This is a genomic window from Catellatospora aurea, from assembly GCF_042663325.1.
In the GTDB taxonomy this organism is placed as follows: Bacteria; Actinomycetota; Actinomycetes; order Mycobacteriales; family Micromonosporaceae; genus Catellatospora; species Catellatospora aurea.
The window spans coordinates 1-45,887 of record NZ_JBHTAC010000060.1 but is presented as its reverse complement, the minus strand read 5'-3'; the positions used below and the strand labels follow the sequence as shown (position 1 = coordinate 45,887).

35 protein-coding genes are annotated in these 45,887 nt (G+C 70.3%); 18 read left to right on the top strand and 17 right to left on the bottom strand.

Annotated features, from left to right (window positions below; translation table 11 throughout):
• Positions 1-627: 627 nt before the first annotated feature.
• Positions 628-1,146 carry a DUF6879 family protein gene (locus tag ACFQO7_RS34615; protein WP_376810344.1) on the bottom strand — a complete coding sequence of 173 codons (519 nt, stop codon included), beginning with the start codon at positions 1,144-1,146 and terminating at the stop codon, positions 628-630.
• A 172-nt stretch (positions 1,147-1,318) separates the two neighbouring features.
• Here ACFQO7_RS34615 and ACFQO7_RS34610 point away from each other — a divergent pair, with 172 nt between their 5' ends.
• The 3 genes from ACFQO7_RS34610 to ACFQO7_RS34600 are packed head-to-tail and all read left to right on the top strand — an operon-like array spanning position 1,319 to position 2,283.
• Entirely contained in the window at positions 1,319-1,900 is a 582-nt protein-coding gene (locus tag ACFQO7_RS34610) for a DUF6879 family protein (RefSeq protein ID WP_376810343.1), read from the top strand.
• Between the two features lies 1 nt (position 1,901).
• A complete protein-coding gene (locus ACFQO7_RS34605; protein ID WP_376810342.1) occupies positions 1,902-2,069 on the top strand; it encodes a hypothetical protein in 168 nt (55 codons plus the stop codon).
• Positions 2,059-2,283 (top strand): hypothetical protein, encoded by a 225-nt coding sequence (locus ACFQO7_RS34600; RefSeq protein ID WP_376810341.1) that lies wholly within the window; start codon positions 2,059-2,061, stop codon positions 2,281-2,283. Before ACFQO7_RS34605 ends, ACFQO7_RS34600 begins: the two co-directional genes overlap by 11 nt.
• Positions 2,284-2,311: 28 nt before the next feature.
• Here the strand turns inward: ACFQO7_RS34600 and pglW are convergent, their stop codons facing one another.
• From pglW to ACFQO7_RS34570, 6 genes are all read right to left on the bottom strand, one after another.
• Positions 2,312-6,427: a BREX system serine/threonine kinase PglW gene (gene pglW / locus ACFQO7_RS34595; RefSeq protein ID WP_376810340.1), complete on the bottom strand. Its 4,116-nt coding sequence runs from the start codon at positions 6,425-6,427 to the stop codon at positions 2,312-2,314.
• Between the two features lie 269 nt (positions 6,428-6,696).
• A complete protein-coding gene (locus ACFQO7_RS34590; protein ID WP_376810339.1) occupies positions 6,697-6,867 on the bottom strand; it encodes a hypothetical protein in 171 nt (56 codons plus the stop codon).
• A complete protein-coding gene (locus ACFQO7_RS34585; protein WP_376810338.1) occupies positions 6,854-7,150 on the bottom strand; it encodes a hypothetical protein in 297 nt (98 codons plus the stop codon). Before ACFQO7_RS34585 ends, ACFQO7_RS34590 begins: the two co-directional genes overlap by 14 nt.
• Before the next feature lie 31 nt (positions 7,151-7,181).
• Positions 7,182-7,871, bottom strand: coding sequence for a DUF6308 family protein (locus ACFQO7_RS34580; RefSeq protein ID WP_376810337.1), 690 nt, complete (start codon positions 7,869-7,871; stop codon positions 7,182-7,184).
• Between the two features lie 42 nt (positions 7,872-7,913).
• A complete protein-coding gene (locus ACFQO7_RS34575) occupies positions 7,914-8,309 on the bottom strand; it encodes a hypothetical protein (protein ID WP_376810336.1) in 396 nt (131 codons plus the stop codon).
• The gene (locus tag ACFQO7_RS34570) at positions 8,306-10,759 is read right to left on the bottom strand and encodes an AAA family ATPase (RefSeq protein ID WP_376810335.1); all 2,454 of its coding nucleotides are present in this window, start codon (positions 10,757-10,759) and stop codon (positions 8,306-8,308) included. The genes ACFQO7_RS34575 and ACFQO7_RS34570 overlap by 4 nt, the downstream gene beginning before the upstream one ends.
• Before the next feature lie 270 nt (positions 10,760-11,029).
• On the opposite strand from ACFQO7_RS34570, the gene ACFQO7_RS34565 reads away from it, so the two are divergent.
• From ACFQO7_RS34565 to ACFQO7_RS34555, 3 genes are read left to right on the top strand one after another with little or no spacing between them, the layout of a single operon-like run.
• Positions 11,030-12,229 (top strand): hypothetical protein, encoded by a 1,200-nt coding sequence (locus ACFQO7_RS34565; RefSeq protein ID WP_376810334.1) that lies wholly within the window; start codon positions 11,030-11,032, stop codon positions 12,227-12,229.
• Positions 12,222-14,216 carry a hypothetical protein gene (locus ACFQO7_RS34560; protein WP_376810333.1) on the top strand — a complete coding sequence of 665 codons (1,995 nt, stop codon included), beginning with the start codon at positions 12,222-12,224 and terminating at the stop codon, positions 14,214-14,216. The genes ACFQO7_RS34565 and ACFQO7_RS34560 overlap by 8 nt, the downstream gene beginning before the upstream one ends.
• Positions 14,213-17,020: a DEAD/DEAH box helicase gene (locus ACFQO7_RS34555; protein ID WP_376810332.1), complete on the top strand. Its 2,808-nt coding sequence runs from the start codon at positions 14,213-14,215 to the stop codon at positions 17,018-17,020. The genes ACFQO7_RS34560 and ACFQO7_RS34555 overlap by 4 nt, the downstream gene beginning before the upstream one ends.
• Before the next feature lie 94 nt (positions 17,021-17,114).
• Here ACFQO7_RS34555 and ACFQO7_RS34550 read toward each other — a convergent pair whose 3' ends face one another.
• From ACFQO7_RS34550 to ACFQO7_RS34540, 3 genes are all read right to left on the bottom strand, one after another.
• Complete coding sequence (locus tag ACFQO7_RS34550; protein ID WP_376810331.1) at positions 17,115-19,043, bottom strand: AAA family ATPase; 1,929 nt, start codon at positions 19,041-19,043, stop codon at positions 17,115-17,117.
• Positions 19,044-19,053: 10 nt separating this feature from the next.
• Positions 19,054-19,524 carry a hypothetical protein gene (locus ACFQO7_RS34545; RefSeq protein WP_376810330.1) on the bottom strand — a complete coding sequence of 157 codons (471 nt, stop codon included), beginning with the start codon at positions 19,522-19,524 and terminating at the stop codon, positions 19,054-19,056.
• 71 nt (positions 19,525-19,595) lie between these two features.
• The gene (locus tag ACFQO7_RS34540) at positions 19,596-20,159 is read right to left on the bottom strand and encodes a DUF4352 domain-containing protein (RefSeq protein ID WP_376810329.1); all 564 of its coding nucleotides are present in this window, start codon (positions 20,157-20,159) and stop codon (positions 19,596-19,598) included.
• A 323-nt stretch (positions 20,160-20,482) separates the two neighbouring features.
• Between ACFQO7_RS34540 and ACFQO7_RS34535 the strand changes: the two genes are divergently transcribed.
• The 10 genes from ACFQO7_RS34535 (at position 20,483) to ACFQO7_RS34490 (ending at position 37,115) form a co-directional block, all read left to right on the top strand.
• Positions 20,483-21,274 (top strand): hypothetical protein, encoded by a 792-nt coding sequence (locus ACFQO7_RS34535; RefSeq protein ID WP_376810328.1) that lies wholly within the window; start codon positions 20,483-20,485, stop codon positions 21,272-21,274.
• A 53-nt stretch (positions 21,275-21,327) separates the two neighbouring features.
• Positions 21,328-22,473 carry a hypothetical protein gene (locus ACFQO7_RS34530; protein WP_376810327.1) on the top strand — a complete coding sequence of 382 codons (1,146 nt, stop codon included), beginning with the start codon at positions 21,328-21,330 and terminating at the stop codon, positions 22,471-22,473.
• Complete coding sequence (locus ACFQO7_RS34525) at positions 22,470-23,954, top strand: hypothetical protein (protein WP_376810326.1); 1,485 nt, start codon at positions 22,470-22,472, stop codon at positions 23,952-23,954. The genes ACFQO7_RS34530 and ACFQO7_RS34525 overlap by 4 nt, the downstream gene beginning before the upstream one ends.
• Entirely contained in the window at positions 23,951-25,270 is a 1,320-nt protein-coding gene (locus ACFQO7_RS34520; protein ID WP_376810325.1) for an AAA domain-containing protein, read from the top strand. The genes ACFQO7_RS34525 and ACFQO7_RS34520 overlap by 4 nt, the downstream gene beginning before the upstream one ends.
• A gap of 484 nt (positions 25,271-25,754) precedes the next feature.
• On the top strand, positions 25,755-31,250 hold the full coding sequence (locus ACFQO7_RS34515) for a DUF3320 domain-containing protein (protein WP_376810324.1): 5,496 nt from the start codon (positions 25,755-25,757) through the stop codon (positions 31,248-31,250).
• A gap of 541 nt (positions 31,251-31,791) precedes the next feature.
• On the top strand, positions 31,792-32,964 hold the full coding sequence (locus tag ACFQO7_RS34510; RefSeq protein ID WP_376810323.1) for a branched-chain amino acid ABC transporter substrate-binding protein: 1,173 nt from the start codon (positions 31,792-31,794) through the stop codon (positions 32,962-32,964).
• Between the two features lie 528 nt (positions 32,965-33,492).
• Positions 33,493-33,903: a hypothetical protein gene (locus ACFQO7_RS34505; protein ID WP_376810322.1), complete on the top strand. Its 411-nt coding sequence runs from the start codon at positions 33,493-33,495 to the stop codon at positions 33,901-33,903.
• A 143-nt stretch (positions 33,904-34,046) separates the two neighbouring features.
• Positions 34,047-35,276 carry a serine hydrolase domain-containing protein gene (locus tag ACFQO7_RS34500; RefSeq protein WP_376810321.1) on the top strand — a complete coding sequence of 410 codons (1,230 nt, stop codon included), beginning with the start codon at positions 34,047-34,049 and terminating at the stop codon, positions 35,274-35,276.
• 547 nt (positions 35,277-35,823) lie between these two features.
• A complete protein-coding gene (locus tag ACFQO7_RS34495; RefSeq protein WP_360524883.1) occupies positions 35,824-36,432 on the top strand; it encodes a hypothetical protein in 609 nt (202 codons plus the stop codon).
• A gap of 77 nt (positions 36,433-36,509) precedes the next feature.
• Complete coding sequence (locus ACFQO7_RS34490) at positions 36,510-37,115, top strand: hypothetical protein (RefSeq protein ID WP_376810320.1); 606 nt, start codon at positions 36,510-36,512, stop codon at positions 37,113-37,115.
• Positions 37,116-37,246: 131 nt separating this feature from the next.
• Here the strand turns inward: ACFQO7_RS34490 and ACFQO7_RS34485 are convergent, their stop codons facing one another.
• The 4 genes from ACFQO7_RS34485 to ACFQO7_RS34470 form a co-directional block, all read right to left on the bottom strand.
• A complete protein-coding gene (locus ACFQO7_RS34485) occupies positions 37,247-38,023 on the bottom strand; it encodes a class I SAM-dependent methyltransferase (RefSeq protein ID WP_376810319.1) in 777 nt (258 codons plus the stop codon).
• Positions 38,024-38,174: 151 nt separating this feature from the next.
• On the bottom strand, positions 38,175-38,501 hold the full coding sequence (locus ACFQO7_RS34480; RefSeq protein WP_376810318.1) for a hypothetical protein: 327 nt from the start codon (positions 38,499-38,501) through the stop codon (positions 38,175-38,177).
• A 24-nt stretch (positions 38,502-38,525) separates the two neighbouring features.
• Positions 38,526-38,918, bottom strand: a complete 393-nt coding sequence (locus ACFQO7_RS34475) for a VOC family protein (protein WP_376810317.1) — start codon at positions 38,916-38,918, stop codon at positions 38,526-38,528.
• A 120-nt stretch (positions 38,919-39,038) separates the two neighbouring features.
• Positions 39,039-39,539, bottom strand: a complete 501-nt coding sequence (locus ACFQO7_RS34470) for a hypothetical protein (protein WP_376810316.1) — start codon at positions 39,537-39,539, stop codon at positions 39,039-39,041.
• Positions 39,540-39,703: 164 nt separating this feature from the next.
• Between ACFQO7_RS34470 and ACFQO7_RS34465 the strand changes: the two genes are divergently transcribed.
• Positions 39,704-39,880: a hypothetical protein gene (locus tag ACFQO7_RS34465; protein WP_376810315.1), complete on the top strand. Its 177-nt coding sequence runs from the start codon at positions 39,704-39,706 to the stop codon at positions 39,878-39,880.
• Between the two features lie 18 nt (positions 39,881-39,898).
• Here ACFQO7_RS34465 and ACFQO7_RS34460 read toward each other — a convergent pair whose 3' ends face one another.
• The 3 genes from ACFQO7_RS34460 to ACFQO7_RS34450 form a co-directional block, all read right to left on the bottom strand.
• A complete protein-coding gene (locus ACFQO7_RS34460; RefSeq protein WP_376810314.1) occupies positions 39,899-40,537 on the bottom strand; it encodes a Fic family protein in 639 nt (212 codons plus the stop codon).
• Positions 40,524-41,687 carry a hypothetical protein gene (locus ACFQO7_RS34455; RefSeq protein WP_376810313.1) on the bottom strand — a complete coding sequence of 388 codons (1,164 nt, stop codon included), beginning with the start codon at positions 41,685-41,687 and terminating at the stop codon, positions 40,524-40,526. Before ACFQO7_RS34455 ends, ACFQO7_RS34460 begins: the two co-directional genes overlap by 14 nt.
• Before the next feature lie 117 nt (positions 41,688-41,804).
• Entirely contained in the window at positions 41,805-42,380 is a 576-nt protein-coding gene (locus ACFQO7_RS34450) for a hypothetical protein (protein ID WP_376810312.1), read from the bottom strand.
• 394 nt (positions 42,381-42,774) lie between these two features.
• Between ACFQO7_RS34450 and ACFQO7_RS34445 the strand changes: the two genes are divergently transcribed.
• A complete protein-coding gene (locus ACFQO7_RS34445; protein ID WP_376810311.1) occupies positions 42,775-45,762 on the top strand; it encodes a S8 family serine peptidase in 2,988 nt (995 codons plus the stop codon).
• The last annotated feature ends 125 nt before the right edge of the window (positions 45,763-45,887 follow it).

The following is a 45,887-nucleotide window of genomic DNA, read 5'->3' as shown; positions in this document are numbered from 1 at the left end:
ACAGGTGGCGACATTCGCTGGCCACCAGTGGCGACCTCACGATGGCCGTTGACACACGGGCACGGGGCATGGTTCGCTCGTAGCGTCCGAATTAAACATACGGGCTTTTGCGCTGAATGTCAGTTCTGTCTTGGTGGGATGGTGACGGATCTTCGCCAACCCCAGTGGCGGGGCTGACAAACGACAGGTGCCGCCCCGACGACAGGACACAGGGAAATCATGGGACTGCCGAAACTCCGGCGGCGATCACGCCGCGACTCAAAGATTGGCGTGTCTACGGCTGGCGCGGCCACGAAGCCGCTGCATGGTCGTGTGTGCGAGTGCTGGTCGTGCGGCTACACGATCCTGCTTCCGACGTACTCGCTCGTGCGGCCGTACACCCAGCGGATGGGCGGCTGATCCGCAGCTCCTGGCCTCATCTCCCATGGCACGGCCAGGCCGGGGAGACCGGGCGACGGCAAATCTCGCGTTGCGTGCCCGGTCTCCTCACCCATCCCGCACCTCTAACGGAGGCTCCATGAACGCGGATCGCCCGCCGCGATGGTCGGACCAGCAGGGAGGCGTGGCTCGATGACGCAGTCGTCGAAATCGAAGGGCGAGGAGGCCAGCGGCGGCCTCGTCGAGCACTCAGCGCGGCTGGTACTCGGTGTGGGAGGTAGCGCGCTCCCAGACGGCTCCGAACGCAGACAAGCAGTGGTCGACCACGCCGGGGTCAGCAACCAGCTCGGCATCGAGCCAGTCGCCCTCCCCGCTGAAGTGGTTGACGATCAGAGTCCGCTCGTCCATCAACCAGAAGTCATTGCCGGGCAACGCCAGGTCAGTGGTCATTCGGCGAGGAAGCCATCGAACCTCCTCGCCAGCAGCCAGGTTCCTGAAGGTCACGTCATACTCGTAGCGGATGTATTCGCTGACCGGCTCCGACACGATCCGAGCACGGCGCACGGGGACCCCGCGACCGGTCAACGCGGCGACCAGCTCGCACCACCCGTTCCACCAGGCTGTGCGGTCGGCGGGATCGTCTCGATGGCCCGCGCGCCAGGCGTGCAGCATCGGATCGTCGAGCATGTATCCATCACGCATTTCCAGATGCAGTGCCGATCTGTTCGCCCGGCGCAAGTGCGCGTTGACTGTTGCTGCCGGTGTCATCATCGCCCTCCTTGAAATCGCGCTCGTACTCCGGTGTCTCTCGTGCCGGGGTCTTCGCGAACGGTTGACACGGTACTGATGATTTGGCGCGCAGTGCCTGCATTTAGTGATGCGGCTTGCTCAATGTTCTTTGCGACTATCGATCAACATTTCTTTGGGAAGGTGGCACCCGATGGCTGAGTCGACGTTTGCTGAGCTGTTGGACGGCTGCTGGCGCAGTGCTGTTCATCTGGAAATGCGAGACGGATACATGACCGGCGATCCGAACTACGTCGCCTGGTTGGACGGTGAGCGGCCTGCCCCCGGTTCGCGGCCTGGGTGGGCACACCGCTGGTACGAGATGATCGGCGCGGCTCGGAACCGGGGAGCCGCCGTGCGTCGGGCGCGCATCGTCAGCGAGCCGATCAGCGATTACGTGAGATTTGAATACGACACGACCGAGGTCTGCAACATCGAGGCTGGGGAGGAGGTCCGATGGCTTCCTCGCCGGTACGCCTCGGATCTGGCTCTGCCCGGCAACGACTTCTGGTTGTTCGACGACTCGGTCGTGCTGTTCAACCACTTCGACGGGAACGGTAACGCGACCTTCCGGGACACGAGCACCGATCCTGGGGTCGTCGAACTCTGCCGGGTTGCGTTCGAGGCCGTCTGGCAACGGGCCGTCCCGCATCAGGATTACCGGCCTACCCATCGGCTCGCACCGAGGGAACGCCCACCGTCCGTGGGTGACGCAACCCTGCGACCGGAGGTGTGACATGCAGGGAACCACCTACGGCAGCGCGCTGGCAGAGCCGGTTGCCGAGACACGCGAAGAGCTGCGGTTCGTCCGGGCGATGAACGCCGCGCATGCGTGGGACACATCCCTGCCGACGATCCAGCGCATCCTCGACTTCCTCACCCGGGAGGCCGCCGATGAGCGGTAGCCCGACGAACTGGGTGATCGGCGACGGGGACATGGTGTCGATCGGCGACCACGTCGCCCTGGATCTGGACCTGGATCGCGACGCCATCGGCCGGATCGTCGACGTCTGCGGAGACCACACCGGGCGTCCGCTGGTCGAGGTGACCGAGGGACGCCGCAGTGGCCAGCGGCTGGCCGTGTGGCCTGCCCAGATGCTCCTGCGAGTCCGCCGGTAGCCTGCCGTGCGGCGAAGGCGGCTGTGGTCTACCGCACCGTGAGCGGCTGGTCGATCCACGTGTCGGGCAGCCACAGGGACTGGCTGGCGGGTGAGATCAGCGGCACCTGGGCCTGGTCGAGCAGGACGGGTTCGGGGCGGCGGGCGGGCAGGAGCAGGACCCGGGCCGCGGGCCGGCTCCGGGTCGGGTCGGTGAGCTGCTGCAGCACCTGCATCTGGCCGTACCGGGCGAGCGGAGCCGCCTCGGTGATCAGCAGCGGCCGGTCGCCGTCCAGCGCTGCCGTGACCGCGGGCACGACGTGATGCTGGAACAGCTCAGTCAGCCCGCGGAAGTCGGCATCGGCGGCCTTGCCGCTGTCGGCGGCGACGATCGCCTCCCACGGGAACCCGAGCGCACGCAGCCGCTCCAGCATCACCGTGGTGATGTCGAGCTCGACCAGGCCGTGCCGGTCCAGCAGCTTGGCGCGCGCCTTCGCGAGGTTGCGCAGGGGTGTCAGCACGGCCAGGAACCCGTGCCGCTCGACGGTCGCGGTCAGCCGCAGGTCGGCCTCGACGGCGTCGGCGGCCGTCTGCAGCGGGGCGTAGTTGGTGGCCATACGCGTCGACGTCGGCAGGCTCTGCCACGTCGGCGGCACGAAGTGCTTCGACGCCCCGTCCCACAGCAGCGGCACTCCGCAGTCCTGCACGAGCCGCTCCAGTGCCGGGCGGCCCGGCAGGGGCTGGGCCTGCGGGAAGCGGGCCTGGACCCGGTCGCGCAGCGCTTCCTCGGACAGCCGCTGGCCGGTGATGGCGCTCGACGTCAGCCGCAGTGCCCTATCGGCGGGCATGCCGACCGGGTAGAGCAGGTTCTGCGCGCTCACCGCGGCGACGCCGTTGCTTGCCGCCGCGGCGAGCTGCAGCAACCGCTGGTCGGCCAGGGCGGGCATGCCATCGGGTACGGCGACCGCGCGCAGCTCGTCGATGGCCCGCTGGCGGGGCAGCAGCGGATCCTCGGCGGCGATCCGGCCGGCCCGCTGGCCCAGCTCGACCGCGTGGTCGAGCAGGTTCGCGGCGGTGACCAGCGACGCCGGGTCGTCCGGCTCCAGACCGACGAGCACCGTCTCGCCCTTGCGGAAGCGGCGGATGGCCACGCGCGCGTCGCCGCCGCGGGCCAGCTCCGCCTCGACCGCGGCACGCACCAGGCCGATGGCCTGCGGCAGGCGGCCCGGGCCGGCGGTGAACGAGCCGCGGGCGGCGATCAGGGCTTCGGCGAGCTCTTCGCCGCTCATGACCGCGCCGCGGGTGTCGAGCAGTGCCACGATCTCGTCCCGGACCTGGGCGAGGGCGGCGTTGTCGACCCACAGTTTCGCGTGTTTACGCAGCAGCACCGAGATCTGCGGCTGGGTCTGGCCGGTGCCGCGAGCCGCCTCGGCCTGGGCGGGCCAGCGCAGGTATGCCCCGTCGGGGGTGGCGGCCTGTCCGAGCAGCACCCGCAGCGGGCCGCGGTCCTTGTCGCTCACATCGGTGAGCAGTGTCGCGCAGACCGCCTCGACACCCTGCGCGACCGGCTTGTCGGCGGTAACGGGCGGCGTCGTGGGGGTCGTGCCGAACTGCGCCTGGAGGGTGCGCGTCACCGCGCGGATCTCCTTGCGCGTCGCGTCGGGCACACCCTGGGCGCGGGTCAGGTCGGAGGGCTTGTAGTCGAGCAGCTCGCCGACGGTGTGCACGCCGAGGCGCTCCAGCGCAGACCGGGCGCGCACGGTCAGCTCGGTGGCGTCGAGCGCGGTGTCGCGGGTGATCGCGGCCGGGCCGACGACCGGATTCGCGGGCAGCTTCGGGATGTCGCGGAAGATCGCACGCCAGGCGTCGGCCATCTCCTCGACCGTGTCGAACCGCGCTGCGGCGTCACGGGCCAGGGCCTTGCCGAAGAACGTGATCAGCCGGTCGGCGATTGCCGCGTCGAACACGGCGGGCTCCAGCGTCACCTCGTCGTCGATCGCCGCCGGGTTGGCGTTGTCGCCCCAGCGGGGCAGCTGGCCGGTGGCCATCTCGAACAGGGTCACCGTGGCGGCGAACCGCTCCGCGGCCGCGTCGTAGCGGGTCCGCCTGCCCTGGCCGAGGAACGGGTCGAGGTATGGGGGAGTGCCGGCGACGAGCTGGTCGGCGGGCGCCGAGGCCAGCGAGAAGTCGAACGCGCACAGGTGCAGCTGCTTGTCCTTGGCGCGGGGCCGGGCGGCCAGGTTCGCCGGTTTCAGGTCGCGGTGCCAGACGCCCTGGCTGTCGAGGTAGGTGAGGACGTCGAGCAGGTCGCGGCCGTACCGTTCCAGCATCTCCAGCGCCAGGCGTCCGCCCTGCAGTTCCTCGGCCAGGGTGCGGGTGCCGGCGCTCTCCAGCAGCAGCGCAGTGCGCCCGCCGACCGTCACCGGGCCCTCGACCAGCGACGCGATGTGGGCGTACTTCAGCTTGCCCAGGCTCTCCGCCTCGGCGGCCAGCCGGTCGGCGTGCTGCTCGTCGCGGGCGACCTTGAGCACCAGCTCCTGGCGCTTGTCGCCCTCGCCGCGGGATACCAGCAGCGCGGTCGCGGTCGCGCCGGAGCCCAGCCGCCGGATCACGGTCAGGCCGCCGTCGAGCACGTCGTTCTTGGCCGCGGACAGCGGGTCGGTGACCGGCTCCGCCTCCGGGGCGGTGATCTCCTCCCAGACCGCCTCCAGCTTGCGGCGGAACTCGCTGACGCTGCGCAGCCGCTGGCCGGGATCGCCGTGGGTGGCGTCGTAGACGAGGGTGACCAGCGAGTCCGGCATGCCGTCGGCGACCGCGGCCAGGTTCAGGCCCCGGTTGCGGACCGCGGTCAGCAGCTCCTCCGGGGTCTCCGCGGGCGGGTTGCCGGCAAAGATGCGGTATGCCGTGGCGCCCAGGCCGAACACGTCGAGCAGCACACCCGACGCCTGTGCGCTGGTGGTGCTCTCCGGTGCCTGGTAGCGGCGCACCTCGTCGTCGAAGAACAGCTCCAGCCCGGCTCCGTCGCTGCTCGAGCTCAGCCGGGTGACCCTGGTCGCGCCGGCGATGCTGCCGCCGGTCTGCCAGTCGATGACCGACAGGTCGGGGCGTGACTTGTCCGGCCGGGCGACCATGACGGCGCGCGGGTGCAGGGCACGGTGCGACAGCCGCCGCGAGTGCGCGTACTCGACGATCTCGGCGAGGTCCTGCACCAGGTCGAGCTTCTGGGCCAGGGTCAGCTTGCGCTCGCGCTGTAGCAGCCACTGGTCCAGGCGCACCGCATCGGGAGTGTGGTCGAACACCACGGCGGGCCCGAAGGAGTGGTCGACCAGGTCCACGGGGTGGCTGATGCCGGGGTGATTGATTCCCTGCAGCAGCCGGAACTCGCGGTCGGCGGCCCGGCGGATGACCGGCACCTCCTCTTCGGCGGCCCGGCTGGTCAGGTAGAACCGCACCCGGCGCACGACATCCGTGTTCAGCGAGTGCCCGGCGAGGAAGTCCTGCCAGCCCACGCCCTCGGCGAACGGCCGGGGGTGCAGGATGAGCTGTCCGATGCGCCGGTCGGCGACCGACGGACGGATCTTCGCGCCCTTGACCAGGTCGACGATCTGCCGCCCGCGCTGCGGATCGACGAGCATCTGCTGCTTGACCGGTCGGGCCAGCAGGAACTCCTGGAGACTGTCGAGCCCGGCACTGTTGCCGTGCAGGCCGTAGACGCCCTGCCTGCCCAGCTCGTCGAGCCTCGTCCGCAGGTCGAGGGCGTGCAGGAAGACCGCGGTCCCGACGTACGGGGCCAGTGCCGCTTTGCCCTGCTTGTGGGCGTAGAACCGGATCAGGCTCGCCAGGCGCTTGGCCTTGCGGTTGGCCAGGATATAAGGGCTGTCCTCCGGGGTGAGCCTGCCGTTGGGCATCCGGCGTACCCACTGGGTGCCACTGCCCGTGATCTCGCCCTGCCAGTGCTTGAGCTCCAGCACATACAGACCGCTCGGGGTCAGGACCAGGGCATCGATTTCGTTGATCGAGCCGTCGGTACCGACGAACTCGACGTTGGCCCACACGTGGAACGGGTCCGCGTCAGGGAGGTATTCGGCCAGCGCCTGCAGGCCGTCCTTCTCGTGGGCGAAAGGGCTGGGGTTGATCTCTTCCCAGCGTGGCGAATCCTTCCGCACCGCGACCCTCCCGTTAGTCACCTGTGACGAGGTGGTCCTCCGGGGGTGTAGCTGCCCGCAAGTGACCGTTCACGCAGATCCTAAGGCTTGGTCAGGGGGCCCGCAGAGCCGTGATCGCCGCCAAGCTCGAATTGGGCGATACGGCTCGCGGCGGATGTCTGGATTGTGGCGGAGATCGTCTGAACGGTCCGTCGCGCGGATCAATCCGCTGATCCACTGATACGACGCGCCGGTGGGCGCAGCGATGGACATACCTCCGTTCGAGCCGACTAAGGCGCCCACGTCGAGGAGTCGAGGGTGCCGTCGGGCTTTACGAAGGCGATGTGAATGGCCGCGGCCGCGCGGCTGTCGGCAGTCCGTAGAGCGAGGTCGCGATACCTGGGGTAGTCGGGCAGCACCATCAGCGATTCGAAGTTCGGATTCGCGTCACGCAGCAGCATGGCTTTGAACAGTGCCTGGCTGAACCAGTGAGCGGCCAGGTGAAACGAACCCGGCCGGCGCCAGGCCGAGTGCGGCCAGGTGCCGCCGGGCTGTGTGGCTGGTGAACTGGGCGCGGGGCAAGCCGGTGGCGATCGCGAATACCTGCTTCACCGGATAGAGCCTCCCGCCGCCGCGAACGCTGTGGTCGCGTACTGCCTCGGGTACGACGTCCGACATACGCGTGACGAGAGCGTCGCTGTCGATCTCGTACGGTCTGCCGTCGTGGATGAATCGGTGGATCACTGCCAGTCTCCGATCGTCGAGGGAAGGCGTGTCACGCACGCCACGCGGCGCAGTCCGGTTGCAGCGGAACGTCGGCGAGGTCGAATCCAGGACAGGCCCCGTTGATGTGCGCCCGCCGGTGGAACATCCAGGCGACGACGTCGAGCACCCGGATCGCGGAGACGTGCTCTGGCAGGTCCGCATCGGTGCGCAGTTTGTGGAGCCGGTCGCGCAGCACGCCACCGTCGGTTTGGAGCTGCTGGTGCAGCCAGGTCCAGAACTCGTGCTGCGGTGGGCTGAGCACGCACCCGACGACAGCGTCGTAGATGGGGATGAGCCGGGGGCGCTTGCGGGCCAGCAGCTTGCCCGCGATGACCGAGCCGATGCCGCGCTGTTCGGTGAGTTCTTTCCACACCCGCGTGGCTTCACTGGTCTCGGACAGGAGCGGTCCAGCGTCATCAGTGCCGAGATCGACCGTGGTGGGGATATTGCGGAGCAGCGCGGCGCCTCGCCTGCCTAGGTCACCTTCCAGCAGGCCAATCGAGGCTTCGGCTGGGACGTTGACGCTGAGCAGGCTCACCGCGACGATGTCGACTGCGGTGAACTCGTCAGGGTCGGGATCGGCGCCGTCGAGCAGGCCGAGCGACTCGAACCGCCTGCCGGTCCAGCCGTCGTAGTAGCAGCGCAGTGCGTTCGGAGCTGATGGGTGCTCGACGATGGCGAGCAGTTGCCGGTGGTCCATGCGGTGTGCGCCTCCTCGGCGGGATTGTGGTCGGTGTCTGTGTCAGCTGTGTGGGGGAGCGGCGGCGGTGGCGGGCATGATGTCGCGCAGCGTGGCGACGACCGTGTTGACCTCGTCGCAGAGCCGGCGTAGTTCCTTGGCGGTGAGGGCGAGTTCATAGCTGTGCTGGTGGCCGGCGCGCGACAGGCAGGCCCAGGCGTGACTGGCCTGGCGGCTGACGTCGCGGGTGGCGTAGCCGCCGAGCAGCAGCAGCTGGGCTCTGCGGGAGCGGACGTGTGTGACCGGTGGGCAGGCGCCGGCCCAGAACCTGGTGAGCTCGTTCTCCAGGGCGAGGCGGATGAGCCAGGCGCAGGCGCGCGGCCAGGTGCCGCGGGCACCGGGCACGACCTCGGTGAGCAGCCGGTCGGCGGCGGCCAGGTAGGTGTCGGTGCTGTTCATCGGAGCTCCTTGACCAGACGGGTCGTCTGCTGGACGAGCGTTTCGAGGGTGCCGTGCTGCGCTCCGTGGACGTTCTCCTGGCAGGCCTTGAACGTGTCGGCGGCCCAGGGGCCGATGCGGTGGAGCGCCGGCAGGACGTCGCCGCCGCGCTGCTGGTCGTCGAACATGGCCAGGGCGACGGTCTGGGTGAGCGTGTGCGCGCGGTCGATCAGTTCCTCGATGTGGGCGTGCGGGTCGCCGCGCCGGATGCGGTTGCGCCGGATGCGCTCGTGGCTGGCGGCCTCGATGGCCGAGCGGCAGAAGCCGGCGACCACCGGTCGGCGTACGTCGTCGACGAGCTCGTTCGTCTTGGCCAGGGCGTTGGCGTCGTCGAGGTAGCGGCGTACGGGGTCGAGGTTCTTGCGCAGCTCCACCACGGATCCTTCGCGGCGCTGCACCTCCCAGATCGTGGCGTCGATCTGCAGGCGGCGGATCGCCTCGGGCAGGCGGTTGTCGTGGGTGAAGACGATGACCTGCCGGTCGCGGGCCAGCTCGTCGAGGACCTGGGCCAGGCCGTCGACCTTCGACGGGTCCATGCTGTGCACCGGATCGTCGATGATCAGGAATTTGAACGGGCTGTCCTCGGCGCAGGCGCGGGGCAGGAACACGGCCAGGCCGAGGGCCTGCAGCTCACCCTGGCTCATGACGGCCATGGCGGACGTCGCGGTGCCGTCGACAGTGACGGGGAAGGCGACCCGCCGCCGGGTGGTGGTGCCGTCCAGGCGCATGCCGGACAGCTCGACGTTGCTCTCCTGGCGCAGCCGGTCCCAGATCTGCTGGGACTGCTGCGCGAACGGGGCAAGCCGAGCGCTGCGGATCTGCTCGGCGGCGTCGCGCAGCCACTCCCGTGCGGTCTTGACCTGGGCCAGCAGGGGCTCGTCGGTGCTGGTGGAGCGGGCTTTGCCCAGCCACTCCTGCAGCGCGGCGGCGTGCGCGCGCCAGGCGTCGTGGCGCCGGTGCAGCCAGTCGGCCGCGGCCTCGCGGGTCGCGGTCAGCGCGTCGTACAGCGCAGGGTAGGCCGTGCTGATGTGGGCGGACAGCTGCTGCGCGGTGGCATCGGCCGGGATCGCCGACCATCGGGCGAGCGCGGCCTGCAGCCGGGTGAGGTGCTCGGCGAGCGGGCTGGCGGCGAGCGTGCCGTCGTCGGCCGGCAGGTGCCGGGCACCGCTGAGCAGGGTGTACGCCTCGCTGCGGGCCCGGTCGAGCCGGCGGTCGGCCTGCCGGCTCTGCTCGGCGTCGGCGCGCATCCGGGTGAGGGATTCGGCGGCCTGGGCGCGCCAGCCGGCGTCGAGGGCGCCGGTGCCGCATACGGGGCAGGGCCCGTTGCCGTGGGCGTCATGATGGGCGACCGCGAGGTCCAGCAGCGCGGCCAGTCGCCCGCTGGTCTGCTCGCGCTGGGCGCTGAGGGTGCCGGCGAGCTCAGCCGCGGCGGCAAGCTCGTCGGCGACGCGGGTGGCGGCCTGCGGCTCGGGCAGGAGCGCGGTGGTCATGCGCCGGCAGGCGGCCGCGACGGGGTCCGCTGTCTCTTCGCCGGCGTCGGCGAGCAGCGCGTCGAGGGCGGCGAGGTCGGGTCGGCGGGCGGCCAGGATGGCGGCGGCGGTGCGGGCGCGGTCGTCGTCGACGCCGGTCAGCCGGCGCAGCAGGTCCTCGCGCGCTGTCTTGACCGCGGTGACGCGGGCGTTGATGTCGCGGCGGGCGTGCATGAGCCGCTGGTCGGCGTCGGTGATGGGGTCGATGCCGAGGATCGGGGCGAGCGCGTCGAACAGTCCGCTCGGGGTTGCCGTCATGAGCCGGCCGAGGTCGCCGGCGGTGAGGAACGGCCGGTAGGTCTGCATGGGCTGGGTCCAGCCCAGCTGCTCGATGCCGGGGTAGGTGTTGCCGTGGGCGCTGACGCGGGTGTCGGCCTGGCCGGGGTCAGTCTGATCGGCCTGCCACTTTCGGGCTACGCGGATGGGGGTGGTGACGCCGTCGGCGCGTACCGTCACCTCTATGCCGCACGGATCCGCATGGTGCAGGTTGCGCCACCCGTCACGGAAGACGCTGTTGCGTTCGGCCCAGCGTGCGCTGTCACCGGTCAGGGCGAGTTCGGCGGCTTCGGCGAAGCTGGATTTGCCGGAGCCGTTGCGTCCGACGATCAGCGTCAGGCCGGCGTGGGGCTGCAGGCGCAGGCTCGCCGAGGGACCGACACCGCGGAAGCCTTCGACGGTCACGGCCTCGAGGTAGAGAGGGCTGGGCCGTGGTGCGGCAGCTGCAGCCGGCGTCGGGAGGTCGGTGTCGGTGCCGGCCATCGCGGCGGCGAGCTGCTGGTCGCCGACGTAGGCGCCGAGGATCAGGCGGGTCACGTCGGGTGCCGGGCCGTCGGTGGTGAGTTTGTCGAGTACCAGCTGCTGCAGGGATTCGTCGGCGTCCACTGTGGCCTCCCTTGGTGCGAGCTGTCAGCGGTGAATCGGGAAAGCTGGCAATTGCTGGAAAACAATGGAGGACTGTACAGTGGCGGCGCGGCAGCGTCCATAGGCCGGCCACGTACGGGTTAAGACGAACGTCCAGGACAGATCCACACACCTGAGGGGGATGCCTTGCCTCTGGCAGGACTAACGCTGCCCGCAGTCTCCGCCTACGACCCTCCCGTCAGCGGTGAGGGAAGCCTCGACCCGGTTGGGCTGGCGAGCATCTCCGACCGTTTGGCCGACTTGCTGGTGCCCGGCCTGCGGGCCCGGATGGGCCAGGTGCGGTTCGTGACCGCCATGGCGGTCGGTTCCCTGGCTTGCGAGACCCTGGCCGAGCAGACCCCCGCCGACGGCATCTCCACGCCGGCGATCTGCTTCGAGTGGCTGATGGTCGAGGCGTTCGTCCGCAGGCTGGGCAAGGATCTTCCGTCAGGCATCCCGGGCAGCCAAAAAGCACGAGCGATCATCCAGCGCTCCCAGCGGCTGTCCGCGGCGACCTACCTCAAGGGCCCGACGGTGTTCGGGTTCAACGGCGTGTACAAGCCGTTCGCGGTCGACGCCCGGGTGGTCGGCGCCGGCCTGGAACCGGGCACCCGCTGCGCGGACCTGGTCCGGGCCTGGGAACACGACCAGGATCTGAAGGGGTTCACCGACGAGGTGCCGGGAACCGCCGGCCACGACCTGCGCAGGAAGGTCCGCCAGGAGGTGCACGACGCGCTGCGGTCGGGCCGGTGCCAGACCGCTCCGGGCAGCCGGCTGCTCGGCCAGCTGACCGACGCGCTGCGCCCTGACCGCAGCGGTCCCGCCGAGCGCAGGGCACTGCGCTCGCTGATCACCGACCCTGCCCACGAGACCCGGGCAGAACTCGCCGGCCACGTCGCCGGCCTCGACACGAGCCGCTACGAGCACGAGGCGCAGCTGCTGGAGGCGGTCCGGGCGCGCTGCTCCCCGGAACTGGCCCGCATCGTCGACGCCGTCATCGCCTACGAGCGGTTCGCGGCCCTGGTCGACGCCGGGTTCCGCACACTGTGCTCGATGTCGTACGCCCTGGGCGGCCAGCCGTTCACCCCCGCGATGGCCCGGGAGCACGAGACGATCGAGCATTGCGCCCGAGAGCTGCCGGTGCGCTACCGGCGGGCCGCCGACGCGATCGCGCAGGTGCTGCCCGATGCCGTCCTGGAGCAGCGTCTCGGCGAGTTCGCCCTCACCAGGGGGCCCGCCGAGCTGGCCGAGCAGCTGCTCGCCCACCACGAGCAGGTCCAGGCCGGCAAACCACCGCACGGGCGCAGGCCGTGGTTCGAACCACTGCGCGGCGGCTGGGTCGTACGCAAGGCCTACGGAGCAGGTGACCCGCCGCAGCTCGGGCCCAAGTTCGTGCACCCGGTCCGGGTCGCCCCGCTGCTGCACTTCATGAAGGACACCGCCGATGAGTGACGTCCGCCTGCTCGAACACTGGTCCGCACCCGACGGGGCCGGTGCCCCGCTGGCATGCCTGGCCACAAGCTTCACCTTCGACGCCGACTTCTTCACCCAGGACTGCCTGTCACGGTTTCTCGGCCTGTCGACCGTGTCGGCGGAAGGGGACCACATCTCCTCGGTCGCCGCGGTCCTGGAAGAAGAGGATCGGCTCAGCGAAGCCCAGGTCACGGTACTGGTCGACCGCAGCAGCCCGGCTGAGAAACGCAACCTGCGCTGGGACCTGCTGCCTGTGGCCATCCCCGGCGGTCTGCTGCACGCCAAGGTCGCCGTGCTGCTGTGGGAGCGGCACTGCCGCATCGTCATCGGGTCGGCGAACCTCACCCCCGCCGGGTACCGCAGGCAGGTGGAGCTCGCGCTGGCGCTCGAACTCGGCGACGGCTGCCAGGTGCCGCGCCAGGTCTGCGACGACCTCATCGCCGAGCTGCGGCGCATCGTCGCTCTGGCCGCCGGTCCGGAGCAGACGGGACCGAAAGCGCGTGCGCTACGCACTCTCGGCTTGCTCGCCGACCGGGTGAACCGGCTCGACCTGCCGTTGCACGCCACCGGCCCGATGCGGCTGGCCGTCGCGCCGTCCCGGCCCGGCACGAGCCCGCTGGTCCGGCTCGCCGACGTCTGGCAGGGTGCCCAGCCGCTGCGCGCCACGATCCTGTCCCCGTTCTGGGACGACGGCCGGCCCGCGGCCTCCGTGGCCGCGGTCGCCCAGCTGCTCACCGGTCGTCCGGCGGAGCGCCGCGAGCTGACCCTGCTGGTCGGGATCGATCCCCACCGGGGCACCCTGCAGGGGCCGGCGGCGCTGGCGGAGCAGCCCCGCGCCCGGATCGCCTCCTACACCCCGCGCGGCGACGAGCCCCGGCGCCTGCACGCCAAACTGATCCTCGTCGAGAGTGACGACTGGGTCGCGGCGATGGTCGGCTCCTCCAATGCCACCACCCCTGGCCTTGGCCTGCACCCGCGCATCGGCCACCACGAGCTCAACCTGTGGATCGGCTGCCCGGCCACCGGCGGCGACGCCAAGGCGCTGCGTGCCCTCGCCGGCACCGGCACACCCGTCGAACTCGACGAGCAGGAATGGGAGACGGTGCCGGACGAGGACGAGCCCGCCGGCCCGCAACTGCCCCTGGGCTTCGTCGACTGCCTCATCGAACCGGGCGCACCCGCGCGGGCCGTGCTCACCCTGGACCCGTCGAGCCTGCCGGCAACCTGGGAGATCCGGCACCCCACCGGCCGCGCCGTACTCGACTCCACGCGCTGGCACCCCGGCGCCGTGGCGGCGCAGACCGGTGTGGAGCTGCCCGCAGGGCCGCTGCCCGCCTACGTGCTCGTGCACTGGAGCGAGGGCGGCGTGCCACACCAGGCCGCGCTGACCGCCAACGTCGCCGACCGCACCACCCTGCCGCCGCCGGCCGAGCTGGCCGAACTGCCCGTCGAGATCCTGCTCGCGGCGCTGGCGTCGACCAGGCCGCTCCCGCACGCGCTCGAACAGGCACTGCGTGGCCAGCGCGACCATGCCGCCGCGGCGGCCCTGGAACTGGACCCGCTGCGCCGCTTCGACGGCAGCGGACTGCTGCTGCAACGCACCCGCCGGCACTCCCTGGCCCTGTGGCGGCTGCAGGAAAGACTCGGCAAACCCGCCACCGGCTTCGACGCCCTGCACTGGCGCCTGCACGGCGCGTTCGGCCCGGTCGCGATCGCCGACGCGCTCGTCGCCGCGCCCGAACAGGACACCGTTGCCGGAGAACGGCACTTCCTGCTCGCCGAACTCGCCCTCACCATCCGGGCAGTCGACTGGACGGCCACCGCAGCCGGACTCGACCAGGCACGGGTTCGCGAACTCGTCGCCGAGGCCGTCGAGCAGCTGCGGCAACGCCGCGACAACCTCGGCCCTGCTCCCGCCCCCGCGCTCGACGCGTACGTACGCGACGCCATGGAGGCCACCCGGTGAACTGGACCCTCAGCCCGCACCTCACGCTGGACAACGACCGAGTTCCGGCCGCCGACGCCGCCCGGCAGACCCGCACCGCCGCCGAGATCCTGCGGCGCTTCGCCGACCAGCCCGGCATCGTGCTCGCCGACGAGGTCGGCATGGGCAAGACCTACGTCGCGCTGGCTGTCGCCGTCAGCGTGCTCGAAGCGACCGGGCGTCACCGGCCGGTGGTCGTGCTGGTCCCGCCGGCCGTGGCCGACAAGTGGCCGACCGAGTGGGAGGTGTTCGCCGAACGCTGCCTGCCCGCCGGCCACGGCCTGCGCGCCGCACCCCGGACCGTGCGGCATGGCAGCGACCTGCTCAAACTCCTCGACGACCCGGCCGAGACCCGGCAGCATCTGATCTTCGTGACGCACGGTGCGCTCACCCTGGGCCTGTCCGACCCGTTCGTGCGGCTGGCACTGCTGCGCCAGGCGACCCGCCGCCACCCGGACCTGCTCAAGCGCCGCGACTCCCTGGCCCGCTTCGCCGGCGAACTGCTACGCGACCAGCGCTTCCGGGACCGTTACCTCGTCGCGGACCTGCTCGCGACCACGCCCAGTCGCTGGCGTGACCAATGGCGCCGCTGGCGGCCCGAGCAGTCCCTCGACGACGACCCGGTGCCGGCCGCGCTGCTGCAGGCTGTGGAACGGGTCGATCTCGGCCCGCTGCAAGACGCGGTCATGACCGTGCCGGTCCATCGCACCGCGACCTTCGACGAGCGCATCAAAGACGCCCGGAGACTGCTCACCGCGGCCCTGAACGAGACGTGGACGGCCAGCCTGCAGGCCCTGGACGTCACCCTGCCGCTGGTGATCCTCGACGAGGCACACCACGCCCGCAACGACACCCAGCTGGCGAAGCTGTTCGCCAACGACGATGCCGAAGACGACGCCGAGGCGCTGCAAGGGCCGCTGGGCAACATGTTCGAGCGCATGCTGTTCCTCACCGCGACTCCGTTCCAGCTCGACCACCGGGAACTGCTGCGCGTGCTCGACCGGTTCCACGGCGTGCGCTGGCCCTCGCCCGGCGACCGCAAGGCGTTCGACGACCGGCTCACCGACCTCGGCCAGGCCCTGGACCGGGCCCGGGCGACCGCGCTGCGGCTGGAACGCACCTGGTCACGGATCGATCCGGCCGACGCCGGCGCCGTCGCCGGGCTGACCTCGCTGACTGCGCGGCCGGACCAGCCCGAGCGGGTACGCGAAGCACTCACCGTCGCCGCCGAAGCCCGAACGGACCTGGGCCGTGCGCAGGACCTGCTGCGGCCCTGGGTCATCCGGCACCTCAAACCGCACAAGGCCGAACGCCGGCGCTACCTGCCGGGGCGCGGCATCACCGACAACGAACCCACCCCGGTCGGGCTGGCCGTCGGCGGCTCCGCGACGCTGCCGTTCCTGCTCGCCGCGCGGGCGCAAGCGGTGGCGTCGCTGGACCGTTCCGGCGAGCACGCCACCCGCGCCTATTTCGCCTACGGCCTCGCGTCGTCGTACGAGGCGTATGCCGAAACCCGCCGCGACCAGGCTCCCGCGCAGGACGAGCGGAAGACCGACGAGCCGGTGGGCCGCTCCCGCCAGCTCGACTGGTACCTCGACCGCATCGCCAAGGCGCTGCCGGCGGAAACGGCCGACGAATGGGCCCGGCATCCCAAGATCGCGGCCACCGTGCGGCGCGTGGTCGACCTGTGGTGCGCAGGTGAGAAGACGTTGGTCTTCTGCTTCTACGTCGAAACCGGACGGGCGCTGCGCACACACATCTCCCGCGCGCTCAAGACCGAGATCCTTGACCGGGCCGCCGCCGGCCTGCAGCTGTCCGGCGCGGACGAGGACGAGGTGCTCGCCGCGCTGGACCGGGTCGGCGAACGCCTGCTCCGCAGCGACGTCCGCGGCTACCAGGTGTTTCACGACCGAGTTAGGCAGCAGATGGGCGGGCTCGACGACGAGTCGTCCGGGCGGGCCACCGAGATCGTCGTGCGGTTCATGCGTACGCCCTCGTTCCTGGTCCGGTTCGCCGACCTGCGCCCGGAAATGACCATCGACGACCTCATCGCGGGCCTGGACCACCAGGACTCGTCCGGGGCCACGCTTACCGACCGCATCTCCGCGTTCGCGCGTTCGCTCGGGCAGCAGGTGGGGGCCGAGCGTCGGGAGCTGCTCGACGCGCTCACCGCGATCCAGACCGGGGGCATCGCCGCCACCGCGGAGCACTACGACCCGTCGGAACGCTCGCACCGGCGGGAACTGCTGCTGCCCAACGTGCGCCTGGCCAACGGGGGAGTGCGCGCCGACACCCGGCGCCGGCTGATGCTCACCTTCAATACCCCGTTCTTCCCCGAGGTTCTGGTCGCGAGCTCGGTCATGGCGGAGGGCGTCGACCTGCACCAGGACTGCCGCCACGTCATCCATCACGACCTTGACTGGAACCCGAGCACGCTGGAGCAGCGTAACGGCCGCGTCGACCGGATCGGGTCCAAAGCCGCGCGGACGGCACGGCCCGTCGTCATCTACGAGCCGTATCTGGCGGGTACCCACGACGAGAAGATGTTCCGGGTGGTCAAGGACCGGGAGCGCTGGTTCGGGGTGGTCATGGGGGAGACCCCGGACTCCGGGGAGTGGGCCACCGAGCGGCAGGCGGCCCGGGTGCCGCTGCCGGAGGCGATCGCGGCGGCACTGACCATGGACCTGTCCGTGACCGGTATGCGGCAGCCGGCGCCGGACGGGACCGGGCCGTCGCGGATGATCCACCAGCGCGGGTCGACCTCGGTCGCGGCATTGAACGACTGACACTTTGCACGATCACGCAGCAGGATCCCAGGGTACGCACCCGGGGATCCTGCTGCTCTGTCAGGAATTCTGGATGCTCCAATGTTGCGGCCGCTCACGCCAAGTGCGGGACGGCCGGATCGAGGACGACCCGGACGGTGACAACCGACTGCTCGGCTCGTACTACTTCCAGCACCTGTAGATCGATCTCCAGGCGGTGCACGGCGTCGGGCAGGCGGCTGTCGTGGGTGAACACGACCACCTGCCGCTCGCCGGCGAGTTCGGCGAGCACCCGGGCCAGCCCGTCGACCTTGGACGAGTCCATGCTCTGCACCGGGTCGTCGATGACCATGAACCGGAACGGGCTCTCGGCTGCGCAGCTGTGCGGCAGGAACGTGGCCAGGCCCAGTGCCTGCAGCTCGCCCTGGCTCAGTACACCCAGCGCGGCGTCGCTGGTGCCTTCCTGGCACAGCCGTGTCCAGATCGCTTGTGACTGCTCGGCGAACGGCGCCAGCCGCGCGTCGCGGATGCCGTCGGCGGCCTGTCCGAGCCACTGCCGTGCCGCCTTGATCCGTGCCTGCTCGCCGGTGAGGACGGGGACACGGCGGGCGTCGGCGGACCAGGCGCGCAGCTCGCCGGCGATGCTCTGCCAGGCAGTGTCCCGCCTGCTCAGGTAGGCGACGGACTGCCGGCGAACGAGGTCGGCGGCCTGCGCGACCGGCGGGTAGTGGCTGGACAGGTGCGCGGCCAGCTCGCCCGGCGTACGCGGCAGTGCGTGCAGCGCGGCGACGACGTCACGTAGCAGTGCGAGCGCCGAACCTTCGCCGGCGGGGGACTCGATCTGGTCGATCAGCTGGCGGGCACGCCGGGTCAGCTCGTTGACCTGCGACGCCGCCCGGTTCGCCGACAGCGAGAGTTCGCGCAGGTCGCGGAAGGCGATTTCGGCCTTCCGCCGCCAAAGGCCGTCGAGCGTGCCGGTATGGCAGACCGGACACGGCCCGTCTCCCGCCTCGGCGTGGTAGTCGATCGCGAGCCGGAACAGCTCGGCGGCGCGCAGCGAGGACTTCGCCTGTCGCTGCTCGTACCCGCGGCTGTCGTCGACGGCTCGGGCCAGGTCGGCGGCGAGGCGTGCGACGGCGGCGGGCTCGGGCAGGGTGAGGTCGGCGAGCCAATGGTGCATCGCGATGGTCTTGTCGGTGTCGGCGTCGACCGGCTCGGCGAGGATGCTGTCGAGCAGGTCGAGGTCCGGGCTGTCCGCGGCGAGTTGCTGTGCGGCGCGCCGGGCCCTGTCGTCGTCGACGTCGCCGAGCGCGGCTCGCAGTACGGCCTGGCGGTGCCGGTGCTCTGCGAGCGCGGAGTCGACAGGCCGGGCGGCGGCCGTGAGCCGTCGGTCGGTGTCGGTGAGCAGTTCGAGGCCGAGGACGGCGTCGGTGGAGTCGTGCAGCGCGGTGGCGGTGCTGGTCGCCAGACGGCCCAGGTCTGCGGGGGTGAGGAACGGCCGGTACAGCCGCGACAACCTGGCCAGGTCCAGCTCGTCCGGGGCCCCGGTGACGCTTGCCGTCGCGGCACCCAGGTCGTCGCCTGGTGCCCAGCTTCGCTGCATGCGGGTGGGTGCGGCGGGATCGCCAATGCGCAGGTCGAGCCGGACGGCGCAGGTGTCGGGCTGGTGCACGTTGCGCCAGGCGCGGTCGGCGCCGCGGGCGCTGTCGCCGGTCAGGGCCAGCTCGATGGCTTCGGCGAAGCTGGACTTGCCCGAGCCGTTGCGCCCTACCACCAGTGTCAGTCCCGGACCGGGTCGCACCGGCAGGGTGCGTTGCGGACCGACGCCGCGGAATCCGGTGACGGTGATCGCTTCGAGGTAGACGTGGGTGCGCCGGCGCGCGTCACCGGCAGGGCGGGGGCGGGTGGGTCGCCCGTCGAGGGCGGCCCGCAGTTCGTCGTCGCCGCCGGCCGCGCCCAGCACCACGTCGGTGATCTCGTCGGCCACGCCGTCGGCGGCGAGGCGGTCGAGCAGGAGTTCGACCAGTGGTTCGTCGGGGGTCATGGCAGCCGCCTCACAGTTCGTGGCCGGGTGAGCGGGTGGTGGTCGTGTCGGCCGGGTGTGCACGCACCCAGGCCGACCAGCCGTGTTCTGCGATCGCGCGCAGCGCTGGGACGTCGGCCGCGACCACGGTCTGCCCGTCCGGGTAGGCCAGGCCCCAGCGGCACCACGTGTTCAGCTGCTCCGTGACGATCGACTGGACGTATCGAGGGTCGGCGCCCGCGACAAGGTCCTGCTCGCCGACCGACCCCCGGTCGGCGAGCAGGGCGGCCATCCGCCGTCGGTGGTTCAGCTCGGCGGCGGGCGGGCTGGACGGGCGTTCCTGCCACGTCGGGCGGCTGGTCAGGTGCCACGTCTCGTGCTGGGGGCAGTGGTAGACCCGTAGCGCGGTGCCCCGTAGGCGGGAGCAGCGCAGCGCCACCGAGATGGCGCGCTCCTGGCTGGGGTAGGACTTCTTTCCGCACGTGGCGCAGGTTCGTTTCATCGAGACGTCACCTCGTACTGGGAAGGTCCGGTGGCCCGCCGGGCCACCGGAGGAGCGGGGGAGCTGCCGGGTCAGAGGGCCCAGTAGGCGGCGGGGGTGTTCGAGTCGAGGCCGACGCCGTCGATCTGGATGCGGCCGCCGGTGAGCGCGGCCTTCGACACGTCGAAGACGATCTTCCCGGCGGTCTTCTGGCCGGCGGCGAGGTCGGTGCCGTGTAGCTCGGGCTTGAACCCGATGGCCAGGGCCTGCTCGGTGACGGTGCCGTCCTTGGCCACGAACTTGAAGTTGAACGGGTTGGCGTGGTACTTGCCCTGCTTGCAGACGGCGGTCACGTCGAGCACCAGAAACACGCCGTGCTCGGGCTTGCTGCCGTACGCGCCGGGCTCCTTGGTGTGCTGCTTGGCGCCGCCGACGGTGACCTCGACGACCGTCTTGTCGCCCAGGAACTCGCTGTTGAGGGTGATGGTCTGGCCGATCTTGCCGACGGCGGTGGTCGGCTCCGGCGCGGCCTCGACGCTCTTGCCGTCGCCGCCGGACACCGACGAGCTGGTGTCGCCGGACCCGGCGCCGCAGGCCAGCATCGTCATCACGGTGACGGTCGCGGCCAGGGTCAGCAGGAGCTGCTTGCGGTTCATCAGATGGTCCTTTCGGAAGTCGACTTCGGTGGGCCGGTCGGCGTGGTCGGCGGACCTGCCGGCTGGCGCCCGCGGAGTGAGGTCGTCGGCTCGGGGACGACCGCATCCGGGTTCTTCCAGCCAGGTAGTCAGCGGAGGTTGCTGGTAAATACTGGAAGAGCGTGGAGGACTGTACAACTCCCCGCGTCACCATGTCCAGCGGCACCCTTGGGGTGGGAAGTCGATGCAGTTCAAGGTGGGCCTCTTCGGACGCACGGGTGAATCGACGCCTGTCATATGCATGGTTCTTGCTGGGAAATGCTGGAATGCGGTACGGTGTTTCCATGGCGGAATCGGCAGAAGCCCTCGAGCGCCGCATCGACGAGTTACGTACGGCAGTACGTCACGCGATTGCCGGCGGCGACACCGAACGCGCCTATGCGCTACGAACCGAGCTGCGCCGAGCCCAACGGGAGTGGGACGAGATCCTCGACCAGCTCGCCGAGCAGGCCGAGAGCGCGGCACCGGCCAGGCCGGCCGCGCCGCTACTCCCGTTGCGAGAACAGGTGCACCAGGCGTTGGCGCTGCTGGGCGCCCCGTCCGCACCCAAGCTGATCATTGCGGTGCACGAGGCCTTCCAGGCGGGCGAAATGGTGCCGGCCCGGCTGACCAGCCTTCGGCGCGACGAGGAGCGCTCGTTCCGCTCCTCGCCCTACGCCCGGCCCTACTACCTGTGCTCGGCGTTGACCTCCGACCTGCTGGCACCGGCCCGCGGCCTGCTGGCGGTGTCGACGTGGCCGATCGAGCGACGCATCGTCGGTCCGCTCAGCCCGCGGGTCGACTTCCTCACCTCCGCGATCCGCCTCGCCGACCACATCGATCGCCTACCGAACCCGACGCCCGCGGCGATCCGGCTGCTATGGCGCTTTGCCGCCAACATTCCCGACGCCGCGCTGCGCGCCGATGCCATGACACCGACCGACGTCGCGCAGGCCGCGAAGGCGGAGCTCGACATCCACGCCGAAGCCGATCGGGTGCAACGCGAAGCGGCCGGAAAACGCGCGAAGAAGCAGCTCGACGACGTGTTTCAGCTGTTCGGCACGCAGCTTCGCGTGGCCGGGGCTGCCGCCGAGTAACGCGGCGGCTACTCTCCATACTTCTCCTGACGCTTCCCCCGCGAAGGAATCCCGTGCAGAACGACACCGACTCCCGCCTGCGGCGGTTACGCGGCCCCGTGCAGCCCAAGCGGCACAACGCGCGCACCATCGCGGCACTGACCAGCAACCCGGGCTGCGTACGGCGCGGCCTGTGCGACGCGGCGGGTGTCGACAAAGGCGCCCTCGCCGAGCGGCTCGACTTCCCGGTCCGCTTCGGCCAGTCTCAGTTCGCCATCACTCGGGGCAACGCCTTCGAGGCGCAGGTCAAGGCCGACGGCTGCGCCGAGTTGGTGACCCTGCTGCGCGAGGTGCTCGACCTGGACATCACCGAGGTCGGCTACACCAACTTCGACGAGGTCGGCGGCAACGACAGCCAGGACCTGCGCCATGCCCACTCCCAGGCGACGCTGCTGGCCGCCGCGGCCGGCCGGGACAATGCCGGGACGCTGTTCGACCATCCGCTGCTGCGGCTGGACGTCGCGGGCGTTGGTGTCTACCTCGAACCGGACCTCATCGCGTTCCAGCACGCGGGCATCTTCCACGTCATCGAGATCAAGTCGTTCGCAGTGATCGACGGGCAGGCCGACGGCGGCAAGGTCGCCTCTGCCGCGATCCAGTCCGCCGTGTATGTCCACGCGCTGCGCACCCTGCTCGGCAGCGACGACGCCGTCTCCTCCGACATCGTGCTGGTCTGCCCAAAGGACTTCTCCAACCGGCCCTGCGCCACCAAGGTCGACGTGCGCAAGCAGCTCATCGTGCTGCAGCACCAGCTCAACCGGCTCGCGCGCATCGAGGCCCTGCTCGACGCCCTGCCGATCGGCGTGTCCCTCGACCTGGCCAAGGACGACGACGGGCAGCCGGTGCTCACGCGCGCCGAACTGGTCCAGGCGATGGACTGCATCGAGGCCCGGTACTCACCCGAGTGCCTGGCCAACTGCGAGCTCGCGTTCTTCTGCCGCGACGAGGCGACCGGCGGGACCGCCACCCTGGGCAAGAGCGTGCGTGAGGAGCTCGGCGGCGTCGAACTCGTCAATGTCGCCCTCGGCCTGGCAGCCGGGAGCCTGGCAGCCTCGGACGAGCAGGCTGAGATCGCCGCGCTGCTGCGTGCCGCGGCCCGTATCTACCGCGAATCCATGTCGCCCGGAGGTGGGGCCCAGGCGGCACGGGTGGCGGCATGAGCGCCATCACGTCGTATGCCCGCGCCCTGGCCGTCAACACGCAGACGGCGCAGCCGACCGCGACGGTGCGCCACGTGCACCTCTCCCACCGGCCACTGGTGTTCGTGCCGCTGACCCTCGCCGGTGAGGCCAACGCGCCACTGGCCGCACTGGTCGGCAGCGCCGAGGACGACCCGACGCTGCTCGTCGTGCCGCAGCCACGCGACCGCGGCCAGCGGTTCGCATTCGCCGCCGAGCTCGCCGACCTCGTCGTCGGCTACGTCAACTCGTGCGCAGGAGCCGCCGACGAGATCAAGGGCAAGGTCTGCTTCCGCGACGCGCCGCAGCTGCTGGTGCCCAACCGGGCCGGGATCGGGTTCGTCCGACTGTTCGGCCGCTCCACGCGCTTTCGCAGGACGACCGGCCCGTACGCGGTCAAGCCCGACGTGCCGCTGCTCGGGCGCTGGCTGACCTGGTTCGCCGAGCGCTCCGAGCACCCGGGCGCGGCGTCCCTGCTGGCCATGACCGAGCAGCTGTCCATGCACTGGGCCACCGGGCAGAGCGCCGTCGAAGACGCCAACCTCGCCGCGCTGCTCGGCTGGATCAGCCCGCCGCCCGGCCGCACCGGGCCGCAGGCGGCGCGGGACGCCGAGGACCCGCTGCTGTGGCCGCCCGCCGGACCGGTCACCGACCCGACATTCGACAACGATGTCCTCGCCCCGGCGATCCGCCGCTACAGCGGCACCGATCCCGGATCGCCCGGCCAGGCCCGTGCCGTCGAACTGCTCCGGGAAGCTCTCCACGGCCAGCTCGCGCCCACCTGGCAGCTGATGTGGCGGGGCATCGCCCGGCTGCGCGAACTGGAGCCGGGCGCGTCGGTCGAGGGCCGTTGGATTGAGGACCGCAAGTCGTTCACCTGGTACCACGAGAGCGTCGTCGACGGCGGGCTGCCGCAGGCCCGGCGCGACGGTGCCATCGCCGCTGCCCGGCGGCTCAACCGGCTCGAACGTGAGCAGGTCGAGTACGACGTCGCTCGGGCCTTCGACGACCCCCTCGTCATGGCCAACCACCGGGCTGCCGGGGAGGCATTCCTCGGCACCGTCAGCGAGGTCGAGCGGGAACGACGGGTGACCAACGACAAGGGCAACGCCGTCACCCGGCCGCTGGTCGTGCTGCACACCGCCGACCCGGTGCTGATCGGACGCGGGGCGGAGGTGGTGGCGACGAGCCGCCAGTCGCAGAAGGCCGTGGTCGTCTCCGTCGACCGCCAGGCCGACTCTGCCGTGGTGACGCTGGAGATGCAGGGCGGGTTCGGCAAGTCCAAGATCCCGCCGCCTGGCAGCATCCCCGAACCCGGCGAGCGGCTGGTCTACAGCTCGGTGCTGTCCGACAGCATCCCGTCGCCCAGGCTGCCCGACGCAGAAGACACCCCGTGGACTCACGGCGGACCGCCCCAGCCATACGTGCCCACCGACGAGGACGCCACGGAGGTATGGGAATGAGCGACTTCAACCCGGCCGCCCAGGCCGAACAGGTCATCACAGCCGTGCTCGCCGACCTGCGCTCCGGCGCGCACCGCGGTGTGGTCGTCGACTCGCCGCCTGGCGCGGGCAAGTCGACCCTGGTCGTACGCGCCGCGGCCGAGCTCGCCACCACCGGCGACCCGCTGATGATCGTCGCGCAGACCAACGAGCAGGTCGACGACCTGGTCGAACGGCTCGCCGGTCCGCTACACGCGGCGGTGCCGGGCGCACGGGTCGGGCGGCTGAGCCGGAAGGGCTACGAGGCCCCGGCCCGCATCGCCGGGCTGGCCAACGTCGATGTGGACAGCGACCTGGCCGCGCTCGGGCGGCCTGCGGTGACGATCGCGACCGCGGCGAAGTGGGCCCACGTCAAGGATCACGCATGGCGGTGGGCGATCGTCGACGAGGCATATCAGATGCGCTCGGACGCGCTGTTGGCGATCGCGCCACGGTTCGAGCGAGCGCTGTTCGTGGGCGACCCTGGGCAGCTCGACCCGTTCTCGATCGTGGAGAACGACCGGTGGCGCGGGCTGTCCTGGGATCCGATGCAGAGCGCGGTGTCGGTGCTACTACGCAACAACCCGGAGCTGCCGGTGCACCGTCTGCCGGTGTCTTGGCGGCTGCCGCATACGGCCGAGAAGGTCGTCGCTGCGGCGTTCTACCCGTACACCGGCTTCCAGTCGGGGACGGGGCCGGGGGAGCGGCGGCTGACGTTCGCGACCAAAGGGTTCGGCGACACGTCGTACGACCGGGTACTGGAGCATGCCGCGCAGACCGGGTGGGGGCTGCTGGAGCTGCCGGCGCGGCACACGATGCGTACTGATGCCGAGGCGGTGTCGGCGGTGGCGGAGCTGGCGCGGCGGCTGCTGCAGCGCGGCGCTACCGCGCATTCCGAGCGAGGGGAACAGGCCGTGACGGCCCAGCGGATCGCGATCGGGGCCGCACACCGGGACCAGGTCGCAGCCCTGCGTGCGGCGCTCGGGAATGACGAGGTCACGGTGGACACGGCCAACCGGCTGCAGGGCCGGGAGTACGACGTGGTGTTCGTGCTGCATCCGCTGTCCGGGCGACGCGATGCGACCGCATTCCACCTGGAGGCGGGGCGGTTGTGTGTGCTCGCGTCACGGCACCGGCATGCGTGTGTGATGGTGGCCCGGGCCGGGATCCGGGAACTGCTCGACGCACACCCGTCGAGCGAGCCGGTGCACCTGGGAGAGCCGGTCAAGTTTCCGGATGGGTGGGCAGCCAACCAGACGGTCATGGCGCACCTGGAAAGTCACCGGGTTCGCGCCTGACACGCCTACCGGATGGGGTCGTCCGGGGTGACCTATTGATTTCCGGCCCCCAGCCGGCAGTCAGCGAAATTGATTCACTCTCGGATCTAGTCAAGGGCGTCCGTGTCGCCGGCGCGATAATCACGAAGTTTCTGCAACTCGGCGAACCGTCGGAGACCGCGCACAAGTACTACGCGTGAGCTGGGGTCGCTTGATCGTCTGCGGCGGCAAACGATTCTGAACCACTAGGTGGCGTGAGTGGGCCGGGGAGCCTATGGGCGGACCGCCATCCAGGTCAGACCACGGAAAGCTAGCGCTTCAAGACCATCCGGATGGGTGAGTGCAAGGTAGCGGTGTCACCTCTACGTTCGAGTAGATCACCATGAACCTGGCATGATCCTGCTCCGGGAATGGCCGCATCGCGACCGTTGCCGGAGCAGCACGGTAACAAGATCTGAGAAATGCAGTACGGACGGAGAAAACTGAAATGGGCGGAGACGCCGGCATGGCCGAGAACCTTTCGGCACAGGATCGGCTGCTGCAGGCGACAATCCGTCAATGGCGTGACAGCCTCATCAACCTCTCCGGCACGAACCGGCTCCTCAACTTCCGGCTGAGCAAGTCGGGTGCGGTCCGGGTGTTCGACCCGGCCGCGACAGAGGTTCTGGCAGGTCTGGGCGCCGGCCGCGACTTCCGGTTCCGTCCCGCAGAGGAGGGCAGCGACGGGTTCGGGGAAGCATCGACCGAACCAGGCCGCGTGCTTCCCGCAGCTGATCTCGACCTACCGGGCAGGGCGTTCCGAGGCGACGTCCTCCGTACGGACAAGCCGTTCGGTGATCTGAGTTCGGCACTCCGCAACCTCATGCGGCGGTCGAACCAGGAGTTCCTGGACCGAGGACTGTGGATTCTCTATCTTGCCTTCGGCTCGCTCACCTGGACCGACGGTGACAAAGCCAAATACACCAGCCCGTTGTTGCTCGTCCCGGTCCGGCTCGTTGCGACCGGCACGCGGCAGCTGCCCCTGTTGCAGCGTGCGGAGGAAGACCCGGTCGTCAACCCGGCGCTGACGCTCAAGCTCAGCCAGCTCATGGTCACGTTGCCGTCCGTCGACGAACTCGAGGACGTCGCCTACGCCGACTTCCTGGCCGACGTGCGGGCCGCCGTGGCGGGGCACGCCGGCTGGCGGGTCAACGACGAGGTCACGCTCTCGTACTTCTCCTTCGCGAAAGAGGCGATGTACCGGGACCTGCTCGACAACGAGGCCTCCGTCGCAGCGCACCCGGTGATCCAAGGGCTGGCGACGGGTGGGCGGGGCTCGGGAGGCGGCGGATTCCTCTTTGAGGAGCTGACCGAGGAGCGGATCGACCAGGACATGCCGGCCGAGCGGGTCCCGCTGGTGCTCGACGCCGACTCCTCACAGCGGGCCAGCGTCGCTGCCGCTCTGGCGGGACACTCCTTCGCCATGGACGGCCCACCTGGAACCGGGAAGTCGCAGACGATCGCGAACATGATCGGAGCGCTGCTGCACGCCGGAAAGCGGGTGCTGTTCGTCTCCGAGAAGGCCGCGGCGCTCGAAGTGGTCCGCAACCGTCTCCACGACGTGGGACTCGACGCCTACCTGCTGGAACTGCACTCGCACAAGGCGACGCGGAAGGAGGTGGCGTCGGCTCTGGGGCAGGCGCTGGAGACCGTTCCGATCGCCCCGAACGGGATGAACGACCTCGACCTCGACAATGCCCGGCGCCGCCGCGAGGAGTTGAACGCGTACGCCGAGGCCATGAACGTGCCGCGCGCGCCGCTCAACTATTCGCTGCACGACGTCCTCGGCATGATCGCCAACCTGCAGGACGTTCCCGCCGCTCCGATGAGCGGCATCGCGCCGGTCGATCTGACTGTCGAGACGTTCGGGTCCGTGCGGGCCACTGCTGCGGCGCTGGCCCGGGCCTGGCGCCCCGCTGCTCAGGGGCGGTCGTTCGCCTGGCGTGGGGTCACGCACCGTGGTTCTCTGGACGCCCGTCTCTACGCAGCGGCGTCAGCGCTCGACGCTTTGGCCGGCGTCACCGCGGCCCATGCGCCACTGGCTGCCGCGTTCGGCGTCAGCCGGTTGTGCCAGGCGCCCGCCCTCACCCGCATCGTCGCGCACTGCGCCGTGCGGCCGGCCGCAGTGCCGTCGCAGTGGCTGACGGCTGCTCAGCTCGACCCGGCCATCCAATCCGCCGATCACCTGACCGCAGAACTTCGCGAGCTTGCCGACCGGCAGGACGCGGCCAACCGTGCCGCCGGTGTGCCCTGGTCCGAGCTTCCCGCCGCGGGTGCCACGCCGGATCTCGACACCTCGGCGCTGGAGAGCCTCACGGTCCCGCCACTGCACCTCGCGTCGCTGACCTCGGAGCAGGCTGCATTGCTCGCCGAGACGTTTCAGCGTGACACCGAGACACTGCGCGCCGCGGGCCGATCGCTCAGCGGGCTGGCCGTCATGCTGGGCCTGCCGCCCGTCGTTTCGTTCGAGGATGCCCGGGCGACCCTCAGTGTCGCCGGTCTCGGGCGCAGCGAGAACCGTCCCGATCGTGCGTGGCTGTCCGCTGAGGGCCATGCAGCCGCCGGCCAGGCTGTGCAGGCACTCCGACAGGCCATCGCCGCGCTGTCGGATGCGGAGCGGTCGGCGGAAGCGCACTACACCGATGGCGTCCTCGCGGCGGATGCCGAAGGGCTGGCGCACCGCTTCTCGCATGAACACCGGGGCCTGAAGAAGCTCAGCGGCGCCTATCGTGCCGACAAGCGTGCCCTGGCAGCGTTCACCCGTGCGGGTGTGGGCTGGCAGTCGGCGCGCGATCAGCTGACGTTGGCAATCGCCCGCAAGCGGGCTGCGGCCGCTTTCGACGAGGCGCAGACCCGGTATGCGAGGGAACTGGGAACCTACTACGCCGGCCGCTCCACCGACTTCGACCTGATCACGCGGGCGTTGGCGGTCGCGGGCACCGCGATCAACCAGGCACGCACTGGGGACCTGGCGAAGCTTGCTGATCACATCGCCCGTGACGGGATCCCCAACGCCAGCGTGCTTGCCGTCGCCGACGAAACGTCCGCACGCCTGCAGGACTGGCAGTCGCGCCTGGCGCCGGAGCCGCTGCCTGCCGCACGGCCGGAGCTCGTGCAGCTGCCGATTGCAGAGGCGGCAGGATGGCTGGACAGCCACCAGGCCCCGCTGCGAGCGGCGGCTGCGCTTACCGGGTCGGTCAGTCAGGCGGTGCGCCGACAGCTGACCGTCGCCGAGTCGCGGCACCTGCTTGAGCTGCGCGCGTCTGTCGACGCCGCCTACACCGCGCTCGCAGCACGCGGACAGGGCTACTCGTCGACACTCGGCTCGTTGTATGCCGGTGAACGGACCGACCTGACGGCGGTGTACGCGGCGCTGGAGTGGGCGATGCAGATGCGGGCCTGCAAGAGCGGCTCCGATTCACCACTGACGGCTGCTCAGTCGCAAGCGCTTGACAGCGTCGTCCCGACGCCGCAGCTGGATGAGATCGAACGACGGTGGGCGGGGGCGCGTGCCGACCTGCTGGCAGCCTTCGAGCCGGGCCGGCACGCGGAACTGGGTTCCGAACTCGACGACTTCGCGGAGGCCGGCGACCTTGTCGCGGCGTTGCGTGAGGACAGCGCCGGACAGGACGAGTGGTTCGCGTACCAGGGCGCCCGCGCCGGGCTCGTCGCCGTGGGACTTGAGACCGCCATCGACTTCTGCATCGCCGAGGGCTTGAGCGCCCGGCAGGTGCCGTTGGTCCTTGAGCGCGCCCTGCTCCAGGAGTGGGCCGACCACCACCTGCACCACGATGCGGCCCTGCGCCTGGTGCGGGCCGAGGACCGCGACTCGCTCGTGGCCGAATACCGGAGCCTGGACCGTGCGCTCATCGCGGCGGCGACCTCGCGGATCATCACAGCGTGCAACGCGCGCCGACCTCGGAACAACCTGGGGGAATCCGGTGTCATCCGCCGTGAGGCGGGCAAGAAGAAGAAGCACATGCCGGTGCGGCTGCTGTTGGAGCGGACGCGCAATGTCAGCCAGGCGATCAAGCCGTGCTTCATGATGTCGCCGCTGGCGGTGAGTCAGTATCTGCCGTCCGACATGCGATTTGATGTCGTGATCTTCGACGAGGCAAGTCAGGTGGCACCTGCCGATGCCGTCAACTGCATCTACCGGGGCGGCGCGCTGATCACGGCCGGTGACCAGAAGCAGCTCCCGCCGACCAGCTTCTTCACTGCAGGGGTCACCGACGACGGCGACGAGTGGGATGAGGAGGCCGAGGACGGTGTCGACTTCGAGTCGGTGCTCGACCTGATGAAGGGTTCGGCGGAGTTCCGCGCGCTGACGCTGCGCTGGCACTACCGGTCCCGGCACGAAGCACTCATCGCCTTTTCGAACTCCTCGTTCTACCAAGGCCGGCTCATCACGTTCCCTGGTGCCGAGGATGTCGGACAGGATGTGGGCGTGGAGCTCTTCCACGTCGCCGGGTCCTACCGGCGTGGCTCGTCGCGCGACAACCCGATCGAGGCCACCAAGGTCGCCGAGAGGGTCATGCATCACTTCACCACCCGCCCGCACCTCACGCTCGGTGTGGTCAGCTTCTCCGAGGCGCAGGCCGCGGCCATCGAGCATGCTGTGGAGCAGGCCCGCCAGGACCGGCCGGAGCTGGACAAGTTCTTCACCGACGATCGGCTCGACGGCTTCTTCGTCAAGAACCTGGAGTCGGTGCAGGGCGATGAGCGCGACGTGATGATCTTCTCGATCGGGTACGGTCCGGACGAGACGGGCAAGACGACGATGAACTTCGGACCGCTGAACCGGGTCGGCGGGTGGCGGCGATTGAACGTGGCCGTCACTCGGGCGCGTTTCCGCAACGAAGTCGTCGCGAGCGTGCGGGCTTCGGACATCGTCGCGGCAACCGGCAGCGAGGGCCTGCGGCATCTGCGCCGCTATCTGGACTACGCCGAGCGGGGCTTTGCCGCCCTGGCGCTGGAAACCAGCACCGGCGGCGACGCCGAATCACCGTTCGAGGAGTCTGTCATCTCAGTGATCCGCTCCTGGGGCTACGAGGTGACCCCGCAGGTCGGCGCCGCCGGCTACCGGATCGACATGGGCGTACGCCATCCGGACCGCCCCGGCGTGTATGCGCTGGGCGTCGAGTGCGACGGGTTCCAGTACCACTCCTCCAAAGTCGCCCGGGACCGGGACCGGCTGCGTGACCAGGTGCTACGCGGCCTCGGGTGGCGACTGCACCGGATCTGGGGCACCGCCTGGTACCGGAACCGCCTCGGAGAGGAGGCCCGCCTGCGTGCCGCGATCGAGAAGGCGCTGGCTGCTCCGGTACGGGGGCTTCTGTCCAGCCTGGAGGACGTGATCGAGCGTCCCGCGGTCACCACCGAGTCCGCAGCGCTGGACCTGCAGCCGGTCTGGGTGACGCCGTACCGGACCGCGGTCGTGGAGCGTCTGCCGTACTGGGCCGATCCTGGTGAGCCCGGCAGCGCTCACGCCATGCGGACCGGCGTCGCCGAGGTTGCGGCCGTCGAAGGGCCGGTGCACATCACGGTCATGCACCAGAGGCTGCGCGACAGTTGGGGCATCGGCCGGGTCGGGTCGCGGATCCGGGACAACATAGATACCGCGATCCGGCACGCGGGCCTCGACCGTGACGGGGAGTTCGTTCGGGTGCGGGGCGCGGCGGTCCGTGAGGTCCGTAGCCCGGTCGACGCCTGCAGCCGCAGCGTGGAGCAGGTCCATGACGACGAGCTGGCACTCGCCCTGACGAACCTGGTCCGCGATGCCGGTGGTGTGGCCCGCGACGAGCTGAGCGCACACGTGGCCAGGCTCTATGGTTGGACCAGACGTGGGCCGGACATCACCCGGCGATTGGAGCTGCTCATCGATCGCCTCGTCGTCGACGGTGCATTCGTCGCCAACGGTTTGAGTCTGTCCCTCGGGCGTCAGGCGCCAGACAAACTCTGATCAGATGATTGCCGGCCGGGCACAGAACCGCTGTGCCCGGCGAGGAGTACATCATCGTGCTCGCTGTGGTTATGGGCGGCGGGGCGCATTCTGAACCGGAGCATGGTCCTGAGAAGCGTCCCGTCTCGCTGAGGACGGCCAGGCGAGAGTCAGGTCGATCACCCCAGACGGCTGATGTAGATCAAGCCGGTCACGCCGGAAGATCACGGACGAGGCGGCGATACCGCCCGTCCGGGCTGAACAAGCGGTGACACTCCTGCAGGATGGCGGGCCCGAGCGATGCGACGGCTGGGGGTTGGATCCGAGCGCAAGCTCATCAGGATCGTGCAACAGGCTTTGTCGATGGGACCCGCGTCGCCGGATGTGATGCCGACGGCGGTTCGGCCGGGTTACGTGCTGCCCGAAAAACCCATGCGAGGGCAATCATGTCGCAGAGACTTATAGCGGCAGGTTGTCGGTCTCACCGAGTGGGACGCTCCTCGAGCGGCAACGGAGGTCGGGAAGGTGGCTGATTTGAGGATTAATCATCACAATTGCTGGCATGAAAATTTCGAGGGTGCTCGGTGGCGCGGGTCGGCGAATGCTGGCCGCGGTTGCCGTGCTCGCCGTGGCGACGGGCACCCTCGCAGCGTGTGACAAAACTGCTGAAACGGATGAAAAACCTCCCATCCGGCTCGGGGCGCTGCTCCCGCTGAGCGGATACTTCGCCCCGACCGGGCAGCCGATGGCCGACGCGTACAACATGGCGGTCAAGGAGGCCAACGAGGCGGGCGGAGTACTGGGGCGCCCGGTGGAGATCGTCTTCGGCGACGACGCGTGCGACCCGGCCGCGGCAGTGGCCGGCGCCAACGAGCTCGTCGGCAAGGACATCACGGTCTCGGTCGGCGGCGGGTGCAGCGTGGCGGCCGTACCAAGTCTCAAGATCTTCCACGCGGCGGGCATCCCGATGATCATCCCGGCTGCCAACTCCACCGATCTGCTCGCGCCCGGCTACAACAGCGTCTTCCTGCTCGCCGGCACCACCAAGCTGGAGGCGAAACGCAGCATCGAGGTCATGGCCGAGCTCGGCACCCGGCGGGTGGCCATCGTCGATGACGGCACGAGCTTCTCCGACACCCTGGCGTCGGAGACGACCACGTTCGTCCAGCAGGCCGACAGCGGGACGACCTTCACCGGGCGGCAGCGCGTCAGCCAAGGCGCGACAAGCTATCCCCGGGTCGTCGCGACCGTGCTCCAGCAGCGGGCCGACCTGGTCTTCTACACCGGCTACTACGCCGAGGCCGCCAAGCTGGTCCGGGACCTGCACACCGCCCACTACACCGGCAAGATCCTGCTCGCCGACGCGGGAACGGACCCGGCCCTGCTCAAGCAGATCACCCCGGCCGAGGGGAACAACCTCTACGGTCTCTCGCTGCCCGTGGCCCAGTTCATGCCACAGGCGTCGGCGTGGGCCGCGAAGTACCGCGCCGCCTACGGCAGGGAGCCGGGGCCGTTCACCATGCAGTCGTACGATGCCGCCCGGCTCGCGATCAACGCGATCGCCCGCGCCGGCACCACCGACCGTGAAGCCGTCCGCAAGGCGATCGCCGACACCAAACCGGGCGACGTTCAGCTCTTGTCGGGACCGTCGGAATTCCGCCGGGACGGCACGCAGGTCAACCCGAGCTTCCTGCTGCTGCGGGCCCGAAACGGGGCGTTCGCCCTGGCGGACTAGCCAAGACGCGCCGGGTCGCAGGTGAGACGGACACCCTGCCGTCGAGTCCTGTTGATCATGACCTAGCACCGTCCACCGCCGGATCCGGCAGTTGATGACCACAGCGGGAGTCCTGGCCCGCATCCAGCTCGGCTGGGTGGCCGCCCGCAACGGCTCGGCCTGACCTGCAGCACGCCCGCCGGCACGCGACGGACCGAATGCCGCCGTCACTCGCTACCGCTTGCCGCCCGCCGTGCTGTTTCCGGCTGCGGCACCGGGCGAGCCTGTGCCGCCGACGACCCGGAGGCTACCGGTCGAATGCGGGCTGAGCAGGGTCTTTCGCCTGCAAGGGGCGTCAGCGCGGGCGTCACATCGTCGTGTCAGCGGCCGTGTCAGGACGGCGACGGCCCCGCGACAGGACGTCCCGCGATCGTAAGCGCCATGAACGGTTCAGCCACACAGCCGCAAGGCCCCGAGAGCAACGCAGCACACACAAACTCCACGTCCCGCCCCCCGCTCACCGCATCCGCGTCGAAGGAGTACACCACCATGTCCCTCACCCTCACCCTCAGCGACCAGGACAAGCGCACCCTGCGGACCGCCGCGTACGGCGCGGTCTCGCTCCTGGCAGCGGCCGGTGCCGCCGGCGGCTCCCCGCACCGGATCGCCACCGACGGCTCCATCGCCCTGGCCTCGGCCACCGGCCCGGTCGGCCACGTGCTCGCCGCGAAGACCAGGGACCTGAAGCTGAAGGGCACCTCGGTCGCGCAGATCGCCGACCAGGTGCTGCCCGCCCTCACCGAGGCCATGCACCTGCTCAACCGGCAGGCCCCCGCCGAGGCCGGCAACTTCCGCGACACCGTCCTGCGCGCCCTCGAAGCCGCCACCCGCAAGGACGGGGCCAGCCCCACCACCGCGGACATGATCGGCAAGATCACCGCGGCGCTCGACGCCGCGTGACCGGCTGCCCCGGGGTCCTCGCGGACCCCGGGGGCCCTGGACGCCCGATTCACACAGTTCAGAAGCGGCGGCGAGGAGCCGGCTGCTCCGGGGCACGACACCGAACCGCTCCGGCACCTAACGAATAAACAAGGAGACTCATCATGAACAACGACAGCCGCGGCTTCTCCCCGACGGGGCTGCGCAAGATGCACGACGTGCTGGCACGCCACGTCGACTCCGGCAAGATCCCCGGCCTGGTCGCCCTGGTCAGCCGCGGAAACCAGACCCACGTCGAGACGATCGGGACGATGCGCCACGACGGCGGCCCGCCGATGCGGCGCGACACGATCTTCCGGATGGCCTCGACGTCCAAGCCGGTCACCGTCGCCGCGGCCATGATCCTGCTCGACGAGTGCCGCCTGCGGCTGGACGACCCGGTGCAGCAGTGGCTGCCCGAACTCGCCGACCGGCGGGTGCTGACCCGGATCGACGCCCCACTGGACGACACCGTCGCGGCCCGGCGGCCGATCACCGTACGCGACGTGCTGACCTCCACGTTCGGCATCGGCATGGACATGACCGCGCTGGGCACCCCGATCATGGGCGCGATCTTCGAGCAGGGGCTCACCCCGAACCTGCCCGAGCCGATGCCCGAGCCCGACGAGTGGCTGCGCCGGCTCGGTGCGCTCCCGCTGATGCACCAGCCCGGCGAGCGCTGGCAGTACCACATCGGCAACGACCTGCTCGGCGTGCTCGTCGCCCGGGCGTCGGGCCAGTCCTTCGAGACGTTCCTGGCCGAGCGGCTGTTCGAGCCGCTGGGCATGAAGGACACCGGCTTCCACGTACCCGGTGACAAGATCGACCGGCTGCCGCCGCTGTACGCCCCCGACCCGCAGACCGGGGAGTTCCATGTGTGGGACGACGCGGTCAGTGGACGGTGGGCCCAGGCTCCGGCGTTCGCCGGCGGCGGTGGCGGACTGGTGTCCACGGCCGACGACTACCACGCCTACTTCCGGATGCTGCTCAACAACGGCATCCACGGCTCGGAGCGGATCCTGTCCCGGGCCGCGGTCCAGCTGATGACCACCAACCAGCTCACAGCCGAGCAGACCGCCGCCCGAACCGCCATGGCCCGCGAAAACGTCCACATCTCGTTCGGCCAGGGCCAGCACGGCGGCTGGGGGTACGGGATGGCGGTGCGCACCTATCGCGGCGACTACGCCAACATCGGCCAGTTCGGCTGGGACGGCGGCAGCGGCACGTCGACCTACGCCGACCCGAACGAGCAGCTCACCGGAATCCTGCTCACCCAGGTCGGGGCGTCCGTGCCGGACTCCATCCGCGCCATGCACGACTTCTGGACCACGGTCTACCAGGCGATCGGCGACTGACGTCCGTCTGCGCCCGGTTGGGGGCGCCTGTCACGGCGTTCGACATCGGCACAGGCAAGGCGGCGCGGCTCATTCCGGAGTCGCGCCGCCGGGCGTCTGCGATCGGGACCGGCGATGCGGTCGGTTTCGCACTGCTCGATCATGCCGCGGTCTGAAGTCGGGCTCTGAACTTGCCTCCGGAGGCGGCCTTCGTGCTGGCCACGGCCCCGTTATCAGGTTGTGATGCAGTCGACTTGGTCGACGGACCGTCACGGATCGCCGTCCGCTTTGTGGCAGCCACGCACTGCTGACCGAGTCGGAATCACTGCGGGTGAACGCCGATTCGGCAATGTGATCGGAGTCCGTGAATCAACCGGGCGAAGCAGGCACCCGCGCTGGGCAACCGATGGGTAATGTCCGGGCTCCCATGAAGAGGGGCGCTGACCGGCGGGTGAGAACCGAGGTGGGCGCCCACCCTCTTCTGGGACCTCCCGGCAGAAGCGGGGAGCGGCCGCGGTGCTAGAGACACCGCAGCCGCTGCAGTTCTCTCATGATCTAGGGGACCACAATGAGAACACGAGCGATCGTACACGCTGCGGCGAAGCTGTCAGCCGTGCTGGCCGTCAGCGCCGTGCCCGTCCTGGTAGCGCCGGCCGCCGCCAGCGCCCAGGACGTCGCACCGATGGCCATCACCTGCGACCCCATCGGGGTCACCTGGTTCTCCTGGAAGAACAAGGTCAGCTCCACCGTGTTGACGCACTCTTCGGCCTGGGACAACATCACCAACATCACCCAGTCGGGAGCGCTGCAGACGCAGACCGCGACGGCTGTCACCTCGACGATCACGAACACGGTCGGCACCGGTGTCAGTGCCAAGGGCGTCATCGCCTCAATGGAGATCAATTACAGCCTGCAGCTTCAGGACGCCGGCACCTCGACGACCACGGAGACCGTCACCGCGAACGTGAGTGTCCCGCCGCACAGCACCGTGGTCGCCTACGGCGGCACCATCCGGTACACCGCCGACTACGAGCACTTCAAGTGCCCCTCGGGCGTCGCCGTCCGGGACCAGTACGGCAAGGGCATCTCGTGGGACACCATCCGACGGGGCTGGGTCGACTGCTCCATCAGCACCTCGAACACGCTGGCGAACCTGGCCAAGGCCAAGGAGTGCTGAGCGCGCCACCCGAGCGGCGCTGATCGGCAGGCGGCAGGGCGGTGACGCCCTGCCGCCCTGAATCTGAAGGAAAACCCATGCGCAGACTCCTGATGTCCACCTGTACGGCGCTCGGCCTGCTCGCCCTGACGGCGTGCACGGCGGCGGCTCCGGAAACACCCGCCGCAACCCCGGCGACCCCACCGGCCTCCGCTGCCGCCGCCGCGCCGCTGACATGTGCACAGCAACCACAGCTCAGCTGGGGCGAGCTGCGCTCCGAAGACGTGCTGACGCGGACCGTCGTCATGACGGTGGGCAAGGGTTCGCAGGTGACCGAGTCGACGACCGTGGACGTGACGCAGGTCGTTCCCGGCGTCGTCGGAGCGGACCTCGCCGAGGACTTGAAGTCCTACCTGTACGCCCAAGCCGGTGAGCACACCGGGGAGATCGTCGACGGCGGTCCCACGCCGACCGACGTCGAGGGCGCCTGGGACCCCAAACTCGCCACCCCCGGTCGATACGTCCAGTATCTCGGCGTGAAGAAGCTGACCATCAGCGTCTCCATCGCGTGCGATGGAAGGAACGCGTCGGCGCAGTTGACAGGCTGGCGAGGTTCCCGCGCCGGAATTCTCGAATGCACCGTTACGCCTTCAGCCACGCAGGTCATCGCCAACGAAGCCAAGAAACGCTTCTGCACCGCCTGACCCGCTGCACGGGCACCCTGACCGACACCGGTCAGGGTGCCGGCACCGCCTTCCCGGTGCCTGAAGGTCGTGCGCCCAACTCGGACCAGCCCGTGCCGAACGTACCCACGGCCTCACTTTGGCGAGGTGGCCTACTGCGGACGCGGCCGAAGCTCGGCCCGCAACTGCAGGAACCGGAACAGCCCTGGCCGGCCGGCGACCTCCTGGTACTCGTCGACGACGGCGTCCACGAACGCGGGAACCTGCTCAGCAGGCAGCCGCGACGTCCAGTCCGCGAACCCGACCGTGCACCACTGCGCGAGCTGCTCCCGCGAGCCGAAGTCCCATTCCCGGTCGACGACCGAGCTCTGCACGACCTCCAGACCCGCGCTGCCCGCGATCACGGGCAGTTCGTCGGGCTCGATGTGCACGTACGGCTGAGCGAAGCCGGCGAAGGCCTGCGCCCAGCGCGGATCGCGCACCGTGTCCATCGCGACGTGTTCGATGCTCGGGCGGTCACCCTGGCAGACGAACTGCACGAGCACCCGACCGGTGGGTTTGAGCGCCGCCGCGATGTTGCGGTAGGCGGTCTGCTGCTCGGCCACCCAGTGCAGCGCGTTGAACGAGACCACCAGGTCGAAGTCCGGCCCGAACGCCATCGTGACGACGTCGCCGACCTGGAACGACACGTTGGTCAGCTGGTCGTCGGCGGTGCGGGCCGCCTCGATCATCCGCGGCGACGGATCCACACCGAGCACCGCTCCGCCGGGCACCATCGAGGCGATCAGCCGGGTCACGTATCCGTCGCCGCAGCCCACATCGAGGACCTGCTCGGTACCCGCGACCGTCACGGATTCCAGGCAGGCCGTCGCCATGGCTCGCTGCAACGCGCTGATGTGGGCGTAACCGGCGCCGTCCCAGTCGGCCATCCGCACTCCCGGACGTCATTCAGCTGAAGCACGCCCAGCCGGTACCGGACCGTTCCCGGAGCAGGCTGGCTCGTCATGCATTCTGCCGCCTGCGCCGGGCGGAAACCGGTCGACGCTTTTTCTGGATCGGTTCAAGGCGAAGGGGCCGCGGTTAGCCAGCCGAACCCTTGACCGGCATAGGCCCGGGGGACAGACGACAGATGCCGGTCAGCAGCGCGGCGACGAACGGGTCCTGCTCGAACCGGCCATATCCGCCGCTGTGGCGGTGGCCGCGCACTTCGTAGAACAGGCAAGCACGTAGCACGTCGAGATCGTCGCCCACCTCGGCCGACTCCTGCCAGCGGTGTCTGACGGATCGGGCCAGCCTGCTGAGTCCTTCCATCTCGCCGTGAAGTTCGTAGCCGTTGTAGCTGTGCGCGAACTCGACGAACTCCGAGCTCTCGGCATCCGCGGAAGGCACCCGCACCTGCTTTGCCATGACCGACCAGACCTCCGTGCGCGCTCAGGGCAGGTTCAGCTGCCAGGACACGCCGAAGCGGTCGTTGACCCAGGCGAACCGGGTGCTGAAGCCGTAGTTCGAGGGCGGCATGAGTTCCTGGCCGCCTTCGGAAAGCGCCGCGTGCAGGCGGGTGAGTTCGGCATCGTCCTTGCACCGGACAAACAGCGACAGCGACGGGGTGAACGTGAAGGCGTGCTTGACGAAGCTGTCGCTGCACAGCAGCCGCTGCCCGGCCACCCTGAATTCGGCCAGCTGCACGCCGGTGTGCTCGCCCTGGTGCGGCGTCACGCTGAGGATCTCGCCGTCGTCGAACAGCGAGACGTAGAAGTCCATTGCCTGCGTGGCGGCGCCTTCGAACATCAGGAACGGGGTGATCGCGGGGTCGTCGATGCTCATGACCGAACGTTAGGCAAGTGTCTGCTTGCCTGTCAAGGCGACCCGCGTCGCCTGCCGCGGTCGGGACCCGGCCGACGTCGCGTCGACGGCACCGGATCCCGACCACATTGCCTGCTGCGGTCACCCCACCGGGTTGAAGCCGCGCCCGTCCAGCTCGTTGATGAGCGCGTCGTCGCGGGTCACCTCGATACCGCGCCCGCGCAGCTCGGCGACCAGTTCGGCCTCGCGTTCGACGGGGATGTGCAGGAAGTCGCCGTTGAACGCGGTGAACTCGCCCGCGCCGAACCGGGCCTGCAGGTCTTCGGGCAGCAGGTCGAAGGCCCGGGACGTCACCATGGGCGGCCAGTCGCCGTCGATCACCGGCCCGACCTCCTTGATGTCGAACGCGGCGTCGTCGGGTTCGGTGTTCGGGTCGTCGTCAGGGTCGTCGAACGCGACCGGGTTGTCCACGTGGCGGGTCTGCAGGCGGCGGGCTTCGCCCCAGGTCGCGGCCGCGGCGATCGCACGGATCTCCGCGGCCTCGGCGGCGGCGGTGGTGGCGTCGGCGAAGGCCAGGCTGTCGTGCAGCTCGGCGTGGCCGTATACGAGCCGGATCGGCTCCTGCGAGGCGGTGCTGTTCATGGCGGCAACGTAGCCGAAAAGGATCTTCAAGGGTGACCCCGGACGGGCGACGTTCCGCCAACTCTTGCCGCATGCCAGGCCGGATCCGGACTCCGTTCGGCCGGGGCTTTGCTGCGCCCGGCTGAACCCACGTTCCGAGCGGTTGATCAACATGGGCGTAACCGATGGTGCGGCGGGGGGCCGCCCTTCGCCAGCGCCGACTGCTTACGACACTGGAGCTGCGGGGCTTCCGCCGCAAGACAGACAAGATCGACGGATTGCAGCGCTTCGGCCTGACCATCGCCGTGCGCACCGGCCGGGTGACCCGCGATAGTCACGGCTACCACCGCCACGTGAGCTGAGGCGGCACCGCCGACCGGCTATCCGCGCACCCGCAGCCCGCGGCGGCGGGCGGCCTCGGCGATGCCGTGTACCAGCCGGGCCAGGTCCGCGGCCCCCTCGGCGTCGTCGGCGCGGCGCACCGTCGTGAGGATCGGAGCGACCTCGTCGAGTTCGACGCCCTCACGCAGCAGCACGAACTGCAGCACCAGCCCCGCCAGGCGGGCGTTGCCGTCGTCGAACGGATGGAAGAACGCCACGTCGAGGTACGCCCGCGCCGCGCGGGCCGTCACCGGGACCGCCCGGTCGGCGGTCTGCGCCAGGCACGAGACGAACCGCTGCTCGGTGTCGGCGTGCAGCCCATACCGCTCCCGGCCGTTCTTCGCGTACGCCGCCGCCCGGCGGAACGCCGCGACCGGGACACCACGGCTGACCTCGTTCCAGCGGGCCAGCAGATCCCACGTGAGGTCGGCGTCCGCGGCGGCTTCCCGCCGCACCTGCCGGTATGCCGACAGCAGCCGGTCCGACCGCTGCGGGTCACCCCCGGCCGGTCCGCAGACGAAGGCGGCGAAGCCGTCCCGGACCGCCGACACCGGCCCGGTCGGGTGCGCCACGACGTCGTGCCACGCCACGGATTCGCGCACCCGCTGCCACACCGCCAGATGGTCAGGCGCGGTCAACGGCCACCCGCCGGGCCAGGTCCTCGGCCACCGACTCCACGACCGTCCGCGCGGGCTCCACCCAGCTGTCGAAACGGCCCGCGACCGCGTGTTCGAGCAGCTCCTTCCGGCGGGCGGGCGCGATGCCGGCCGCTTCGAGAAACCAGCCGAGCACGGTCGTGCAGCAGCTGTACCAGCCGGACTCGTACTGCGTGCGGTCACCGACGGCGGTCACCAGATGCGCGACTGCGCGCTCCCAGCCGTCCAGGTCACCGGCGGCAAGCGGCAGGAACCGGTCGAACCGCTCCGCCAAGTCGTCGAGCCACTCGCGCCACTCCACCAGCGCCGCGGCGATCGCGGTCGCGGTCGCCTGCGGGGTGGTGGCCGAGTGCGGCAGGCAGCACCATGCCCCGACCGGGCCGCCGTCGAGGTCGCCCTCGCCGACCGACCAGCGCCAACCCACCACCCACCGCCCGTACCGGCCGACGAGCCCGGCCGAGATGTTCTCCAGCCACAGTTCCCGCAGGCGCCAGTCGGCTCCCGGCGACGGCAACTCGGCCGCCGCGACCAGGCCGCCCACCACCGCCGGGACCGTGCCAGGGTCGAACAACCGATCCGAGACCCGGGTGTCCGCCCAGCTCAGCTCGCGTGGGTGGGGCAGGGGGCGTTCGCGTGAGCCCGCATAGACGGCGACCCTGCCGCGACCATGGACAGCACGCCAGGCGGGCGGCTCATCCGTGGCGTCGGCTGTCGCCGGGGCCGCTGCGGCGAAACGGCCGCGCGCATCTGTGGCGAGCTCCACCAGCAGTTCGTGCCAGGCCACCACGTCCTCGGCGATGCGGGTCAGCGTCTGGTCCGGTGTCGTCACCGACGGGCGTCGCACCCGCCAGACCGGGATGATCCCGCGGTCCTGGAAGTCCTCCATCGCAACCGTGGACTGCCAACCGGCCACCCAGTTTCCGAGGCGCCCGACCAGCGCCTCGGTCATCCGGTCGAACCAGAAGTCGACCAGCCACTGATCGGTGCCGGGCGGCGGGACCTCGGCGGCCGGTGGCAGCGTCCGCACCAGCTCGGCGACCCCCGCCGGGTCGAATTCCGGCCGCGCGGCGGGATCGACGTCGCGCCAGGTGAGCTGCCAGAGCTCCGGAATGTCGACTCGATCAGTTGTCACCCTTTACCTCCCGCACGGCAGCCGACGAGCATAACGGGTCAGGTCCGCAGCCACCTGAATCAGGACCCGAGTCACGGATCGGCCGGCCGCCTGACACCGCCCACCACCCGCGCAGTGTCAGAGCAGGTCCCACCGGTCGAGCAGCAGCGTGAGCAGATACTCGCCGACGAACGCGATCACCGCGAACACGGCTGCCTGCAACCCGGGCGGCATGGGGGAGCGCTGCGCGAGTGGGGTCAGTGAGTAGGGGACCATCACCGCGGCCGCGATCGGTACGCCGCCCAGCAGGCCGAACAGCAGCGTCCCGGCCCCGTACGCCCCGGCCTGATACCACGACAGCCGCAACGCCATGCCGTCGACGAGCCGCACCTCGACGGTGCTGCCCGGGGTCAGCTCGCCGCCGGTGTTGGGCATCGCCACCTTCCAGGGCAGTTGCGCTTGGTCTGCGGGCGTGAAGTATCCGGTGCAGTCGGTCCATTCGGTCATCGTCTCGTGGTCGATGACCTCCGACGTGCAGCCGGAGACCCGGACGGTGCCAGGCACCCCGGCCCACCCGGCGCGGGCGAGCGACTCCGCGCTCAGTTCCCGTACGAGCATGGCGTTGAACCATATCCACAGCAGCACCACGGCCAGCAGGCACAGGCGCACGAGCACGACGGACGCCTTCTCGCGGAAGGTGGCCGCGCTGCTCATGGGGCAAAGCTACCTGCGGGCGGCGAACCTGCGGAACGGCTCGGATGGGACCTGTGGTGAATCCACACAGGACGTTCGCCGCATCGGCCGCTTCCGGAGGTGGCCACGTGGCGCGATTACCGCACCGTCGTCGTGCCTGCCCTCCCGGCAGCTCGTGCGGCTGGGGATTCCCCAGCCCGCGTCGTGCCGGGCGCGGCATCGGATTGTCGTGGCCGGGCGGCCGGTGTGGCCTGCGCCGATCGATGATCGTCATGGGGCGGATTGAAAGTTGCCTCTGGTGTCGCGCAGCGGGGATGTGCAACGATCCCTTCGCATCGCGGTAGGGCGTATCAACGCACCGGACCCACACCCCGTGGTCCCGCGCCGCTATCGCCTCATCCAGGAGGACACCCCCGTGAGACTCGTTCGACCGGCCGGCAGACGTCCGGCCTCGATGGCGTTCGCCGCCGTCGCGACAGCCGCACTCGTGGCGGCTTCGGCGGCAGGCGGTGCGCAGGCCGCCCCGCCGGCTTCGACGGCCACCGCGCTGTACCTCGTCCAGACCGTCAGCGAGCCCGTCGCCAACTACGCCGGTGGCGTCAGCGGCTACGCCGCGACCCGGCCGGCCGCCGGTGATCGCGTGGACGCGCACTCGACCGCGTCGAAGAAGTGGCGCGACCGGCTGCGCGGCGAGCACGACGCCGCGCTGCGCGGCGCGCGGGTCGACACCGCGAAGAAGTCCTACGACTACGGCATCACGTTCAACGGGTTCAGCGCCCGGCTCACCGCGGCCGAGGTCGCGCGCCTGCGGGCAGACAGCGGCGTGCTGCGGGTGTGGAAGAGCGAGCAGCGGACCGCGGACACGATCACGACCCGTGACTTCCTGGGCCTGACCGGCTCCGGCGGGGTGTGGAGCAAGCAGTTCGGCGGTGACTCCCACGCCGGTGAGGGCGTGATCGTCGGCATCATCGACTCCGGCATCTGGGCGGAGAACCCGTCGTTCGCCGCGCTGCCCTCGCCGCGCCCGGACCAGCGGGTCATCGACAAGAAGTGGAAGGGCACCTGCGACGCCGGTGTCGAGCAGCCGATCGCCTGCAACAACAAGCTGATCGGCGCCCGCTACTTCCACGACGACGCCAACGTCAACGACGCCGAGTTCCTGTCGCCGCGTGACTACAACGGCCACGGCTCGCACACCGCGTCGACGTCGGCCGGCAACTCGGGTGTGACGGCGTCGATCAACGGCGGTGTCGTCGGCACCGTGTCCGGTGTGGCGCCGGCGGCGCGGATCGCGGCGTACAAGGTGCTGTGGCACAACCCGGCGGCGGGCAACTCCTCCGGCGGCACCGCCGACATCGTCGCGGCGATCGACGCGGCCGTCGCCGACGGTGTCGACGTCATCAACTACTCGATCTCGGGTTCGAGCCAGTACGTCGTCGATCCGGCCGAGATCGCGTTCCTGAACGCGGCCGCGGCCGGTGTGTTCGTGTCCGCCTCGGCGGGCAACTCCGGTGACACGATCGGCGTGAGCAGCGTGGCGCACAACTCGCCGTGGCTGACCACCGTCGCGGCCAGCACCCACGACCGCGGCAACACCAAGACCGTGACGCTGGGCAACGGTGCGACCTACACCGGTGTCGGCGTCGGCGTGGCCGCGGGCCCCGCGACGCTGATCGACTCGACCAACGCCGGTCTGGCGGGCGCGGACCAGAACCTGGTGAACCTGTGCTACCTGGGCACGCTTGACCCGGCGAAGGTCACCGGCAAGATCGTGCTGTGTGACCGGGGCGGCAACGCCCGCGTGGAGAAGAGCGCGGCCGTGGCCCAGGCCGGCGGTATCGGCATGATCCAGGCCAACACCAGCGCCGCGCAGTCGCTCAACGCCGACTTCCACTCGGTGCCCAGCATCCACCTCGACGCCACCAGCGGCGCCGCGGTCACCGCATACGTCGCCTCGGACGCGAACCCGACCGCGAGCATCTCCGCGGTCAGCACCGACCCGGTGCGCGCCCCGGCCATGGCGGGCTTCTCGTCCTACGGCCCGGCCCTGGCCGGCAACGGCGACCTGCTCAAGCCGGACATCACCGGTCCCGGCGTCGACGTCATCGCGGCGGTCTCGCCGGCCGCCAGCGGCGGCAACCACTTCAACTCGCTGTCGGGCACGTCGATGTCGGCGCCGCACATCGCCGGCGTCGCCGCGCTGATCAAGAGCAAGAACCCGAAGTGGTCCCCGATGTGGATCAAGTCGGCGATGATGACGACGGCCACCACCAAGGACAACACCGGTGCGCCGATCCAGTGGTCGCAGGGCGACGCCACCCCGCTCAACTACGGCTCCGGCCACGTCGTACCCGGCAGCGCCTTCGACCCAGGCCTGGTCTACGACTCGACGCCGGAGCAGTGGCTGCAGTACGCCTGCGGCATCGGCCAGCTGCAGCTGATCACCGAGCCGGAGTTCTGCGCCTCGGTCGGCTCGATCGACCCGAGCGACCTGAACTACCCGTCGATCGCCGTCGGCGACGTCCCCGGCGCGCAGACGGTCACTCGCCGGGTGACCAACATCAGCAAGAACAGCTCGGTGTACACCGCGCAGGTCAAGGCCCCGGCCGGGTTCACCGTCAAGGTCGAGCCCAAGACGCTGACGGTCCCGCCGGGCAAGTCCAAGACCTTCAAGGTCACCATCACCCGCACCACCGCCGCCGCCGGCACCTGGGCGTTCGGCTCGCTGACCTGGTCGGACCTGCGCAACCACAAGGTCACCAGCCCGATCGCGGTGCGCTACTCGGCACTGGCGGCACCGGTCGAAGCCAACGGCACGGGCACCAGCGGCAGCACCACGCTGTCGCTGCGCACCGGCTACGCCGGCACCCTGACCACCGCCGTCGGCGGCCTCACCGCCGCCTCGGTCAGCAACCTGGCCTTCGCCGGCCCGAACCCGACCTTCACGCCGATGGAGTCGGACTCGGTCAAGAAGGTCGCGGTGACGGTCCCGGCCGGCACCGCCGTCGCCCGGTTCTCGACCTTCGACGCCGACGTGCCCATGGGCACCGACGTGGACGTGTTCGTCTACCCCGCCGGCAACACCAGCAGCCAGGTCGCCAGCAGCACCGGCGGCACCGCGCAGGAGTCGGTGACCCTGACCGAGGGCAGCTACGACGTGTACGTCCACCTGTTCGCGGCGTCCGGCGCGGTCACCATGCCGGGCAACGCCTGGGTCGTGCCGAACACGGCGGCCGGCAACCTCACCGCCACCCCGGCCACCCAGACCGCGGCCGTCAACGGCCCGGCGACGGTCACCGCGACCTGGACCGGCCTCACCGCGGGCGTCCGCTACCTGGGCGTACTCGCCTATGGCAACGGCAGCTCGCCCGTCGGCCAGACGGTGCTGTCCGTCAACGGCTGACCAGCAACGAAGTGACAGGGCGCCTTCCCGATCTCGGGGAGGCGCCCTTGTCAGTGCACGCACCTACCGTGTGTTTCATAAGTGATCGGCGGTGTTGGTCGTCGGGCGTTTCCGGTCCGGCTGTG

Bases quoted from the DNA above. Each gene is read 5' to 3' on its own strand.
- ACFQO7_RS34495 (WP_360524883.1), top strand. From the start codon at position 35,824: ATGAGAACACGAGCGATCGTACACGCTGCGGCGAAGCTGTCAGCCGTG.
- ACFQO7_RS34490 (WP_376810320.1), top strand. From the start codon at position 36,510: ATGCGCAGACTCCTGATGTCCACCTGTACGGCGCTCGGCCTGCTCGCC.
- ACFQO7_RS34560 (WP_376810333.1), top strand. From the start codon at position 12,222: ATGAGTGACGTCCGCCTGCTCGAACACTGGTCCGCACCCGACGGGGCC.
- ACFQO7_RS34485 (WP_376810319.1), bottom strand. From the start codon at position 38,023: ATGGCCGACTGGGACGGCGCCGGTTACGCCCACATCAGCGCGTTGCAG.
- ACFQO7_RS34615 (WP_376810344.1), bottom strand. From the start codon at position 1,146: ATGACACCGGCAGCAACAGTCAACGCGCACTTGCGCCGGGCGAACAGA.
- ACFQO7_RS34600 (WP_376810341.1), top strand. From the start codon at position 2,059: ATGAGCGGTAGCCCGACGAACTGGGTGATCGGCGACGGGGACATGGTG.
- ACFQO7_RS34545 (WP_376810330.1), bottom strand. From the start codon at position 19,524: ATGAAACGAACCTGCGCCACGTGCGGAAAGAAGTCCTACCCCAGCCAG.
- ACFQO7_RS34480 (WP_376810318.1), bottom strand. From the start codon at position 38,501: ATGGCAAAGCAGGTGCGGGTGCCTTCCGCGGATGCCGAGAGCTCGGAG.
- ACFQO7_RS34500 (WP_376810321.1), top strand. From the start codon at position 34,047: ATGAACAACGACAGCCGCGGCTTCTCCCCGACGGGGCTGCGCAAGATG.
- ACFQO7_RS34550 (WP_376810331.1), bottom strand. From the start codon at position 19,043: ATGACCCCCGACGAACCACTGGTCGAACTCCTGCTCGACCGCCTCGCC.
- ACFQO7_RS34590 (WP_376810339.1), bottom strand. From the start codon at position 6,867: ATGCTGCTGCGTGACGCGAATCCGAACTTCGAATCGCTGATGGTGCTG.
- ACFQO7_RS34450 (WP_376810312.1), bottom strand. From the start codon at position 42,380: ATGAGCAGCGCGGCCACCTTCCGCGAGAAGGCGTCCGTCGTGCTCGTG.
- ACFQO7_RS34535 (WP_376810328.1), top strand. From the start codon at position 20,483: ATGGCGGAATCGGCAGAAGCCCTCGAGCGCCGCATCGACGAGTTACGT.
- ACFQO7_RS34540 (WP_376810329.1), bottom strand. From the start codon at position 20,159: ATGAACCGCAAGCAGCTCCTGCTGACCCTGGCCGCGACCGTCACCGTG.
- ACFQO7_RS34580 (WP_376810337.1), bottom strand. From the start codon at position 7,871: ATGGACCACCGGCAACTGCTCGCCATCGTCGAGCACCCATCAGCTCCG.
- ACFQO7_RS34520 (WP_376810325.1), top strand. From the start codon at position 23,951: ATGAGCGACTTCAACCCGGCCGCCCAGGCCGAACAGGTCATCACAGCC.
- ACFQO7_RS34605 (WP_376810342.1), top strand. From the start codon at position 1,902: ATGCAGGGAACCACCTACGGCAGCGCGCTGGCAGAGCCGGTTGCCGAG.
- ACFQO7_RS34515 (WP_376810324.1), top strand. From the start codon at position 25,755: ATGGCCGAGAACCTTTCGGCACAGGATCGGCTGCTGCAGGCGACAATC.
- ACFQO7_RS34505 (WP_376810322.1), top strand. From the start codon at position 33,493: ATGTCCCTCACCCTCACCCTCAGCGACCAGGACAAGCGCACCCTGCGG.
- ACFQO7_RS34475 (WP_376810317.1), bottom strand. From the start codon at position 38,918: ATGAGCATCGACGACCCCGCGATCACCCCGTTCCTGATGTTCGAAGGC.
- ACFQO7_RS34510 (WP_376810323.1), top strand. From the start codon at position 31,792: ATGAAAATTTCGAGGGTGCTCGGTGGCGCGGGTCGGCGAATGCTGGCC.
- ACFQO7_RS34525 (WP_376810326.1), top strand. From the start codon at position 22,470: ATGAGCGCCATCACGTCGTATGCCCGCGCCCTGGCCGTCAACACGCAG.
- ACFQO7_RS34610 (WP_376810343.1), top strand. From the start codon at position 1,319: ATGGCTGAGTCGACGTTTGCTGAGCTGTTGGACGGCTGCTGGCGCAGT.
- ACFQO7_RS34465 (WP_376810315.1), top strand. From the start codon at position 39,704: ATGGTGCGGCGGGGGGCCGCCCTTCGCCAGCGCCGACTGCTTACGACA.
- ACFQO7_RS34470 (WP_376810316.1), bottom strand. From the start codon at position 39,539: ATGAACAGCACCGCCTCGCAGGAGCCGATCCGGCTCGTATACGGCCAC.
- ACFQO7_RS34575 (WP_376810336.1), bottom strand. From the start codon at position 8,309: ATGAACAGCACCGACACCTACCTGGCCGCCGCCGACCGGCTGCTCACC.